The 57,671-nt window shown below is 71.5% G+C and carries 48 protein-coding genes (2 of these 48 cut by a window edge); 18 read left to right on the top strand and 30 right to left on the bottom strand.

The features are described from left to right. The 4 genes from ACFZCP_RS11830 to ybaK all read left to right on the top strand — a co-directional run. Window positions 1-511 carry the 3' portion of an oxidoreductase gene (locus ACFZCP_RS11830; RefSeq protein ID WP_391426375.1) on the top strand. It extends 1,067 nt beyond the left edge of the window, so only the last 511 of its 1,578 coding nucleotides appear in the window; its start codon lies off the left edge, out of view; its stop codon occupies window positions 509-511. A 158-nt stretch (window positions 512-669) separates the two neighbouring features. Next, window positions 670-1,722 (top strand): hypothetical protein, encoded by a 1,053-nt coding sequence (locus ACFZCP_RS11825; protein WP_391426373.1) that lies wholly within the window; start codon window positions 670-672, stop codon window positions 1,720-1,722. Window positions 1,723-1,733: 11 nt separating this feature from the next. After that, window positions 1,734-2,474 carry an LON peptidase substrate-binding domain-containing protein gene (locus ACFZCP_RS11820; RefSeq protein ID WP_391426371.1) on the top strand — a complete coding sequence of 247 codons (741 nt, stop codon included), beginning with the start codon at window positions 1,734-1,736 and terminating at the stop codon, window positions 2,472-2,474. Window positions 2,475-2,497: 23 nt separating this feature from the next. Next, complete coding sequence (gene ybaK / locus ACFZCP_RS11815; RefSeq protein WP_391426368.1) at window positions 2,498-3,052, top strand: Cys-tRNA(Pro) deacylase; 555 nt, start codon at window positions 2,498-2,500, stop codon at window positions 3,050-3,052. A 317-nt stretch (window positions 3,053-3,369) separates the two neighbouring features. Here ybaK and ACFZCP_RS11810 read toward each other — a convergent pair whose 3' ends face one another. From ACFZCP_RS11810 to ACFZCP_RS11795, 4 genes are all read right to left on the bottom strand, one after another. Next, window positions 3,370-4,008, bottom strand: coding sequence for an AAA family ATPase (locus ACFZCP_RS11810; RefSeq protein ID WP_391426367.1), 639 nt, complete (start codon window positions 4,006-4,008; stop codon window positions 3,370-3,372). 34 nt (window positions 4,009-4,042) lie between these two features. Next, window positions 4,043-4,864, bottom strand: coding sequence for an ABC transporter permease (locus tag ACFZCP_RS11805; RefSeq protein WP_391426365.1), 822 nt, complete (start codon window positions 4,862-4,864; stop codon window positions 4,043-4,045). A gap of 76 nt (window positions 4,865-4,940) precedes the next feature. Then, window positions 4,941-5,954 carry an ABC transporter ATP-binding protein gene (locus ACFZCP_RS11800; RefSeq protein WP_362679972.1) on the bottom strand — a complete coding sequence of 338 codons (1,014 nt, stop codon included), beginning with the start codon at window positions 5,952-5,954 and terminating at the stop codon, window positions 4,941-4,943. Window positions 5,955-6,130: 176 nt separating this feature from the next. Then, window positions 6,131-7,348 carry an NYN domain-containing protein gene (locus ACFZCP_RS11795; protein WP_391426363.1) on the bottom strand — a complete coding sequence of 406 codons (1,218 nt, stop codon included), beginning with the start codon at window positions 7,346-7,348 and terminating at the stop codon, window positions 6,131-6,133. Window positions 7,349-7,573: 225 nt separating this feature from the next. On the opposite strand from ACFZCP_RS11795, the gene ACFZCP_RS11790 reads away from it, so the two are divergent. Further along, entirely contained in the window at window positions 7,574-7,750 is a 177-nt protein-coding gene (locus ACFZCP_RS11790; protein ID WP_391426361.1) for a hypothetical protein, read from the top strand. A gap of 71 nt (window positions 7,751-7,821) precedes the next feature. On the opposite strand, the gene dnaE is transcribed toward ACFZCP_RS11790, so the two are convergent. Beyond that, entirely contained in the window at window positions 7,822-11,361 is a 3,540-nt protein-coding gene (gene dnaE, locus ACFZCP_RS11785) for a DNA polymerase III subunit alpha (RefSeq protein WP_391426359.1), read from the bottom strand. Between the two features lie 249 nt (window positions 11,362-11,610). Here dnaE and ACFZCP_RS11780 point away from each other — a divergent pair, with 249 nt between their 5' ends. From ACFZCP_RS11780 to ACFZCP_RS11765, 4 genes are all read left to right on the top strand, one after another. Further along, window positions 11,611-12,951 carry a DUF2252 domain-containing protein gene (locus ACFZCP_RS11780; protein ID WP_362679960.1) on the top strand — a complete coding sequence of 447 codons (1,341 nt, stop codon included), beginning with the start codon at window positions 11,611-11,613 and terminating at the stop codon, window positions 12,949-12,951. Between the two features lie 68 nt (window positions 12,952-13,019). Further along, complete coding sequence (locus tag ACFZCP_RS11775) at window positions 13,020-13,703, top strand: hypothetical protein (protein ID WP_391426357.1); 684 nt, start codon at window positions 13,020-13,022, stop codon at window positions 13,701-13,703. A 66-nt stretch (window positions 13,704-13,769) separates the two neighbouring features. Next, complete coding sequence (locus ACFZCP_RS11770; RefSeq protein ID WP_391426355.1) at window positions 13,770-14,591, top strand: thioredoxin domain-containing protein; 822 nt, start codon at window positions 13,770-13,772, stop codon at window positions 14,589-14,591. Between the two features lie 105 nt (window positions 14,592-14,696). Continuing rightward, a complete protein-coding gene (locus ACFZCP_RS11765; RefSeq protein WP_391426354.1) occupies window positions 14,697-16,367 on the top strand; it encodes an alkaline phosphatase D family protein in 1,671 nt (556 codons plus the stop codon). 35 nt (window positions 16,368-16,402) lie between these two features. Here ACFZCP_RS11765 and ACFZCP_RS11760 read toward each other — a convergent pair whose 3' ends face one another. Next, window positions 16,403-16,972, bottom strand: coding sequence for a dienelactone hydrolase family protein (locus ACFZCP_RS11760; RefSeq protein ID WP_391426352.1), 570 nt, complete (start codon window positions 16,970-16,972; stop codon window positions 16,403-16,405). 102 nt (window positions 16,973-17,074) lie between these two features. On the opposite strand from ACFZCP_RS11760, the gene ACFZCP_RS11755 reads away from it, so the two are divergent. Beyond that, window positions 17,075-18,157 (top strand): mechanosensitive ion channel domain-containing protein, encoded by a 1,083-nt coding sequence (locus ACFZCP_RS11755; protein ID WP_391426350.1) that lies wholly within the window; start codon window positions 17,075-17,077, stop codon window positions 18,155-18,157. 94 nt (window positions 18,158-18,251) lie between these two features. On the opposite strand, the gene ACFZCP_RS11750 is transcribed toward ACFZCP_RS11755, so the two are convergent. The 5 genes from ACFZCP_RS11750 to ACFZCP_RS11730 form a co-directional block, all read right to left on the bottom strand. Beyond that, a complete protein-coding gene (locus ACFZCP_RS11750) occupies window positions 18,252-19,838 on the bottom strand; it encodes a Na+/H+ antiporter (protein WP_362679941.1) in 1,587 nt (528 codons plus the stop codon). An 85-nt stretch (window positions 19,839-19,923) separates the two neighbouring features. Further along, a complete protein-coding gene (locus tag ACFZCP_RS11745; protein WP_362679938.1) occupies window positions 19,924-20,391 on the bottom strand; it encodes a GNAT family N-acetyltransferase in 468 nt (155 codons plus the stop codon). Then, on the bottom strand, window positions 20,388-21,332 hold the full coding sequence (locus ACFZCP_RS11740; RefSeq protein WP_391426349.1) for an RluA family pseudouridine synthase: 945 nt from the start codon (window positions 21,330-21,332) through the stop codon (window positions 20,388-20,390). Before ACFZCP_RS11740 ends, ACFZCP_RS11745 begins: the two co-directional genes overlap by 4 nt. 242 nt (window positions 21,333-21,574) lie before the next feature. Then, window positions 21,575-22,210 (bottom strand): signal peptidase II, encoded by a 636-nt coding sequence (lspA, locus tag ACFZCP_RS11735; RefSeq protein WP_391426347.1) that lies wholly within the window; start codon window positions 22,208-22,210, stop codon window positions 21,575-21,577. Window positions 22,211-22,277: 67 nt separating this feature from the next. Then, the gene (locus ACFZCP_RS11730) at window positions 22,278-23,438 is read right to left on the bottom strand and encodes a TraR/DksA C4-type zinc finger protein (RefSeq protein ID WP_391426345.1); all 1,161 of its coding nucleotides are present in this window, start codon (window positions 23,436-23,438) and stop codon (window positions 22,278-22,280) included. A 606-nt stretch (window positions 23,439-24,044) separates the two neighbouring features. Here ACFZCP_RS11730 and ileS point away from each other — a divergent pair. Continuing rightward, complete coding sequence (gene ileS / locus ACFZCP_RS11725; protein ID WP_391426343.1) at window positions 24,045-27,188, top strand: isoleucine--tRNA ligase; 3,144 nt, start codon at window positions 24,045-24,047, stop codon at window positions 27,186-27,188. Between the two features lie 551 nt (window positions 27,189-27,739). Here the strand turns inward: ileS and ACFZCP_RS11720 are convergent. The 16 genes from ACFZCP_RS11720 to rsmH form a co-directional block, all read right to left on the bottom strand. Further along, a complete protein-coding gene (locus ACFZCP_RS11720) occupies window positions 27,740-28,903 on the bottom strand; it encodes a DivIVA domain-containing protein (RefSeq protein WP_391426342.1) in 1,164 nt (387 codons plus the stop codon). 55 nt (window positions 28,904-28,958) lie between these two features. Then, window positions 28,959-29,246: a YggT family protein gene (locus tag ACFZCP_RS11715; protein ID WP_066992668.1), complete on the bottom strand. Its 288-nt coding sequence runs from the start codon at window positions 29,244-29,246 to the stop codon at window positions 28,959-28,961. Between the two features lie 51 nt (window positions 29,247-29,297). After that, window positions 29,298-29,939: a cell division protein SepF gene (locus ACFZCP_RS11710; protein WP_362679920.1), complete on the bottom strand. Its 642-nt coding sequence runs from the start codon at window positions 29,937-29,939 to the stop codon at window positions 29,298-29,300. Between the two features lie 128 nt (window positions 29,940-30,067). After that, on the bottom strand, window positions 30,068-30,787 hold the full coding sequence (locus tag ACFZCP_RS11705; RefSeq protein WP_391426340.1) for a YggS family pyridoxal phosphate-dependent enzyme: 720 nt from the start codon (window positions 30,785-30,787) through the stop codon (window positions 30,068-30,070). 6 nt (window positions 30,788-30,793) lie between these two features. After that, entirely contained in the window at window positions 30,794-31,558 is a 765-nt protein-coding gene (pgeF, locus tag ACFZCP_RS11700; protein WP_391426338.1) for a peptidoglycan editing factor PgeF, read from the bottom strand. Beyond that, on the bottom strand, window positions 31,555-32,766 hold the full coding sequence (gene ftsZ / locus ACFZCP_RS11695) for a cell division protein FtsZ (protein WP_391426337.1): 1,212 nt from the start codon (window positions 32,764-32,766) through the stop codon (window positions 31,555-31,557). The genes pgeF and ftsZ overlap by 4 nt, the downstream gene beginning before the upstream one ends. Window positions 32,767-33,044: 278 nt before the next feature. Continuing rightward, window positions 33,045-33,839, bottom strand: a complete 795-nt coding sequence (locus ACFZCP_RS11690; RefSeq protein WP_391426335.1) for an FtsQ-type POTRA domain-containing protein — start codon at window positions 33,837-33,839, stop codon at window positions 33,045-33,047. 26 nt (window positions 33,840-33,865) lie between these two features. Further along, complete coding sequence (gene murG, locus ACFZCP_RS11685; RefSeq protein WP_391426333.1) at window positions 33,866-34,954, bottom strand: undecaprenyldiphospho-muramoylpentapeptide beta-N-acetylglucosaminyltransferase; 1,089 nt, start codon at window positions 34,952-34,954, stop codon at window positions 33,866-33,868. Between the two features lie 6 nt (window positions 34,955-34,960). Further along, complete coding sequence (ftsW, locus tag ACFZCP_RS11680; RefSeq protein ID WP_362679900.1) at window positions 34,961-36,322, bottom strand: putative lipid II flippase FtsW; 1,362 nt, start codon at window positions 36,320-36,322, stop codon at window positions 34,961-34,963. Between the two features lie 68 nt (window positions 36,323-36,390). Then, entirely contained in the window at window positions 36,391-37,818 is a 1,428-nt protein-coding gene (gene murD / locus ACFZCP_RS11675) for a UDP-N-acetylmuramoyl-L-alanine--D-glutamate ligase (RefSeq protein ID WP_391426331.1), read from the bottom strand. Beyond that, complete coding sequence (gene mraY / locus ACFZCP_RS11670) at window positions 37,815-38,888, bottom strand: phospho-N-acetylmuramoyl-pentapeptide-transferase (protein ID WP_116151630.1); 1,074 nt, start codon at window positions 38,886-38,888, stop codon at window positions 37,815-37,817. The genes murD and mraY overlap by 4 nt, the downstream gene beginning before the upstream one ends. Then, entirely contained in the window at window positions 38,885-40,291 is a 1,407-nt protein-coding gene (murF, locus tag ACFZCP_RS11665) for a UDP-N-acetylmuramoyl-tripeptide--D-alanyl-D-alanine ligase (RefSeq protein ID WP_391426328.1), read from the bottom strand. Before murF ends, mraY begins: the two co-directional genes overlap by 4 nt. Window positions 40,292-40,295: 4 nt before the next feature. Further along, entirely contained in the window at window positions 40,296-41,816 is a 1,521-nt protein-coding gene (locus ACFZCP_RS11660; RefSeq protein ID WP_391426326.1) for a UDP-N-acetylmuramoyl-L-alanyl-D-glutamate--2,6-diaminopimelate ligase, read from the bottom strand. 233 nt (window positions 41,817-42,049) lie between these two features. Continuing rightward, window positions 42,050-44,014, bottom strand: a complete 1,965-nt coding sequence (locus ACFZCP_RS11655; protein WP_391426324.1) for a penicillin-binding transpeptidase domain-containing protein — start codon at window positions 44,012-44,014, stop codon at window positions 42,050-42,052. Between the two features lie 5 nt (window positions 44,015-44,019). Beyond that, window positions 44,020-44,586 carry a septum formation initiator family protein gene (locus ACFZCP_RS11650; protein ID WP_391426323.1) on the bottom strand — a complete coding sequence of 189 codons (567 nt, stop codon included), beginning with the start codon at window positions 44,584-44,586 and terminating at the stop codon, window positions 44,020-44,022. A gap of 178 nt (window positions 44,587-44,764) precedes the next feature. Further along, window positions 44,765-45,721, bottom strand: coding sequence for a 16S rRNA (cytosine(1402)-N(4))-methyltransferase RsmH (gene rsmH / locus ACFZCP_RS11645; protein ID WP_391426321.1), 957 nt, complete (start codon window positions 45,719-45,721; stop codon window positions 44,765-44,767). 355 nt (window positions 45,722-46,076) lie between these two features. Here rsmH and ACFZCP_RS11640 point away from each other — a divergent pair, with 355 nt between their 5' ends. The 4 genes from ACFZCP_RS11640 to ACFZCP_RS11625 all read left to right on the top strand — a co-directional run bounded on the left by ACFZCP_RS11640 (window position 46,077) and on the right by ACFZCP_RS11625 (window position 51,748). Further along, window positions 46,077-46,688 (top strand): carbonic anhydrase, encoded by a 612-nt coding sequence (locus ACFZCP_RS11640; protein WP_391426320.1) that lies wholly within the window; start codon window positions 46,077-46,079, stop codon window positions 46,686-46,688. Window positions 46,689-46,962: 274 nt separating this feature from the next. Then, window positions 46,963-48,003, top strand: coding sequence for an AAA family ATPase (locus ACFZCP_RS11635; RefSeq protein WP_391426317.1), 1,041 nt, complete (start codon window positions 46,963-46,965; stop codon window positions 48,001-48,003). Further along, window positions 48,003-49,361 carry a DUF58 domain-containing protein gene (locus tag ACFZCP_RS11630; RefSeq protein WP_391426315.1) on the top strand — a complete coding sequence of 453 codons (1,359 nt, stop codon included), beginning with the start codon at window positions 48,003-48,005 and terminating at the stop codon, window positions 49,359-49,361. The genes ACFZCP_RS11635 and ACFZCP_RS11630 overlap by 1 nt, the downstream gene beginning before the upstream one ends. Continuing rightward, window positions 49,361-51,748 carry a transglutaminaseTgpA domain-containing protein gene (locus ACFZCP_RS11625; RefSeq protein ID WP_391426314.1) on the top strand — a complete coding sequence of 796 codons (2,388 nt, stop codon included), beginning with the start codon at window positions 49,361-49,363 and terminating at the stop codon, window positions 51,746-51,748. Before ACFZCP_RS11630 ends, ACFZCP_RS11625 begins: the two co-directional genes overlap by 1 nt. 134 nt (window positions 51,749-51,882) lie before the next feature. Here ACFZCP_RS11625 and ACFZCP_RS11620 read toward each other — a convergent pair whose 3' ends face one another. The 3 genes from ACFZCP_RS11620 to ACFZCP_RS11610 all read right to left on the bottom strand — a co-directional run bounded on the left by ACFZCP_RS11620 (window position 51,883) and on the right by ACFZCP_RS11610 (window position 54,206). Continuing rightward, window positions 51,883-52,269, bottom strand: a complete 387-nt coding sequence (locus ACFZCP_RS11620) for a DUF3040 domain-containing protein (RefSeq protein WP_362679863.1) — start codon at window positions 52,267-52,269, stop codon at window positions 51,883-51,885. Window positions 52,270-52,546: 277 nt separating this feature from the next. Continuing rightward, a complete protein-coding gene (locus tag ACFZCP_RS11615; protein WP_362679860.1) occupies window positions 52,547-53,317 on the bottom strand; it encodes a methyltransferase in 771 nt (256 codons plus the stop codon). 325 nt (window positions 53,318-53,642) lie between these two features. After that, window positions 53,643-54,206 (bottom strand): SAV_6107 family HEPN domain-containing protein, encoded by a 564-nt coding sequence (locus ACFZCP_RS11610; protein WP_391426311.1) that lies wholly within the window; start codon window positions 54,204-54,206, stop codon window positions 53,643-53,645. A gap of 173 nt (window positions 54,207-54,379) precedes the next feature. Between ACFZCP_RS11610 and ACFZCP_RS11605 the strand changes: the two genes are divergently transcribed. The 3 genes in view from ACFZCP_RS11605 to ACFZCP_RS11595 are tightly spaced (at most 47 nt apart) and all read left to right on the top strand, a layout consistent with a single transcriptional unit that may run on beyond the window. Then, window positions 54,380-55,237, top strand: a complete 858-nt coding sequence (locus ACFZCP_RS11605) for an ATP-binding cassette domain-containing protein (protein WP_391426309.1) — start codon at window positions 54,380-54,382, stop codon at window positions 55,235-55,237. Further along, on the top strand, window positions 55,209-57,293 hold the full coding sequence (locus tag ACFZCP_RS11600) for a YhgE/Pip family protein (RefSeq protein ID WP_391426307.1): 2,085 nt from the start codon (window positions 55,209-55,211) through the stop codon (window positions 57,291-57,293). Before ACFZCP_RS11605 ends, ACFZCP_RS11600 begins: the two co-directional genes overlap by 29 nt. A gap of 47 nt (window positions 57,294-57,340) precedes the next feature. After that, a protein-coding gene (locus ACFZCP_RS11595) for a TetR/AcrR family transcriptional regulator (RefSeq protein ID WP_362679848.1) crosses the window boundary here: on the top strand, window positions 57,341-57,671 show its 5' portion. The gene runs 299 nt beyond the window's last position; the window shows 331 of its 630 coding nt (coding positions 1-331); it begins with the start codon at window positions 57,341-57,343; its stop codon lies off the right edge, out of view.

Genomic DNA, 57,671 nt, shown 5'->3' with positions numbered 1-57,671 from the left:
CCCGCGGGGCCCCTTCCCGCTGAGCCGGCGGCTGGGCTGGGTGGCCGCGGCCACCGCCGAGTACAACCCGGAGCCGTACGAGCGGCTGGCAGCCGTGCTGCGCGCGGCCGGCGAGGACGAGGACGCGCGCGAGGTGCTCCTCGCCAAGCAGCGCCGGCGCCGCGAGACACTGCCGCTGGCCGCCAAGTTCTGGGGCTACGTCCAGGACCTGACGGTCGCCTACGGCTACCGGCCGGGCCGGGCCGCGGTGTGGATGGCCGTGTTATGGGCGGCGGGCACGCTCGCGTTCTCGCACGCCGCACACCCTGCGGTGAACCCCGGCGGGCATCCGTCCTTCAGCCCCGCCCTGTTCACGCTGGACCTTCTGCTGCCGGTGATCGACCTGGGCCAGGCGAGCCAGTGGCAGCTGCGCGGCGGCTGGCAGTGGCTGTCGGCGGCGATGGTCATACTGGGCTGGATCCTGGCGACGACGGTGGCGGCGGGGGCGAGCCGGCTGCTGCGGCGGGGCTGACGGGGCTGACGGGGCTGACGGGGCTGACGGGGCACGGTTCGCAGACAGGTGGCCCACCAGGGACGAACAGTTACCTTTGCCGGTCCTTGACCATCGGCCGTGCAACCTTCCATGACTTGCCCGGACCCTCTGGCGCACCCACGACCTGCGGTCTTTCAATGGTCGACACCATGGCTCTGCTGCCGGCGTTCCTCCGCCCCACACGGATGACACGACGTGCCTCGCGCCCCGCCGCCGCACCGCCGGCCGGCGACGAGGCCGTCCTCGACGCGCCCGACGAACGACTCTCCCCCGCGCTGGTCGCAGCCGGCCGGGGCGAGTACGACGCCGCCGCCGCACTGCTCGCCGCCACCCGCACCGCGGCCGAGTGGGAGATCCGCGACCGCTGCACCAAACGGCTCGCCGCCTTCGCCCGCTCGCGCCCCGAATGGTTCGAGGAATGGCACGCGGACGCCCCCGACGATCCCGACGTGCGGCTCGTCGCGGCCCAGCTCGCGGTGGACCGCGTCTGGCCCTCGCCGGCCCGCGCCGAGCTGCTGCGCGAGGTGAGCCCGCTGATCACGGCAGCCGCCCGGGCCGACGACCGGGACCCGGTGCCGTGGCGGATCGCGCTCGACCACGCCCGCGGGTCGCGGGCCGGCCACCGGTACTTCGAGGAGCTGTGGGAAGCGGCGGTCCGGCGCGCCCCGCACCACTACGGCTGCCATGTCGCCGCCCTGCGCTACCTGGGCACCTTCTGGCACGGCTCGCACCACGAGTGCTTCGACTTCGCCGACCTGGCCGCGCAGGACGCCCCGGCCGACTCGCTCGTCCAGGCGCTGCCGGCCCGCGCCGCCCTCGGCTATCTGACCGACGGCTGCGGGCCCCGGGTGCCGTGGGAACGGCTGCACGCGGCGGCCGACCGGGCCCTCGCGCTCTCCGGCCGGTTCCCGGCGGCCGACCCCTGGCCCGCCGAGATCCGCAACAAACTGGTCTACGTCCTGCTGCGGCTGGAACGCTGGGACGATGCCCGCGCCCAGCTGCGGCTGATCGGCCCGTACGCCACCTCCTTCCCCTGGGACCGGGTCTCGGAGGACCCCCTGAGCCTCTTCCTGGGGCTGCGCGAGGGCCTCCTGAAGGGGACCGGCCGCCCCGATCCGGACGTCCTGCCACCCGCCCCGCCGCGACCGCGGAGCGAGCACCGCGGACACGCCCGCGCCGGTGACCATTAGGCTGGGGCGCCGTGACCACCGTCCGCCTTCCCCTCTTCCCGCTGAACTCGGTTCTGTTCCCGGGACTCGTGCTCCCGCTGAACGTGTTCGAGGAGCGATATCGCGCCATGATGCGCGAGCTGCTGAAGACCCCCGAGGACGACCCGCGCCGGTTCGCCGTCGTGGCGATCCGTGACGGCTCCGAGGTGGCGCCCAGCGCTCCGGGCATGCCGGACCCGACCACCCAGCCCGAACGCGGCCCCGCGGCGGGGTTCGGGCCTGATCCCCTCCAGGCCTTCCAGCAGGTGGGCTGCATCGCGGACGCGGCCACCGTCCGGGAGCGTGCCGACGGCACGTTCGAGGTGCTGGCGACCGGCACGACCCGAGTACGGCTGCTGTCCGTGGACGCGTCGGGCCCGTTCCTGACGGCGGAGCTGGAGGAGCTGCCGGAGGAGCCCGGCGACGAGGCCGGCGCGCTCGCGGAGGGTGTGCTGCGCGCGTTCCGCCAGTACCAGAAGCGGCTGGCGGGCGCCCGCGAGCGCTCCCTCTCCACGGGCGCGGACCTCCCGGACGATCCCGGGGTGGTCTCCTACCTGGTGGCGGCGGCCATGGTCCTGGACACCCCGACGAAGCAGCGGCTGCTGCAGGCGGCGGACATCGCCTCCCGGCTGCGGGACGAGCTGAAACTGCTTCGCGCGGAGACGGCGATCATCCGTAGCCTGCCGTCGTTGCCCGCGTTCGAGCTGACGCGGACGCCGACCAGTCTGAACTGAGGGAACCGAGGCCGACACCCGAGATGGCGAAGAAGTCCAAGAAGCAGCAGCACGAGTCCCAGGCGCGCGAAGCGCAGCCGAAGGGGGCCGGTGGCGGGCGACGGGTGGGCGGCACGCCCGCGACGGTGGCCCTGACGGCGGCGGGCACGGACTACACGGTCCACGCCTACGACCATGACCCCTCCCACCCCTCCTACGGCGAGGAGGCGGCCGAGGCGATGGGCGTCTCCCCCGAGCGGGTCTTCAAGACCCTGGTGGCCGACGTGGACGGCGCCCTGACGGTGGCGGTGGTCCCGGTGTCCGGCACGCTGGACCTCAAGGCCCTGGCGGCGGCGGTGGGCGGCAAGCGGGCCGCCATGGCCGATCCCGCCCTCGCCGAACGCACCACGGGCTACGTCCGCGGCGGCATCTCTCCGCTGGGCCAGCGCAAGAAGCTGCCGACGGTCCTGGACGACTCGGCCGCCGCCCACTCCACGATCTGCGTGTCGGCCGGCCGCAGGGGCCTGGAGGTCGAGCTGTCCCCGAACGACCTGGCCCAGCTGACGCACGCGGTACTGGCACCGATCGGCCGCGACTGACAACACCCCGCCCCTGCCGACCGGGACAGCCGCGCCGGCCACAAAATCCTGCCCCACCATCCGACCGACCGAGCGGGGTCGGCGGACGGGCGGGCAGGAAACCTGCCGCATGATCCAGCCGACCGAGACGGGCGGCGGGCAGGAAACCTGTCCGGCCATCCAGCCGACCGAGACGGGTTGGCGGGCGGGAAACGGGGTCCAGGGGCGGAGGCCCTGGAGGGGGCCGGGGCATCCAGCCGACCGAGACGGATGGGCGGGTGGGCGAGAAGCGGGGGTCCAGGGGCGGAGCCCCTGGCGTGGGCCGGGGCGGAGCCCCGTTACGGCACCTCGGGATACGGCATCTCGGGATCACGGGGTCCGAACAGCGCGGTGAGCCCAAGATGCACCACCGACGCAGCAAGCGGCCAGGCCAGCAACGCCCCCTTCGCCCCCAGCTTCAACGGCGCCGAGAAGACGACCCCCTTCCCCACCGCCTTCGCGTGAGCGATCACATCGGACTGGGGCCCCAGCCACATCCCCACCCGCCACGCCAGCACCGACCCGAGCAGCCCGCCCAGGCCGAGTGCAACGACCAGCGGCACACCGCCACGCCGCCGCAGCACGAACACCACCACCGCACTGACCAGCCCGAAGCCCAGCGCCAGCAGGGTGAACGTACCGTCCGCCCCGATCGCCTGCTCCCCCTCGGTGTCCTTGAGGTAGACGACCCAGCTCCGGTCGACCTCGTCCCCCACCAGCGGCACATGCGGCGCCAGCCAACACCACAGCAGCCCGAGCAGCACTCCGCCCAGCGCCATCGCCACCGTGATCACGGCGGCCTCCCGCACTTCGGTCTTCATCCCAGGGCCGTCCTGTTCGTACCAGCCCGCGACCGGTTCCCCGGCAGGCGGAGCCTGCCAGACCTGGTCCGGGGTGTCGTCGTGCGGCGGCGGAGGCGGCGTCAGCGGTGCGGTCACCCTGACATCGTGCCAGGCCGCGCTGTGTGCCGCGTCACCGGACGGCCGCCCTGCGGTAGGCCCAGGTCGCCACGGCGAGCGAGACGACGCCGACCGCCGCGCACACCCCCAGGTCAGCGACGACGGCGGCCCAGTCGGGGTGCGGCCCGAACGTCCTCGCGTAGGCCTCCACGCCATAGGTCGACGGGAGCAGATCCCGGGCCAGCCGCACGATCTCCGGCATCCGGTCGGCCGGCAGCACGCCCAGCAGCAGCGCCGCCGACATGCCGAGCTGCCCGAGCAGCGTGGCGAGCTCGGGCCGCGGGGCGAGCAGCCCGCAGGCCGCCCCCAGCCCGGAGAGCGCGGCCCCGGCGAGCGGGATCACGGCGAGCAGGATCCACAGGTTGGACAGCGGCAGCCCGAACAGCACGCACCCGAAGGCGGCGGTCACCAGCGTTCCGGGCACGGTGAAGGAGGCGTAGGCCCCCGCCGCGCCCAGCACGACCGCCGCGGGCGGCACCGGCAGCGTGGCGTAGTGGTCGAGCCCGCCGCTGGCCCGCAGCTGCCCGAAGTACTGCGACAGCAGGTTCAGCGCGACGTACGCGACGACCAGGACGGACGCCCCGGCCACCACGGACTGCGCCTCACCGCCGTTGTCGACGACGCCGCGCATCATCACGGTGATGCCGACGGACTGGAAGGTCGCCACGAACAGCAGCGGGATGCGGGCCACCCGGGCCCGGGACAGCTGCGCGCGGTAGACGGCCACCAGCGACGGCCACAGCCGTGCGGGCGGCCCGAGTTCGGCCGCGCCCCGGGCCGCCTGCGGCACGGCCCGGGCATCGCCCGGCAGCACCTCGGCGGGTACGACACTCACGACGACCTGCTCCTCTTCCCTACGGCAGCCGGGCCACCGTCCCACAGGGACCATACGGATACGACGAGCCGTGCGCTCACGCCTTCACCAGCCCCTGCCGTGCACCGCCGCCGAGCGCCAGGTAGACGTCCTCCAGGCTGGGCGTGGCGAGGGTGAAGTCGTCGAGGGCGGCGAAGGCGGTCCCGCCGGTCACCGTGGCGACGGCGGCCCGGGCCTCCTCGGGCGCGAGCCGGAGCGTCCAGCGCCGCCCGGACTCCACGGCCCGCTCGCGCAGCACGGCGACCTCGGGCACGTCCAGCGGCGCGGACTCCCGCCACACCAGCTCGACCCGCACCTCGCCGGAGACCTGTTCCTTGAGACCGGCCGGGGTGTCGCAGGCGATGACCCGGCCCTGGTCGAGGACGGCCACCCGGTCCAGGACGGTCTCCGCCTCGATGACGTTGTGGGTGACCAGCAGCACGGTCGCACCGTGCTCGGCCCGCCGCCGGTCCACGGCCGCCCACACCGCGCGCCGGGCCACCGGGTCCATGCCGGTGGTCGGCTCGTCCAGCACGAGCAGCGAACGCGCCCCGACGAGGGCGGCGGCGAAGCAGGCGAGCCGCCGCTGGCCCCCGGACAGCTTCTTCAGCGGCCGCCCGGCGATCGGCGTCAGGGCGAGTTCTTCGAGCACGGCGTCCCGCTCGGCCCGCGCCTGCCGTGCGTCCAGGCCGCGCAGGCGTCCGGTGGTCTCGGCGGCGAGCGCCACGGTCAGCTCGTCCAGGGCGGAGGACTCCTGGCCGAGGTAGGCGAGGATCCGCGCGGCGCGCTCGGGGTGGCGCACGATGTCGTGGCCGAGGATCTCGACGCTGCCGGCGTCGGGGCGCAGCAGCCCGGTGAGCTGCCGTACGAGGGTGGACTTGCCGGCGCCGTTCGGTCCGAGCAGCCCGAAGATCTCCCCGCGCCGCACGTCCAGACTCACGCCGTCGGTGGCCCGCACCTCGGGGGTGCCGGGGGCCCCGCGCCGTCCCCTGACGGGCGGGTAGGTCTTGCTGAGCCCGCGCACGCGTACGACCTCGTCATGCCGAAGTGCCTGTCCCGCGCGCGTACTCACAAGGGACGAGACTACGGGGTCCGAGCCCTTTACTCGCCTTTGGGGCCGCCCTTCCGGGGTGGAACCGTCCGCGATCCCGACATCGCCGCACAAAGACATCAGCCGCCGTGGTGCCCGGCCACGACGGTGCGATCGGGCCGCGCCGGACTCACCGCACCCGGCCGGCCCTCACCCGCTCATTCTGCGGGGGCGTGTTCCGCGGCAGCCGGCACGTCGAACTCGCGCCAGAAGCCCGCCCGGATGGCGTAACGATCGTGGTCGTCGATCTGGTCGTCCTTGTGCGCCAGCAGGCCGAAGCGGGCGGCGTACCGCAGCAGCTCGCCGTCGATGCGGTGCGGGATGCGCGGATACATGGTGGACAGCCGGTGCAGGTGGCCCTGGTCGCCGAGCCGGGCCATCCACCGCCGGGCGAAGACCTGTCCCACCTCGTACGGGTCCCCGCCGACCGTGGTGATGTCCTCCTCCCGGTCGGCCCATCGCTGCTCGGCGGTGGTCAGCTGGGCCAGCGTCGGCATGGAGGCGACCTCGGGCGGCTCGGAGACCCCGCCGGGACGGTCCACCCAGCCCTTGTCGGACGACCACCTCAGGGTCGCGGTCGTCGGGTGCTGCACGGCCTGCGCGCCGGGTGCGCGCAGTGCGGCGAGGTCCTTGGGGGTGGGGACGCCCTTGGGGGCGGCCACCCGTTCCTGGGCGCCGTTCTCCGACGCGGCGGCGGCCTGCGGGTGGGCACCCTCCTCGGCGGGCCGCTCGGCGGCCGCGGCGAGCGCGGACTCGGGCAGTGGTGCGGAGAGGATCGCCGCGATCTCGGGGCGGGGGGCGGGGGGCGGGGCGCAGACGCCCGTCAGTTCCTTGGCGCGGACCGCCTGGGTGATCCAGGCCCGGTCGAGCACGCGCCGCTCGTCGGCCTCGGCGACCAGGTCCTCGGACTGGTTGTAGTCCCCGTCCGCGGCCTGCACGGCCCACAGGTGGACGGCGACGCCGTGCTCCTTGGCGGCCATCATGCCGGGCAGCAGATCGCCGTCGCCGGTGACCAGGACGACATCGGAGCAGGCGCGGTTGCGGGCCAGCTCGGTCAGCTCGGCGTGCATGGCGGCGTCGACGCCCTTCTGAGCCCAGCGCCCGTCACTGCGCGTGAGGGCTCCGAGTCGGACGGTGACCCGGGGCATCACGCGCAGCCGTCGGTGCTCGGGCTGGGGCACGCGGTCGGGGGCGCCGTCGAACCAGTAGATGCGCAGCAGGGGGCGTTCCGTCTCCGACTCGGCGCGTTCGCGCAGGGCCTGGATCAGGGCGGCGTGGTCGACGGCGATCCGGGATCGTGAGGGCTCACCGGCGAGGAGGCTGGCGGCGGCACCCAGCAGATACCCGGCGTCCACCAGGACGATGCAGCGGTCCACGCGACTCACCCTCTTCCCGGGAGGCTTTAGCTTCGGACTTCCTTCGAGTCTGCCCGACCGCGCAGGGGTTAACGGCCCGAACTCGATCTTCGGCGTGGCGTTTGCGCCTTTCTCTTGGCCACCCGCCCTGTCACGCACGGTAATTATCCGACATGCGGCTGATGTCAGCTTATGTGAATCTGGTCCGGGCCCTGGCCCCTAGTTCCCCACAGGAGGCAGATCACCATGGCCAAGAACAAGAACCGCAAGCAGGGTGGCTCGCAGACCCGCGCGCCGCAGGCCGAGCAGGCCCGGGAGCACGCGCAGCGGTCGTCGACGGAGGCGCACGAGTCCTCGATGCACGTCCCGGGCAGCCCCTCGGATGTTGCTCGTAAGCAGCAGAAGCGCTTCGGCCACAACTAAAGGGCACTTGAAGCCCAGGCACGCGGAAGGGGCGCACCCTCACAGGGTGCGCCCCTTCCCGCGTCATCGGCTCAGCCCGCCAGGCAGGACGGGCCGAGCAGCACCTTCAGGTCGCCGAAGAGGGCCGGGTCGGGCTTGACCCGGTGTCGGTCCAGGCGCAGCACGGTGGTCTTGCGCGGGCCCTGGAGCCTGATCCGGACCTCGCTGTCGCCCTTGTGATGGCTGAGGATCTCGCCGAGGCGGCTGACCATGGGCGGGGTGACCCTGGTGGCCGGGATGGTGAGGATCACCGGCGCGTTGGTGCCCGCGTTGGACAGGTCCGGGACCATCAGCTCCATCGCCACCAGCCGCGGCACGTCCTCGCGCTTGTCGAGGCGCCCCTTGACGAACACCACGGCGTCCTCGACCAGTTGGGTGGAGATCAGCTGGTAGGTGGCCGGGAAGAACATGCACTCGATGGAGCCGGCGAGGTCCTCGACGGTGGCGATGGCCCAGGCGTTGCCCTGCTTGGTCATCTTGCGCTGCAGGCCCGAGATGATGCCGCCGATGGTGACGACCGCGCCGTCGGCGTGCTCGCCGCCGGTGAGCTGGGCGATGCCCGCGTCGGCCTTGTCGGACAGGACGTGCTCCAGGCCGAAGAGCGGGTGGTCGGAGACGTACAGACCGAGCATCTCCCGCTCCTGGGCGAGCAGATAGGTCTTGTCCCACTCGTCCTCGGTGAACTGCACGTCGAGTCCGAAGCCGGGCTCGTTGGTGTCCTCCTCGCCCATGCCGCCGAAGAGGTCGAACTGCCCCTCGGCCTCCTTGCGCTTGACCGCGACCACGTTGTCGATCATCGGCTCGTACTGGGCCGTGAGCCCCTTGCGGGTGTGGCCCATGGTGTCGAAGGCGCCGGCCTTGATCAGCGATTCCGTGGTGCGCTTGTTGCACGCGACCGCCTCGACCTTGTCGAGGTAGTCGGGGAAGGAGGCGTACTTGCCCTTCGCCTTGCGGCTCCTGATGATCGACTCCACCACGTTGGTGCCGACGTTGCGCACGGCTTCGAGGCCGAAGAGGATCACGTCGTCGCCCTGGGCGGCGAAGTTGTGCACCGACTCGTTGACGTTCGGCGGGAGCACCTTGATGCCCATGCGGCGGCACTCGTTGAGGTAGATCGCCGACTTGTCCTTGTCGTCCTTGACGGAGGTCAGGAGCGCGGCCATGTACTCGGCGGGGTAGTTCGCCTTCAGATAGGCGGTCCAGTAGGAGACCAGGCCGTACGCGGCCGAGTGGGCCTTGTTGAAGGCGTAGCCGGCGAAGGGGACCAGCACGTCCCACAGGGCCTGGATCGCCTCGTCGCTGTACCCCTTCTTCCGCGCGCCGTCCTGGAAGAGGACGAAGTTCTTCGCCAGTTCCTCGGGCTTCTTCTTGCCCATCACGCGGCGGAGGATGTCGGCCTCGCCGAGCGAGTAGCCCGCGATGATCTGGGCGGCCTTCTGCACCTGCTCCTGGTAGACGATCAGGCCGTAGGTGACGGCCAGGACCTCTTCGAGGGGCTCCTCCAGCTCCTTGTGGATCGGGGTGATCTCCTGGAGCTTGTTCTTGCGCAGCGCGTAGTTGGTGTGCGAGTCCATGCCCATCGGGCCCGGCCGGTAGAGCGCCGACACGGCGGAGATGTCCTCGAAGTTGTCGGGCTTCATCAGACGCAGCAGCGAGCGCATGGGGCCGCCGTCGAACTGGAAGACGCCGAGGGTGTCGCCGCGCTGGAGCAGTTCGAAGGTCGTCGGATCGTCGAGCGGGAGGCTCAGCAGATCGATGTCGACGTCCTTGTTGGACTTCACCATCTTGACGGCGTCGTCCATGATCGTGAGGTTGCGCAGGCCCAGGAAGTCCATCTTCAGCAGGCCGAGCGACTCACAGCTCGGGTAGTCCCACTGCGTGATGGTCACGCCGTCGGTGTGCCGCACCCACACGGGGACGTGCTCGGTGATGGTCTCGCTGGACATGATCACGCCGGCCGCGTGCACACCCATCTGCCGGACCAGGCCCTCGACGCCCTTGGCGGTGTCGATGACCTTCTTCACGTCCGGCTCGTTCTCGTACATCCCGCGGATCTCGCCCGCCTCGCTGTAGCGGGGGTGCGAGGGGTCGGTGATGCCGTTCAGGTCGATGCCCTTGCCGAGGACGTCGGCGGGCATCGCCTTGGTGAGCCGGTCGCCCATGGCGTACGGGTAGCCCAGCACGCGCGCGGAGTCCTTGATCGCGTTCTTGGCCTTGATCTTGCCGTACGTGCCGATCATGGCGACCTTGTCGGCGCCGTACTTCTCCGTCACGTACCTGATGACCTCGACGCGCCGGCGCTCGTCGAAGTCGATGTCGACGTCGGGCATGGAGACGCGCTCGGGGTTGAGGAAGCGCTCGAAGATCAGGCCGTGCGGGATCGGGTCGAGGTCGGTGATGCCCATGGCGTAGGCGACGATCGAGCCGGCCGCGGAGCCTCGGCCGGGGCCGACCGCGATGCCGTTGTTCTTGGCCCACATGATGAAGTCGGCGACGACGAGGAAGTAGCCGGGGAACCCCATCTGGATGATGACGTCCATCTCGTACTCGGCCTGCTTCTGGCGGTCCTCGGGGACGCCGCCCGGGAAGCGGCGCTCCATCCCGCGGCGGACCTCCTCCTTGAACCAGGTCACCTCGGTGTACCCGTCGGGGATGTCGAACCGCGGCATGAGGTTCTTGGCCTCGAACATGCCGGTGGTGTCGACCATCTCGGCGACGAGGAGCGTGTTGGCGCAGCCCTCCTGCCAGGCGTCCGAGGAGTCGATGGCGTACATCTCGTCGGTGGACTTCAGGTAGTAGCCGGTGCCGTCGAACTTGAAGCGGTCCGGGTCGGAGAGGTTCTTGCCGGTCTGGATGCACAGCAGGGCGTCGTGGGCACCGGCCTCGTGGGCGTACGTGTAGTGCGAGTCGTTGGTGACCAGGGGCGGGATGCCGAGCTTCTTGCCGATCTCCAGGAGGCCGTCGCGGACCCGGTGCTCGATCTCGATCCCATGGTCCATCAGCTCCATGAAGTAGCGGTCCTTGCCGAAGATGTCCTGGTAGTCGGCGGCGGCCTTGAGGGCCTCGTCGAACTGACCCAGGCGCAGCCTGGTCTGGACCTCTCCGGAGGGGCAGCCGGTGGAGGCGACGATCCCCTCGGACCATTGGGAGATCGTCTCCTTGTCCATCCGGGGCCACTTCTGCAGCCAGCCCTCGGCGTAGGCGTCGGAGGAGAGCCGGAAGAGGTTGTGCAGGCCCGTCTTGTCGGTGGCCCACATCGTCTTGTGGGTGTAACCACCGGAACCGGAGACGTCGTCCCGCTTCTGGTGCGGCTGGCCCCACTGGATCTTGCGCTTGTTGCGCCGGGACTCGGGAGCGACATACGCCTCGATCCCGATGATCGGGGTGATTCCGGCCTTCTTCGCGGAGTGGAAGAAGTCGTACGCCCCGTGGAGGTTTCCGTGGTCGGACATGGCGATGTGCGTCATGCCCATCTCATTGCAGGCGTTGAACATGTCCTTGAGCCGCGCGGCACCGTCCAGCAGCGAGTACTGGGTGTGGACGTGCAGGTGCGTGAACGGCGGCTTCGACACGGTTTCGGGCCTCCAAAGGAAACGGGCGTCTACGGTCTTCCGGCCGGATGCGGACCGACTGCGGACGGTCTGGGGGACAACGTCGAATCCTATGCCCCGCCACTGACACCCACGGGCGATCTGCACGTACCTTCGTGCGGGAACCGGGCACTCCCGCGTGGCGTCGCCCGTTGGAGACGGCGAAAGCCCTGCCGCACCTCTTCCCGCCCGTACATGCACCACCCGTCCTGCACCAGGAGGCACCCCGCGATGTCGGTCCCCCAGCTCAACGACGAGCAGCGCGGCGAGGAGATCCTCGCCGTCTTCGACACCGCCTTCGGCCGGCTCCTGGCCGCCGACCCGGCCGCGTTCCGGGTGAAGTTCCGGAAGATGGCGGCCTCGGCCTTCGCGTTCTACCGGGGCACGGCGGGCCTCTTCTACCACGACCTCACCGCGAACACCCAGTTCGGTTCGAAGCGCGGCGGTCCGTACCTGGACGAACGCACCTCGCGCGTGTGGATCCACGGCGACCTGCACGCGGAGAACTTCGGCACCTACATGGACTCCAACGGCCGCCTGGTCTTCAACGTCAACGACTTCGACGAGGCCTACGTCGGGCCCTTCACCTGGGACCTGAAGCGGTTCGCCGCCTCCGTCGCGCTCATCGGGTACGCCAAGGCGCTCGGCGACGAGCAGATCACCGAGCTGGTGACGGTCTACGCGGCCGCCTACCGCGAGCGCATCCACGCCCTGGCCACGGGCGCCAAGAGCGACGAGGTGCCGCCGTTCACGCTGGACACCGCGCAGGGTCCCCTCCTGGACGCGCTGCGCGACGCCCGCTCGCTGACCCGCTTCGAGCTGCTCGACTCCATGACCGAGATCCGTGAGTTCGAGCGCCGCTTCGCACCGGGCGGCGGCTCCATCGAGCTGGACGCGGCCACCCGCTACAAGGTGCTGGCCGCCTTCGACGGCTATCTGGAGACCCTTCCGGACTCCTCCCTGGCCCGCCCGGACTCGTACCGGGTGAAGGACGTCGTGGGCCGCCGCGGCATCGGCATCGGCTCGGCCGGCCTGCCGTCGTACAACATCCTCCTGGAGGGCCACAGCGACGCCCTGGAGAACGACGTCGTGATCTACATCAAGCAGGCCCAGACCCCGGCCGTCTCCCGGCACATCACGGACCCGGCGATCGCGGAGTACTTCCAGCACGAGGGGCACCGCACGGTGATCTCCCAGCGCGCCCTGCAGGCCCACGCCGACCCGTGGCTGGGCTGGACCGAGCTGGACGGCGCGGGCCAGCTGGTCGCCGAGGTCTCCCCGTACGCCGTCGACCTGGACTGGAGCGACATCGACGACCCGGAGGAGATCGCGGCCGTCGTCGCGGACCTCGGCCGCGCCACGGCCACGATGCACGCGGCGGCGGACGACACCTCCGGCGAGTCCCTGGTGCCGTTCTCCACCGAGCGGGCCATCGACGCCGCGCTCGCGGCCGACGAGGAGGGCTTCGCGCCCCTGCTCGTGGACTTCGCGCACCGCTACGGCGCACGCGCGCGCACCGACCACCAGATCTTCGTCGACCTGTTCCGCAACGGCCGGATTCCGGGGCTGTAACCTTCGCGCACCCACAGGCACCCTTTAGAGGTCCCTTACTCACCTACGTGTCAGACTCTTCTCTCGCTATGGACATATCCGGGACCCAGCTCAGAGCCGTGCGCGCGGCGCTGTTCACGGCCGTCGTCGTGACGCTCAGCACCGCGTCGCACGTGCTGCTGTCCCGGGCCCCGCTGCCGGTGGTGACCGTGGCCACGGTCACCACCGGTGTCTTCGCCGGTGCCTACGCGCTGGCGGGCCGCGAGCGCGGCTTCGGGCGGATCGCGGCCCTGCTGATCCCGCTGGAGCTGGCCGCGGACACGGTGTTCACCACGGGCCAGCACGCCTGTTACGGCATGGCGGGCGGCCCGGTCGCGGGTCCCCTGCGCGCGTTCGGGTTCGACGTGCTGTGCCGGGGCGGTGCCGTGGGCGCTCCGCTGGCCCAGGTGACCGGCGCCCACGACAGCTCCTACGCACGGTTCGCAGACGCCGGCCCGGCCGCGGCCTGGCTGCTGCTCGCCGCGCACGTCGCGGTGGGCCTGCTGGCCGCCGCCTGGCTGCGCCGGGGCGAGCGGGCCCTGACCCAGCTGCTGCGCGCGGTCGCCGCCACCGGCTTCCGGCCGCTGCTACTGGCGGTGGCCGCCGGCACCGTAGGGCCGGCACAGGCGCCCCGGCTGCCGCGTCCGGCCCCTCGGCCGGCCGCCGCCCGCGATCTGCTCCTCGTGCACTCCCTGGGACGGCGGGGACCGCCGTGCTCACCGGCATTCGCCTGAGCACAACCAGTCCCCCACACGTATCCCGCGTACGACGTGTGCGCGTCCCACATGGAGATCACCAATATGAGCAAGCGAAACAGCCAGTCCTCGAAGACGGCGGCCCGGGAGCGGCTGCGCGCGGAGCGCGAGCGGCAGGCCAAGCGCGACAAGGCCAGGCGGCAGGTCATCGTGGCCGCATCCGTGGTGGCCGTGCTGGCCGCGGCGGGCGGCATCGGCTACGCCGTCGTCCAGATGAACAAGCCCAGCTACTGGGAGGGCCTGAAGGACGCCAAGGTCGTCGCCCCGGCCAACGCCACGGGCGACAAGGGGACCACCGTGGTCATCGGCAAGGACACGGCCAAGAAGACCCTCAAGGTCTACGAGGACCCGCGCTGCCCGGTCTGCTCCGAGTTCGAGCAGAGCGTGGGCGCGACCGTGAAGAAGGACATCGACGACGGCAAGTTCAAGATCCAGTTCATCGGTGCCACGTTCATCGACAACCACGACAACGGCGTGGGCTCCAAGAACGCGCTGAGCGCCCTGGGCGCCGCGCTCAACATCAGCCCCGAGGCGTTCCTGGAGTACAAGAGCGCGCTCTACTCGGCGAAGTTCCACCCCGACGAGAACACCGACTCGTTCAAGGACGACTCCTACCTCATCAAGGTCGCCGACACGGTCCCCGCGCTGAAGAACAACACCAAGTTCCAGGACGCGGTCAAGAAGGGCACCTACGACGCCTGGGCGATGGCCATGTCGAAGACCTTCGACGCCGCCGCCAAGCAGGGCGTGAGGGGCACCCCGAGCTTCGTCATGGACGGCAAGAAGCTCACCGTCGGCAGCCAGGGCAACCCGCCCATGTCGCCGGCCGACTTCACCAGGGTCGTGGACGAGGCCCTCAAGGGCTGACCCCCCGTCAGTAACTGATCACCGCGTGAAGAGCGGGCGAACTTTCGAAGTTCGCCCGCTCTTACGCATACCAATCGGTAGAACCGATCAGTAACCTGATCGGCCGTGACCAGTCGATACAGATCATTTTCGGCCTCCGAGGGCCCCAGCTCCCTCTCGCCCCGCCGCCGTACGGTCGTCAAGGCCGCGGCGGCGACTGCTGTCCTGGCCGGCCCGCTTGCCGCCGCGCTTCCCGCCCGCGCCGCCACGGACGCCCCCGCCTTCCTGCACGGTGTCGCCTCCGGCGACCCGCTGCCCGACGGTGTCCTGCTGTGGACCCGGGTGACCCCCACGGCCGAGGCCACGCCGGGTTCCGGTCTCGGCCCCGACACCCAGGTGAGCTGGGTCGTCGCCAGGGACAAGGCGCTCACCAGCATCGTCGCCAAGGGCTCCACCACCGCGACGGCCGCCTCGGACCACACCGTGAAGGCCGACATCCGCGGTCTGGAGCCGGCCACCGACTACTGGTTCCGCTTCTCGGCCGGCGGCACCGACTCCCCGGTGGCGCGCACCCGCACCGCGCCCGCGGCGGACGCTGCCGTGTCCGGCCTGCGCTTCGGCGTGGTCTCCTGCGCCAACTGGGAGGCCGGCTACTTCTCCGCCTACCGCCACCTCGCGGCCCGCACCGACCTGGACGCCTGGCTGCACCTCGGCGACTACATCTACGAGTACAAGTCCGGCGAGTACGGGACCCGGGGCAAGGTCGTCCGCCCGCACGCCCCGGCGAACGAGATCATCACCCTCGCCGACTACCGGATCCGGCACGGGAAGACCAAGACCGACCCCGACCTGCAGTCGCTGCACCTGAAGGCGCCGGTCATCGCGATCTGGGACGACCACGAGTTCGCCGACAACTCCTGGTCGGGCGGCGCCGTCAACCACACCGAGGGCGCCGAGGGCACCTGGACGGCCCGTCAGGCCGCCGCCAAGCAGGCCTACTTCGAGTGGATGCCGGTCCGCCCCGCGATAGCCGGCACCACCTACCGCCGGCTGCGCTTCGGCAAGCTCGCCGATCTGTCCCTGCTGGACCTGCGCTCGTTCCGCTCCCAGCAGGCCTCCACGGCCAGCGGTTCCGTGGACGACCCGAACCGGACGATCACCGGCCGCGCCCAGCTCGACTGGCTGAAGGCCGGGCTGAAGGCGTCCGACACCAAGTGGCGTCTGGTCGGCAACTCGGTGATGATCTCGCCGTTCGTCATCGGCTCCCTGACGGCCGACCTGTTCAAGCCGCTCGCCAAGCTGATGGGGCTGCCCCAGGACGGCATCGGCCTCAACACCGACCAGTGGGACGGCTACACCGACGACCGCCGCGAGCTGCTGGACCACCTGCGCTCCAACGCCATCGGCAACACCGTCTTCCTGACCGGTGACATCCACATGGCGTGGGCCAACGACGTCCCGGTGGACGCGGGCACCTATCCGTTGTCGGCCTCGGCGGCCGCCGAGTTCGTGGTGACGTCGGTGACCTCCGACAACCTCGACGACATCGTGAAGGTCCCCGAGGGCACCGTCTCCGCCGTCGCCTCGCCGGTCATCCGGGCGGCCAACCGGCACGTCCACTGGGTGGACACCGACCGCCACGGCTACGGCGTCCTGGACATCACCGCCGACCGCGCACAGATGGACTACTACGTCCTGTCCGACCGCACGGACCCGAACGCCGGCTCCAGCTGGGAGCGTTCGTACCGCACCCGCAGCGGCACGCAGAAGGTCGAGCGCACCTACGACCCGGTGTAGCCACCCGCTACAGGCTGTCGCGGTGCAGCCACCCGCTACAGGCCGTCGAGGAAGCCGAGCGCCACCCGCCAGGTGGCCTCGGCGGCCTCCCGGTCGTAGTCCGGCAGTCCGGGGTCGGTGTAGAGGTGGCCGGCACCCGCGTACCGGTAGACCTCGACGTCCGCGCCGGCCCGGCCCATCTGGAGGTACCAGGCCGTCAGCCAGTCGTCCGTCTCGAACGGGTCCGGCTCGGCCACGTGCAGCTGCACCGGCAGCTCGTCGGCCTGCACGTCCGGCGCGATGTCCGAGGTGCCGTGCAGGAGGAGCAGGCCGCGCGCCTTCTCGTCGCCGAGGGCCAGCGTCTGCGCGATGGAGGCGCCGAGGGAGAAGCCCGCGTACACGAGCCCCCGCTCCGAGTACGGCGCCGCCGCCAGCACGGCCCGCTTCAGCAACTCGTCCTTGCCGATCCCCTCGTTGTACGCCATGCCCTCCTCGACCGTGTCGAAGGTGCGCCCCTCGAAGAGGTCCGGCGTCCACACCTCGTGGCCCGCCGCGCGCAGCCGGTCCGCGGCCTCGCGGACCGCGGGCCGCAGCCCGTAGGTCGAGTGAAAGAGCATGATGTTCATGAGGCCATGGTGCCAGCCGGGTGCGACAACGCCGTACCGCGGGACCGGCCGGCCCGGAACCCAGAGGTTCATGACCCCCCGAGCCCGGTTAGACGCTCAGGCATGGAGAACGTATTCCGCCCGTTGAGCGTGGTCGGGGGTTCGGTGCTGCTCACCCTGGCCATCGGCTGGGCCACCGACCGCCTGCTGCACAAGGCCGACGAACGAAACCCCGAGTCGCCCCTGTGGGGCCTGCTGCGGCGCGGCCGGATCCCCTACCAGCTCGTCCTGTGCACCGCCCTGCTCAGAGGCTCCTACGCGCAGGCGAAGCTGCTGGACCGGCATCAGGCCGGGGTGGGCCGGGCCCTGACACTGGTGCTCATCGGGTCCGCCGCCTGGCTGGTGATCCGGATCGCCGGGGCGATCGTCGAGACCTCCTACAGCCGCTACGCACGCGCCCACCGGGACGCGGCCCGGGTGCGCCGGGTCCGCACACAGGTGGAGCTGATCATGCGGGTGGTCTCGGCGATCGTCATCGTGATGGCGATCGCCTCGATGCTGCTGACGTTCCCGGCGATGCGCGCGGCGGGCGCCTCGCTCCTGGCCTCCGCCGGCATCCTCGGCATCGTCGCCGGTGTCGCCGCCCAGTCGACCCTGTCGAACCTGTTCGCGGGGCTGCAGATCGCCTTCGGTGACATGGTGCGCATCGGTGACACGGTCGTCGTGGACGGGGAGTGGGGCTCCGTCGAGGAGATCACCCTGACCTTCCTGACCGTGCGGACCTGGGACGAGCGCAGGATCACCATGCCGGTGTCGTACTTCACCTCCAAGCCGTTCGAGAACTGGTCACGGGCCACCCCGCAGATGACGGGGACCGTCTACTGGCACCTCGATCACAGCGTGCCCGTCGAAGCGATGCGCGAGAAGCTGCGCGACATCCTGCGCGAGTGCCCGGCCTGGGACGGACGCGCCTACGGCCTGCAGGTCACGGACACGACCCCGAGCACCGTTCAGGTGCGGGCCCTGGTGACCGCGAAGGACGCCGACGACATCTGGACCGTGCGGGTCACGGTCCGTGAGCAGATGATCACCTGGCTGTCCGCGCACCATCCCCACGCGCTTCCCCGGGTCAACACCTCGGACGCGGCGCCGGTCCCGAACCACAGCGCGCACCCCGTCGACGGCCGGGTCCGGCACCACCGCTGACGCCCGCCACCGGACAGCGACCGCTACGCAAAGGCCGCAGGAGCCGCCTGCGGCCGACCCGGAAAGGGGCCGCGCGCGAGCGGGAAGGAGCAGCTCAGAGCAGGCTGCGCGCATCCAGATGCCTGAGCACCCGGTCCACGATCTCCGGATCGGCCCCCGGCTCACTGCGCGCCGCCAGTACCTCGTGCCGCGCCGCGCTGAGCATCTCCCCCTGGATCCGCCGCACCCTCTTCAGCCGCTTGGCCCGCTGGTGCTGCGCCTCGCGCCGCTCCTCCTCCCCCATGTCCGGGCTGATCCGGATCCCGATGTCGAAGGCCCGCCGCAGCATCTGCTCGGACAGCTCCTCCGGCAGCTCCTCCACCTGCTCGATCTCCCGCAGCCTGCGCTTGGCCGCCTTGGCAGCCCGTACGGCCAGGTCCTTCTCGAACTCCTTCTCCCGTTCGGAGTCGGCCTGCACCCCGAGCCGCTTCACCAGCCAGGGCAGGGTCAGCCCCTGCAGCACCAGGGTGGCGACGATCACCCCGAAGGCGATGAACACCAGCTCGTCCCGGTCGGGAAAGGGGGATCCGTCGTCGGTCTTCAGCGGGATCGCGAGCGCCAGCGCCACGGAGGCCACCCCGCGCATCCCGGACCACCACATCACCACGGTCTCCCGCCAGCTCACCGGGATGTCCTCGTCGTAGTCCCGCCGGGCGTGCAGCCGCTTGGTCAGCCAGGTCGCCGGCATCAGCCACAGCAGCCGGACGACCACCACGACCCCGACGACGGCCGCCGCCCAGCCGAGCAGTTCGCCCCAGCGCCCGGCCGCCGTCCGGATCGCGTTGTGCAGTTCGAGGCCGATCAGCCCGAAGGCGACGCCGGTGACGAGCGTGTCGATGATGTCCCAGAAGGCGTACCCGGCCAGCCGGGTCATCACGGCGTCGGCGTCGACGGCGTACTCGGCGATGAACAGGGCCGTGGTGAGCACGGCGAGCACCCCGGACCCGTGCAGCTCCTCGGCGAGCACGTAGGAGGCGTACGGCACCAGCAGGGTCAGCCCGATCTGCAGCGTCGCGTCGCCGAGCAGGTCCATCAGCTTGTTCGTGCCCCAGCCGAGCACCAGCCCGACCACGACCGCGACCACGGCGGACAGGACCAGGTCCAGACCGGCCTTCCAGGCCGAGAACTCCCCGCTGACGGCCGCGGCGATCGCGACGTGGTACAGCACGATGGCCGTGACGTCGTTGAAGAGCCCCTCGCCCTCCAGGATCGACACCAGGCGGCGCGGCAGTCCGAGCTGCCCGGCGACGGCGGTCGCGGCGACCGGGTCCGGCGGGGCGAGCAGCGCGCCCAGCGCCACGGCCGCCGCGACCGGCAGCCCGGGCACGATCGCGTGGGCGACGGCGGCCACGCACAGCGTCGTCACGAACACCAGGGCGACGGCCAGCAGGAAGATGGGCCGCTTGTTCGCCGCGAACTGGCGCCAGGACGTCCGCCGGACCGCGGCGTAGAGCAGCGGCGGCAGCAGCGCGGGCAGGATCAGCTCGGGCGGGATGTCCACGTTGGGCACGAAGTCGGCCACGGCCAGGACTCCGCCGAACAGTGTCATCAGTACCGGCGCCGGCAGCCCGAACCTGTCCCCCACCGGGACGCTCACCAGGGCCCCGAGCAGCAGCACGAACAGCAGGGCCAACTGATCCACGGGCGGCGCTCCGGGGGTCGACGATCACACGGCAGGCCTCCAGCCTGCCACGGCCCCCGCCGCCCGGCCGGTCGGCGCCCCTCGGCTACAGTGCGCGCCGCATCGCCCGGTGCGGTATCCCGGCGTCCGGGAACTCCGGGCCGTACGCCTCGTACCCGAGCCGTTCGTAGAAGCCCATGGCCCGGGTCTGCGCGTGCAGGTCCACCGCCGTCAGGCCACGCGCGCGTGCCGCGTCCTCGATGGCTCGCACGAGGGCCACGCCGACGCCCAGCCCGCGCGCCGGACGGGCCACGGCGAGCCGCCCCAGGGAGCCCACGGAGGCGTCCGCGCCGGTCTTGGTCGCGGCCGCCTCGCCGTGCAGCAGCCGTCCGGTGCCGAGCGGCAGACCGTCCTCGCGGACCGCCAGCACATGCACGGCGACGGCGTCGTACGCGTCGTACTCGATCTCCTGCGGGACGCCCTGCTCGACGACGAAGACCTCCTTGCGCACCGCGAAGCAGGCCTCGCGGTCGGCGGGGTCCGCGGCGGTCCGTACGGTGTACGGCACGCTCACGCGTACGTCTCCTCGCGCACCTGGTCGAGGGCCTTCTGCAGGTCCTCCGGGTAGTCGCAGGCGAACTCCACCCACTGCCCGTCCCCGGGGTGCTCGAAGCCGAGCCGAACGGCGTGCAGCCACTGCCGGGTCAGCCCCAGCCGCTTGGCGAGGGTCGGGTCGGCGCCGTAGGTCAGATCGCCGACGCAGGGGTGGCGGTGGGCGGACATGTGGACGCGGATCTGGTGAGTGCGGCCGGTCTCCAGCTTCACATCCAGCAGCGAGGCCGCACGGAACGCCTCGATGAGGTCGTAGTGGGTCACGGAGGGCTTGCCCTCGGCCGTGACCGCCCACTTGTAGTCGTGGTTCGGGTGCCGGCCGATCGGGGCGTCGATCGTGCCGCTCGTCGGGTCCGGGTGGCCCTGGACGAGGGCGTGGTAGCGCTTGTCGACCGTGCGCTCCTTGAACTGGCGCTTGAGCGACGTGTAGGCGTACTCGGACTTCGCGACCACCATCAGGCCCGAGGTGCCGACGTCGAGGCGGTGCACGATGCCCTGGCGCTCGGCGGCGCCGGAAGTGGAGATGCGGTACCCGGCCGCGGCGAGACCGCCGATGACGGTCGGCCCCGACCAGCCCGGCGAGGGGTGCGCCGCCACGCCCACCGGCTTGACGATGACGACCACGTCATCGTCGTCGTGCACGATCTCCATGCCCTCGACCGGCTCCGCGACGATCTGCACGGGCGCGGCCGCCCCCGGCATCTCGACCTCCAGCCAGGCTCCGCCGCGCACCCGCTCGGACTTGCCGACCACCGTGCCGTCGACCTGCACCTTGCCTGCCGCTGCCAGCTCGGCCGCCTTCGTACGGGAGAAGCCGAACATGCGGGAGATGGCGGCGTCGACGCGCTCGCCCTCCAGGCCGTCGGGTACGGGCAGGGTGCGGACCTCGGGAATCGTACTCACCCGTCGAGTATGCCGGACAGGTCCGACAGCCTCGTACGAGAGGCCCGTGGCCCCGGGTGCTCCTTACCACGGTCCCGGTCCGCCGTTTCACGGTCCCGGTCCGCCGTTTCACGACCCCGATCCGCCGTGCCACGGCCCCGGCCCGCCGCACCGCGGCCTCGGTCTCCCGTACGGCCGTGCTGGTCCTCGTGCCGCCGTACCGGTCCTCGTGACCGGGGTCCCGGTCCTCGTACCGCGCGGTGTCAGTCCTTGTGGACGGTGCCGTCCGGGTCCAGGCCGCGGAAGGACAGCAGCACGATCAGGATGCCGCCGCACACGATCGCGGAGTCGGCCAGGTTGAAGACCGCGAAGCCCTTGGGGGCGATGAAGTCCACGACCTCGCCCTCGAAGATCCCGGGCGCCCGGAAAATCCGGTCGGTGAGGTTGCCGAGCGCGCCGCCGAGCAGCAGGCCGAGCGCGACCGCCCAGGGAAAGCTGTAGAGCTTGCGGGCGAGGCGGATGATCACCACGATCACGGCGGCCGCGATCAGCGTGAAGATGATCGTGAAGGCCGCGCCGAAGCCGAAGGCCGCGCCCGGGTTGCGGATCGCGTGCAGCTCCAGCAGGTCCCCGACCACCTGGATCGGCTCGTGGTGCTCCAGCTTGGCGACGACGAGCATCTTGCTGATCAGGTCGAGGGCGTAGGCGAACGCGGCCACCGCGAACAGCACGGCGATCCGGCGGCCGCGCCCGGTCCGCCGCCGGGCCGACGCCTCCTGCGCGACGGTGCCGGACTCGTCGGACGCGCCGGGCCGGGCGGACGCTCCGGCCGCCGCCGTCTGCTCGCCGTTGTCGTCCGGGGTGTCCGGCGTACCGATGGTGCGCTCCGCCTCTGCCACGTGAGTCCCTCAACCTAGATGCCTGACCGAGGACGAGACTACGGCACGCCCGGGCGGACCCCCGTGCTCAGGAGCGACGTTCCTGCTTCTGCTTGCACTCCACGCACAGGGTGGCCCTCGGGAACGCCTGCATGCGGGCCTTGCCGATGGGATTGCCGCAGTTCTCGCACAGGCCGTAGGTGCCCGCGTCGAGGCGTTCCAGGGCGCGCTCGGTCTGGATCAGCATCTCGCGCGCGTTGGCCGCCAGCGCCATCTCGTGCTCGCGCGTGATGTTCTTGGTCCCGGTGTCGGCCTGGTCGTCGCCGGCGCCGTCCCCGGAGTCCCGCATGAGGCCCACCAGGGACTCCTCGGAGGAGCTGATCTCGGTCCTCAGCCGCAGCGCCTCGGCCGTCAGCTCCGCGCGGGCCTCCGCGACCTCCTTTGGGGTCCAGGGGTCCTCACCGGGGCGCACCGCCAGCTCGCCGGGCTTCACCGCGGCGATCCGCGCCTTGGGAACGGCGGTCTCCGCCGTGGCCGTGCCAGGAGTTTTCTTCGCAACCACCGTCGTGGCTCCCGTCTGCTTCGCGGCCCGCGCCGCGCCCGCCTTCTTGGCCGTGCTCTTGTCGGCCGCCCCCGTGGTGACGTCCCCGGCGGCCGTCTTCCTCGCGCCCGCTCTCCTCCCGCCCTCCGCCGCCTTCGCGGCCGTCTTCCCCGCGGCCGCCTTCCTGCCCGCCGCCTTCCTGCCCGCAGCCCTCCTGGCTGTCGCCTGCTTGCCGGCCGACTCCTCGGCCTGCGCCTTCTCGGCTGCCGCCTCCTCTGCCCCGGCCTGTGCCCTCTTGGCCTCCGCTTCCTCGGCCTCCGCCTTCCTGACCTGTGCCTTCTTGGTCTCCGCCTTCTCGGTCTCCGCCTTCTTGGTCTCCGCCTTCTTGGTCGCGGCCTTGGCCGCTGCCGCCTTCCTGGCAGGTGTCTTCGCGGGCGGCGCCTTCTCGGCCGGTGCCTGGTCCGTGACGGCCTTCCCGGCTGCGGTCTTCTTCCCGACGGCCTCCGCCCCGGCTCCCCTCCGGTGTCCGCCCTCCTCCCCCGCGACCACCTTCTTCATGGCCGTCACCTTCTTCACGGCAGCGTGCGAGTTCTTCTTGCCGCCGGCTCTCCTGGCCTCACCACCGGAGGAAGCCGTACGGGCGGAGGCGGCCGCGTCCCCGGTGCGACCGGTCGCCGGCTGCTGTACGGCGGTCTTCTTCGCCACCATGGCCGCGACCCCTTCACATATTGTGATCTTGCACGCGAATCGTGCTGGGACGATAAATCGACTTGAGTCCCGCGGCAACGGGGCACGCCGCCCGATTCGCCCGCCCCGCGCCCCCGCGCACGAGACCTGCATGCGTTGTGCCCAGCTCCCCGCCGGGTAATCCGCCGAGCCGGACGCCCGAGGATGTGAACACCTGCCCCCCCTCGCCATTCGGGTCACCCGGCCCCGTCCTCGCGGCCCGGCCGCGCACCGGAGAAATGCGGTCGGCCGGTGTCCGTGCGGAGCCGTACACTGGGCGGAGCGAAAAGCGTGGATGGGGACGAGTAGCGGCGTACGCAGCCCAGAGCGACCCGGGGACGGTGTGAGCCCGGGGGCGAGCGCGACGTGAAGATCACCCCGGAGCCGCCGGAAGAAAGCCGTGGAGCACCTCTCACGGCGAGTAGAGCCGGCTTCGCGACCCCAATGAGGGGGCTCACCGGCGCGTACGGCGCGGCGGAGGGCCAAGGAGGGTGGTACCGCGGGAGCGCGCCGCACACGGCGTAGACAGGATCGAAGGCTCTCGTCCCTCCGACGGAAGGCAGAAAGTCCGTTGGAGGATGCTCGCAGATGACAGCGCCGACGTACCGCCAGGTGCCCGCCCAGGTCGACCTGCCCGCGCTTGAGCACGCGGTGCTCGACTTCTGGCGCGACCAGAAGATCTTCGCCAAGAGCCTGGAGCAGTCCGAGGGCCGCCCGGAGTGGGTGTTCTACGAGGGCCCGCCCACCGCGAACGGCATGCCCGGCGCCCACCACATCGAGGCGCGCGTCTTCAAGGACGTCTTCCCCCGCTTCCGCACCATGCGCGGCTACCACGTGGCCCGCAAGGCCGGCTGGGACTGCCACGGTCTGCCGGTGGAGCTGGCGGTCGAGAAGGAGCTGGGCTTCTCCGGCAAGCAGGACATCGAGGCGTACGGCATCGCCGAGTTCAACGCCAAGTGCCGCGAGTCCGTGACCCGGCACACCGACGCCTTCGCCGAGCTGACGACCCGCATGGGCTACTGGGTCGACCTGGACGACGCCTACCGGACCATGGACCCCGAGTACGTGGAGTCGGTCTGGTGGTCGCTGAAGGAGATCTTCACCAAGGACCTGCTGGTCCAGGACCACCGTGTCGCCCCCTGGTGCCCGCGCTGCGGCACCGGCCTGTCCGACCACGAGCTGGCGCAGGGCTACGAGACGGTCGTGGACCCGTCCGTGTACGTCCGTTTCCCGCTCACCTCCGGTCCGCTGGCCGGCCAGGCCGCGCTCCTGGTGTGGACGACCACCCCCTGGACCCTGGTGTCCAACACGGCGGTCGCCGCGCACCCGGAGGTCACCTACGTCGTCGCCACCGACGGCGAGGAGAAGCTCGTCGTCGCCGAGCCGCTCGTCGCCAAGGCGCTGGGCGAGGGCTGGGAGACCACCGGCCAGACCTTCACCGGCGCCGAGATGGAGCGCTGGACGTATCAACGTCCGTTCGAGCTCGTGGAGTTCCCGGAGCCCGCCCACTACGTGGTGAACGCCGAGTACGTCACCACCGAGGACGGCACGGGTCTGGTCCACCAGTCCCCCGCCTTCGGTGAGGACGACCTCAGGGTCTGCCGCGCGTACGGCCTGCCCGTGGTCAACCCGGTCCGCCCCGACGGCACCTTCGAGGAGGACGTCCCGATGGTGGGCGGCGTCTTCTTCAAGAAGGCGGACGAAAAGCTCACCGAGGACCTCCAGCAGCGCGGTCTGCTCTTCAGGCACATCCCGTACGAGCACAGCTACCCGCACTGCTGGCGCTGCCACACCGCGCTGCTCTACTACGCGCAGCCCTCCTGGTACATCCGCACCACGGCGATCAAGGACCGCCTGATCCAGGAGAACGAGAAGACCAACTGGTTCCCGGACACCGTCAAGCACGGCCGCTTCGGCGACTGGCTGAACAACAACATCGACTGGGCGCTGTCCCGCAACCGCTACTGGGGCACCCCGCTGCCGATCTGGCGCTGTGAGGACGACCACCTCACCTGCGTCGGCTCCCGCGCGGAGCTGACCGAGCTAACCGGCACCGACCAGTCGGGCCTGGACCCGCACCGCCCCTACATCGACGAGGTCACCTTCGCCTGCCGTCACGACGGCTGCGGGAAGACGGCCACGCGCGTGCCGGAGGTCATCGACGCCTGGTACGACTCGGGCTCGATGCCGTTCGCGCAGTGGGGCTACCCGTACAAGAACAAGGAGCTGTTCGAGAGCCGGTACCCGGCCCAGTTCATCTCCGAGGCGATCGACCAGACCCGCGGGTGGTTCTACACCCTGATGGCGGTCGGCACCCTGGTCTTCGACAAGTCGTCGTACGAGAACGTCGTGTGCCTCGGCCACATCCTCGCCGAGGACGGCCGCAAGATGTCCAAGCACCTGGGCAACATCCTGCAGCCGATCCCGCTCATGGACCAGCACGGCGCGGACGCGGTGCGCTGGTTCATGGCGGCCGGCGGCTCCCCGTGGGCGGCCCGGCGCGTCGGCCACGGCACCATCCAGGAGGTCGTCCGCAAGACGCTCCTCACGTACTGGAACACGGTCGCCTTCCAGGCCCTGTACGCCCGCACGTCGAGCTGGGCCCCGTCCGCGGCCGACCCGGCCCCGGCCGACCGCCCGCTGCTGGACCGCTGGCTGCTGTCCGAGCTGCACGCGCTCACCGACCAGGTGACGCAGGCGCTGGAGGCCTACGACACCCAGCGCGCCGGCAAGCTGCTGTCCGCGTTCGTCGACGACCTGTCGAACTGGTACGTCCGCCGCTCGCGCCGCCGCTTCTGGCAGGGCGACAAGGCCGCGCTGCGCACGCTGCACGAGGTGCTGGAGACGGTCACGAAGCTGATGGCCCCGATCACCCCGTTCATCACGGAGCGGGTGTGGCAGGACCTGGTCGTGCCGGTGACCCCGGGCGCCCCGGACTCGGTCCACCTGGCCTCGTGGCCCGAGACGGACCTCGGTGCCATCGACCCGGAGCTGTCGAAGCAGATGGTCCTGGTCCGCCGGCTGGTGGAGCTGGGCCGCGCCACGCGCGCCGAGTCGGGCGTCAAGACGCGTCAGCCGCTGTCCCGCGCGCTGATCGCCGCCACCGGTTTCGACTCCCTCGACACCGAGCTGCACGCGCAGATCACCGAGGAGCTGAACGTCTCCTCCCTGGCGTCCCTCTCCGAGGTGGGCGGCTCACTGGTGGACACGACGGCCAAGGCCAACTTCCGCGCCCTGGGCAAGCGGTTCGGCAAGCGGGTCCAGGACGTGGCCAAGGCCGTCGCGAACGCCGACGCGGCCGCGCTGTCCCTCGCCCTGCGTGAGGGCACGGCGTCCGTGGAGGTCGACGGAGAGACGGTCGCCCTCGCCCCGGACGAGGTGATCATCACCGAGACCCCGCGCGAGGGCTGGTCGGTGGCCTCGGACTCCGGTGCCACGGTCGCCCTGGACCTGGAGATCACGGAGGAGCTGCGGCAGGCGGGCCTGGCCCGCGACGCGATCCGGCTGATCCAGGAGGCCCGCAAGAACAGCGGCCTGGACGTCGCCGACCGGATCGCACTGCGCTGGACCTCCACGGACCCGGCGGTCGTCGCCGCCCTGTCCGAGCACGCCTCACTGATCGCCGAGGAGGTCCTGGCGACCGACTTCGGCCAGGGCGAGGCCGACGGGACGTACGGCGAGCCCTTCACGGACGAGGGCCTGTCGCTGACGTTCCGGCTGCGCAAGGCCTAGCAGGAACCCGGGAAGGGCCCGGCTCCCCTCGGGGGGCCGGGCCCTTCCCCGATTCCGGGCCTTCCCTGGGCCCCGGGGCCTTCCCCGATTCCGGGCCCTCTACGGGCTCCGGGGCCTTCCCGCCCTCCGGGGCAGGACCGGCTTCCGAGGCAGGACCGGCTTCCGAGGCAGGACCGGCTTCCGAGGCAGGACCGGCTTCCGCAGGGGCCGGCTCCCAGCTGACGAAGACCCCGCCCGTGGCCGCTCCCGGATCGACCTCCACCAGGGCTCCCGCCACCTCGGCCGTGTCCGGTCCCGCTGCCCGGACGGGAAGGCCCGCCGCTGCCGGCAGCGCACGCGCCTCGGCCGCCCGGGCCTCCCCTCGCCGGATCGCCTCCGCGTCCGCCTGTCCGCCCCGGGGGACCGTCCACTCGTTCATGGCGATCACGCAACGACACTCGGTCGACACCCCCGTCAACACGCGTAAAAAGGGCGGGGCCCCGGACCGAAGTCCGGGGCCCCGCCCTGTTGAACGCTGCCGACGCCGTTGTCGTACTAGTGTCCGCGGCCCGTCAGTTGTCGTCCTCGTCGATCAGGAACCCACGCATCGGCGAGGGAGCCTGGCCCATCGGGGACGGGCCCTGCGGACGGACCGGAGCCATGGGCTGGGTCATCGCCGGGGTCATCTGCTGCTGACCGCCGTAGGACGGAGCAGACGGCGCCGGGGGGCCACCCATCGTCTGGTTGCCACCGTACGACGGGGTGCTCGCACCGGCCGGAGCCATGGACGGCGCCGGGGACGGCGGGAGCGAGGCGGTGGCCGGGGTACGCGGCGGGGCCAGAGAGTCGTCGGCCTGCGTCTCCAGCTGGCGCAGCTGCGACTCCAGGTACGACTTCAGGCGCGTGCGGTACTCGCGCTCGAAGCCGCGCAGGTCCTCGACCTTGCGCTCCAACGTGGCGCGCGCGGACTCCAGGGAGCCCATGGCGACACGGTGCTTCTCCTGCGCGTCCCGCTCCAGGGCATCGGCCTTGGCACGGGCGTCACGCTCCAGACCCTCGGCGCGGCTGCGGGCCTCGCCGACGATCTTGTTGGCCTCGGAGCGGGCCTCGGCGATCGCCTGGTCGGCGGTCTGCTGGGCCAGCGAGAGGACTCGGGCGGCACTGTCGCCGCCAGGGCCCTGACCGTGCATGCCGGGGCCGCCCATCGGACCGCCCATGGGGCCGCCCATCTGCTGCTGCATGGGCGGCTGACCGCCCATGGGGCCCTGCCCCATCGGACCCTGGCCCATCGGGCCCTGCCCCATCGGCCCCTGGCCCATCGGACCCTGGCCCATCGGGCCGGGACCCTGCTGGCCGCCCTGACCGCCGGGGCCGGCGGGCAGCTGCGGAGCACCGCTGGGCAGCTGGGGCGGGCCTCCCATGGGGCCGCCCATCTGCTGCTGCGGCGGGCCCGATATGCCGGCTGGCACCGGTGCACCGGGACCTCGCATGCCCTGCTGGGGAATGCCCTGCTGCTGGTCCTGCTCCGGAGGCTTGCGCATGTTCTGCTGGTTCTGGGCAGCAGCGCGCGTGGCCGCGGCCAGTTTGGCCCGCAGGTCCTCGTTCTCACGGAGCAGACGGGTCAGTTCGGCTTCGACCTCGTCGAGGAAGGCATCGACCTCGTCCTCGTCATAGCCTTCTCGGAGGCGGACGGTCGTGAACTGCTTGTTCCGCACGTCCTCGGGGGTCAACGGCATCTCTTCACCTCAACGTAGTCATCGGCAGTCGGCAAGACCGTATCGTCCACCCACATCACAGGAAGCTCCGCGCGACAGAGATGAGGATGTAGACGATGATCATCAGTACGAAGAAGGACAGGTCGAGCGCCACGCCCCCGAGACGCAGCGGCGGGATGAACCGCCGCAGAAGCTTCAGCGGTGGATCGGTGACAGTGTAGGTGGCCTCCAGGACGACCACCATCGCCTTGCCGGGTTGCCACGAGCGGGCGAACTGGAAGACGTAGTCCATGACCAGCCGGAAGATCAGCACGACGAGGAACACCATCAGCGCGATGTAGATCACCTGCGCGAACACGCTCATGGCCTGGGCTTCCCTCTCCCCTGTTTCCGTGCTTCCTACCGGTGGTACGTCTCAGCTCTGGTTGAAGAACCCGCCCTCTGCGATGCGGGCCTTGTCCTCCGCCGTGACATCGACGTTAGCAGGAGACAACAGAAACACCTTCTGCGTCACCCGCTCGATGCTGCCGTGAAGACCAAACACCAAACCGGCCGCAAAGTCGACAAGTCGCTTCGCGTCTGTGTCATCCATCTCAGTCAGATTCATGATCACCGGGGTGCCCTCACGGAAGTGTTCCCCGATGGTACGGGCCTCGTTATAGGTCCGCGGGTGAAGCGTGGTGATCCGGTAAGGCTCTCGTTCGGACACAACCTTGGGCATGATCACCGGCGCGTTCTTCTCCAGGGACTGGCGTTCTTGTGTGATGGATGCCACGGGCGCGATCCGCGCCGGACGTCCGGATTCCGCGGCGAGCGAAGCCGAACGGGCCACCGGTTCGCGCTGCGCGGGCGGCTGGACGATTCGCACCTCTTCGTCCCTTTGGGACTGATGTGCACCGTGAGACTGGTGTGACGACTCGTGCCGTCGGTGGTCCCGCTCGGGCTCCGGGTCCAACTCGGGCTCGAAGTCGTCGTCGGGGTCGAATCCGCGGCCGTCGTACCCATCGTCCTCCACGAGGCCGAGGTAGACCGCCATCTTGCGCATCGCGCCGGCCATGCTCTGAGTCCTCCGCTCTGTGGTGGATCGACTGACTACTGCCAAGTGCCCGCGATCCACGAGGTCGTTGTGCCCGCCTTCACGGGCACTGACCATATTTTCTGCTGTGGTCCGACTTCTTGGCGACGTTACCCGAGCCTGGGGCGGACTCCGAGTACCGCGGTACCGACGCGCACATGTGTCGCTCCGGCGGCCACGGCCTGTTCGAGGTCCGCACTCATCCCTGCCGACACCATGGTTGCAGCCGGATGAGCCCGGCGCAGGTCAGTCGACAAATCCATGAGCCGCCCGAATGCCGCCTGTTCGCGCCCCGCGTACTCCCCGGTGAGCGGGGCGACGGTCATCAGCCCGTCGAGCCGCAGCCCCGGAGCACGGGCCACGTGGTCGGCCAACTCTTCGATTCCGGCGGGCGCGACGCCACCGCGCTCACCCCGCTCCTTCTCACCGGCGTCGAGCGCGACCTGCAGGAGACAGCCCACCTCGCGCTCCGCCCGCACGGCCTCCTTCGACAGCGACGCGACGAGGCGCGCACGGTCCACGGACTGCACGACATCCGCGTAACCGACCACGGAACGCACTTTGTTGGTCTGAAGTTGACCGACAAAATGCCATTTGAGGGGAAGATCTGCACAGGCCGCGGCCTTCGGGGCGGCGTCCTGGTCACGGTTCTCGGCAACGTGGCGCACACCGAGTTCCGACAGAATCCGCACATCGCTCGCCGGGTAGGTCTTGGTGACCACGATCAGGGTCACCTCCTCCCGCGCCCGGCCGGCGGCCGCACAGGCGGCCGCGATGCGCTTCTCCACATTCGCCAGATTTGCGGCGAGTTCGGTCTTACGGTCCGTCATGCCCCATCAGTCCAGCCAGACATAGCTCGCGAGCCGCCCCGTGGTGCGGTCGCGGCGGTACGAGAAGTGGTCGCCCGACTCCAGCGTGCACACCGGCGACTGCGCCCGGTCGCACACCCCGAGCCGCTCGAGCTGCGCATGCACTCCGGCGCTCACGTCGACCGCGGGGGTGCCCCAGCTCGTCTCGGCGTGCGCCGTCGGCTCGACGGCGGCCACCTCGGCGCGCATGTCCTGCGGAACCTCGTAGCACCGGCCGCAGACCGCCGGTCCGGTGCGGGCGACGATCCGGCCCGGCTCGGCGCCGAGTTCGGTCATGGCCCTTACGGCGGCGGGGACGACCCCCTTCACCATGCCGGGCCGCCCCGCGTGGGCCGCGGCCACCACTTTGGCGACCGGGTCGGCCAGAAGGACCGGCACGCAGTCGGCGGTGAGGACGGCGAGGGCAAGTCCGCGGCGGGCGGTGACGATCGCGTCGACCTCCGGTACGGGGCTCCCCCACTCCCGGCTCTGCTCGTGCGGGGGGACCTCCGCGCCCCAGGGGGCGTCCACGACGGCCACATCGGCGCCGTGGACCTGGTTCATCCACACGACCCGGCCGGAGTCCAGCCCGAGCGACTTCGCCGCAAGGTCCCGGTTCGCCCGGACCGATCCGGGATCGTCCCCGACCGCGCCGCCGAGGTTCAGCTCCTCATACGGAGCGGCGCTCACCCCGCCCCACCGGTCGGTGAAGGCGAAGTGCGCGCCGCTCACGCTCTCGCGCTGTCCTATCACTTCAGGAAGTCCGGCACGTCCAGCTCCTCGGCCGCGCTGTCGGAGTAGGTACGCGGCGACGGCGGGATCGGCGGGGCGACCGGGACGTCGGCCGCCGGCTCGAGCTCCGGCTCCTGCTCCTCCTTCGGGGTCACGCTGCCGAGCGAGCCGAAGGACGGGCGGTTGTTGTCGGGCTGCCGCGCCGGAGCGGGCTCCTCGCGGCGGGCCGGGGCCGAAGAGGCCGACGTCGAGCCGAGGACGTTGTCCCGGCGGGCCGGCGGCTGACCGCCGTCGAAGCCGGCTGCGATCACGGTGACCCGGACCTCGTCGCCGAGGGCGTCGTCGATGACCGCGCCGAAGATGATGTTGGCCTCGGGGTGGGCGGCCTCGCTGACCAGCTGGGCGGCCTCGTTGATCTCGAACAGACCGAGGTCGGAGCCACCGGAGATGGAGAGCAGCACGCCCCGGGCGCCGTCGATGGAGGCCTCCAGCAGCGGCGAGGAGATCGCCATCTCGGCCGCGGCCACCGCGCGGTCGTCGCCGCGGGCCGAGCCGATGCCCATCAGGGCGGAACCGGCCTCGGACATGACCGACTTGACGTCGGCGAAGTCGAGGTTGATGAGACCGGGGGTGGTGATGAGGTCGGTGATGCCCTGAACGCCGGAGAGCAGGACCTGGTCGGCCGACTTGAAGGCGTCCAGGACCGAGACCTGGCGGTCCGAGATGGACAGCAGCCGGTCGTTCGGGATGACGATGAGGGTGTCGACCTCTTCGCGCAGCTCGGCGATCCCGTCCTCGGCCTGGTTCGCGCGGCGCCGTCCCTCGAAGGTGAACGGGCGCGTGACCACGCCGATGGTGAGGGCGCCGAGCGAGCGGGCGATGTTGGCCACGACGGGCGCGCCGCCCGTGCCGGTGCCGCCGCCTTCACCGGCCGTCACGAAGACCATGTCGGCCCCCTTGAGGACCTCCTCGATCTCCTCTCGGTGGTCCTCGGCGGCCTTGCGGCCGACGGCCGGGTTGGCTCCGGCTCCCAGTCCACGGGTGAGTTCACGGCCGACGTCGAGCTTGACGTCGGCGTCGCTCATCAACAGCGCCTGTGCGTCGGTGTTGATGGCAATGAACTCGACGCCCTTGAGACCGACCTCGATCATCCGGTTGATGGCATTGACACCACCGCCGCCGACACCGATGACCTTGATGACTGCGAGGTAGTTCTGCGGTGCTGCCACGTCGAAGGCCTCTCGCCTCGAATTACGTTGTCGCCGCCGGGCGGTGCCCCGCGCCGGGACGACTGATGCCGAATGGGACGGTCCGAACGCCGACCCGAACCCTAACCCTGAAGTTTAGGGTTACCAGTGTGTGTGTTCCCTGGAGTCTTCTGAACAGGACACTAAGTCGACAAGTGGCGCCCGTTCAACGAACACGCCGAACCTCCCGTTTTTCTTTTCACCCTATGTGATCAGCCGTAGCAGTGCCCAACCAGGGTGCTGGCCTGCGCTGATGTGCGTCAACTCCCCGATGACGCAGGGGCGGTGGGGACGCTGACGTCGAAGTGCCGGGCGCCGGGGGCTGCTTTCATGAGAGCTGTGAGGGCCCGTGCCTTGGCGCGGCCGCTCTCGGCACTGCCCCATGCCGCCGTGCGGCCGCCGCCCAGCACCAGCGAGATGTCGTCGTAGGACCGGACTTGGATGGTCCGGGTCTGCCCGGCGACCGCGGCCGGCAGCTCCCCGGCGACCCGAACCGCCTCGCGCACCAGTCGCTCGGTGCCGAAACGCCGGAAGGCGGCGGCGCCGGAGCCCTTCCGGGATGCGGTCATTTCCAGCAACGGAACGCCTTTCGGCGCCTGCGAAACCATGGCGAAACGGACACCGCCGTCGTCGATTTCGACGAAGTTCCCGGCTTTTCGAGCCAACAGGACCGGAGTGCGCTCGGTCACTTTCAGGCCGATTCCATGGGGCCAGGAACGGACGACGTCAACGGTGTCAATTCGGGGCAATTTCCGGCGAAGTCGGGCTTCGATGGCCTTCGTGTCCACGGAAATCAGCGGTTCTCCGAGCGGCACGGAGGCGACCTCGCGGACCTCGGCGGGGGTCAGCACGAGCGTCCCGGAGACCGCGACGTGCTGCACGCGCAGCCACTGGGAGCCGTACAACACCCACGCGGAGCCGCCCCCGAGGAGCGCGAGGGCGGCCACCAGAATGACGATCGCACGAAGGCGGCGTCTGCTCGACCTCCGCTTGGACGGCGGGCCGGACGACTCCTGCTGGCGGTCACCGCGCTCGGCGGTCGTCGGTCCGGCCACGCTCATTGCCCTTTCGTCATACGGTCCTAACGGCGTGAGGCGATGGCCTCGTACACCATGCCGACGAGCAGTTCGTCGGCGTCCCGGCGGCCGAACTCACCGGCGGCACGGGACATCTCGTACAGCCGGTGGGGGTCGGCGAGCACGGGCAGGACGTTCTGCTGCACCCACTCGGGCGTGAGTTCCGCGTCGTCGACCAGGAGTCCGCCGCCCGCCTTGACCACCGGCTGGGCGTTCAGCCGCTGTTCGCCGTTGCCGATGGGCAGCGGGACGTAGGCGGCCGGGAGCCCGACGGCGGAGAGTTCGGCGACGGTCATCGCGCCCGCGCGGCAGAGCATCATGTCGGCCGCGGCGTACGCGAGGTCCATCCGGTCCAGATAACTTACCGGGATGTACGGGGGCATTCCCGGCATCTGGTGCACCTGCGGCAGTTCGTTCTTCGGGCCGACCGCGTGCAGGATCTGGATTCCGGCCCGCTGGAGCCACGGGGCGACCTGCTGGACCACCTCGTTGAGGCGGCGGGCGCCTTGGGAGCCGCCGGAGACGAGCAGCGTGGGCAGGTTCGGGTCGAGGCCGAAACGGGCGCGCGCCTCGGGCCGGGCGGCGGCGCGGTCCAGGGTGGAGATGGAGCGGCGCAGCGGGATGCCGATGTAGCGGGCGTCACGCAGCTTGCTGTCCGGGGTGGAGACGGCGACCCGGGCCGCGTACCGCGAGCCGATCTTGTTGGCCAGGCCGGGCCGGGCGTTGGCCTCGTGGATCACGATGGGCACACCGAGGCGCTTGGCCGCCAGGTAGCCGGGCAGCGCGACATAGCCGCCGAAGCCGACCACCGCGTCGGCCTTCGTGCGCTCCAGGATCTGCTCCGCGGCCTTGATCGTGCCGCGCAGCCGGCCCGGGACGGTGATCAGCTCCGGCGTGGGCCTGCGGGGCAGCGGCACCGCGGGGATCAGCGCCAGCTCGTAGCCGCGCTCCGGTACGAGCCGGGTCTCAAGACCCCGCTCCGTGCCCAGGGCCGTGATCCCCACGGTGGGGTCCTGCCTGCGCAGGGCGTCCGCGAGGGCGAGCGCGGGCTCGATGTGGCCGGCGGTCCCCCCACCAGCGAGTACGACATGCACCGAAATTCACCGCTCTCCGGACGAGCGCGCCGCCGAGGCACGCCGTCGCATCGTGTTCCATCTCCGAGGCCCCCGCTCCGCACCGGAGCCTCCCGCCCGCTTTTTACCAAAGCGAGGTTGCCGCATCGCAAGCGCTGCCCGCGCACCGGGTTCGTCGCGTGCGAAGGCGATCAGCAGCCCGATGGCGAACATGGTCGGCAGCAGGGCGGACCCTCCGTAGGAGAACAGCGGGAGCGGGACGCCGGCGATCGGCAGCAGGCCGAGCACCGCACCGATGTTGATCACCGCCTGGGCGGTGATCCAGGTGGTCACGCCTCCCGCGGCATACCTCACGAAGGGGTCCTCCGTGCGTCCGGCCACGCGGATACCCGCATAGCCTAGAGCCGCGAACAGGGCGAGTACCGACAGCGTCCCCGCCAGGCCCAGTTCCTCACCGGTGACGGCGAAGATGAAGTCGGTGTGGGCTTCGGGTAGTTGCCCCCATTTTTCCACACTTGCGCCGAGGCCCGAGCCGAAGAGTCCGCCGGAGGCGAGGGCGTAGATGCCGTGCACGGCCTGCCAGCAGTCGGCGACCCCGGATTTGGGTTCGGTGGCGCCGATGCAGGAGAGGCGGGCCATCCGGTTGGGGCTGGTCTTGATGAGGATCACGCCGATCCCGCCGGCGATCGACAGCACCCCGGCGAACAGCCGGGTGGGCGCGCCCGCGAGCCACAGGAGGCCGAAGAGGATCGCGGTGAGGATGATCGCGGTGCCCATGTCGCCGCCGAGCATGATCAGGCCGAGCAGCAGGAAGGCGACCGGGACCAGCGGCACCAGCATGTGCTTCCACTGGGTCAGCAGCTTCTTCTCCTGCTTGCGGGCGATCAGGTCCGCGCCCCACAGCACCAGGGCGAGCTTGCCGAACTCACTGGGCTGGATCTGGAAGGAGCCCCCGAGGGAGATCCAGTTCTGGTTGCCGTTGACCGCCATCCCTATCCCCGGCACCTGCACCAGGGCCATCAGGAAGACGGCACCGGCGAGGATCGGGTAGGCGAGCGCACGGTGCAGCTTCACGGGCATGCGGGAGGCGGCGAGCAGCAGTGCGCCGCCGATGGCCGCCGCCAGGAACTGCTTGCGGAAGAAGTACGACCCGGGCAGCGAGAGCTGCAGCGCGGTGACCTGGGAGGCCGAGTAGACCATCACCAGGCCCAGCACGGTGATCAGCACGCTGCCGCCGAGGATCAGGTAGTAGGCGGTCAGCGGGCGGTCCCAGGCCTTGTGCGCGCGCAGATAGAGCCGCAGCAGGGTGCTCTCCCGCTGGGGCCGGGAGGCGGCGGGACGCCGGGACGCCCGCTGCACGGGCGGGCGGCCGGTGCGGCTACCGGGCATCAACGCCTCCACTGAACGTCGACCGTCCCACGCGTCCCTCCCAAGATCCGCCCGGCGGGCGGCCGGGGTCAGGCGTCGAGTCCGCGGACCGCGGCCGCGAACGCGTCACCGCGCTGGTTGTAGTTGGTGAACATGTCCATGGAGGCGCAGGCCGGGGCAAGGAGCACCGTGTCACCGGGCTGCGCGAGCCGCTTCGCCTCCGTCACCGCCTGGAGCATCGCCCCAGTGTCGGTCCGTTCGACGTCGACGACGGGTACTTCCGGGGCGTGTCGCGCAAGGGCGTCGCGGATCAGGGCGCGATCGGCACCGATCAGGACGGCACCGCGCAGTCGTTTCGCCGACTTGGCGACCAGCTCGTCGAAGGTCGCGCCCTTCGCCAGACCGCCCGCAATCCATACGATCGGTTCATATGACGCCAACGAGGCTTCCGCGGCATGCGTGTTGGTCGCCTTGGAGTCGTCCACGTACGCCACCCCGTCCACGTCGGCGACGTGCGCGATGCGGTGGGCGTCGGGCCTAAAGGCCCGCAGGCCGTCGCGTACGGCCGTGGCCGGCACCCCGAAGGCGCGCGCGAGGGCCGCGGCGGCAAGGGCGTTGGCGATGTTGTGCGGGGCCGGCGGGTTGACGTCGCAGACCTCGGCCAGCTCCTGCGCGTTCTTGTGCCGGTTCTCCACGAAGGCGCGGTCGACGAGGATGCCGTCCACGACACCGAGTTGGGAGGGGCCCGGGGTCCCGAGGGTGAACCCGACGGCCCGGCAGCCCTCCTCGACATCGGCCTCGCGCACCAGGTCCTCGGTGAGCTTGTCGGCCGTGTTGTAGACGCAGGCGATCCGATTGCCCTCGTAGATACGGCCCTTGTCGGCCGCGTAGGCCTCCATGGAGCCGTGCCAGTCGAGGTGGTCGGGCGCGAGGTTGAGGACGACGGCGGAGTGGGCGCGCAGCGAGGGCGCCCAGTGGAGCTGGTAGCTGGACAGCTCCACGGCGAGCACGTCGTAGCGCTCCTCGCCGAGGACCGCGTCGAGGAGCGAGACGCCGATGTTGCCTACGGCGGCCGTGTTCAGGCCCGCGGCCTTCAGGATCGACGCCAGCATCTGGACGGTGGTGGTCTTGCCGTTGGTGCCCGTCACGGCCAGCCAGGGAGCCGCGTCGGGCCCCCGCAGCCGCCAGGCCAGCTCCACGTCGCCCCAGACCGGGACGCCCGCCTCGGCCGCCGCCAGGAACAGCGGCTTGTCGGGCTTCCAGCCCGGCGTGGTGACGATCAGCTCGGTGCCCTCCGGGAGGGTCGCCCCGTCGCCGAGGCGCACGGTGATGCCGAGCGCCTCCAGTGCGGCGGCCTGCTCACGCGTGCGTGCGTCGTCGCCGTCGTTGACGACCGTGACGATCGCGCCGCGCGCGTGCAGCACCTTCGCCGCCGGGACGCCCGAGACGCCGAGCCCGGCGACGGTGACGTGCTTGCCCTGGAACTCAGAAGACCCTGACGGCACCGAGGAGGTCACTTTTCCGCTGCCCACCCTGCATAGAAGAGGCCCAGTCCGACGATGACACAGATGCCCTGAATGATCCAGAACCGGACCACCACCAGGACCTCGGACCAGCCCTTGAGTTCGAAGTGGTGCTGCAGTGGCGCCATGCGGAAGACGCGCTTTCCGGTGAGCCGGAAGGAGCCGACCTGGATGACGACCGACATGGTGATGAGGACGAACAGACCGCCCATGATGGCCACCAGCAGCTCCGTGCGGGAGAGGATGGCCAGGCCGGTGAGGACACCGCCGAGGGCGAGCGAGCCGGTGTCGCCCATGAAGATCTTCGCCGGCGAGGTGTTCCACCACAGGAAGCCCAGGCAGGCACCCATCAGCGCGGAGGCGACCACGGCGAGATCGAGCGGGTCGCGCACCTCGTAGCAGGCGGCGGGGTTGGTCAGCGTCTGCGCGTTGGCGCAGGACTCCTGGAACTGCCAGACGCCGATGAACGTGTAGGCACCGAAGACGAGCACGGAGGCGCCGGTGGCGAGACCGTCCAGACCGTCGGTGAGGTTCACGCCGTTCGACATCGCGAGGATCATGAACAGCGCCCAGATCACGAACAGCACCGGGCCGATCGACCAGCCGAAGTCCGTGATGAACGACAGCTTGGTGGAGGCGGGGGTGTTGCCGCGCGCGTCGGAGAACATCAGCGACAGGACCGCGAAGCTGATGCCGACGATCAGCTGGCCGGCCATCTTCGCCTTGGCCCGCAGGCCCAGCGAACGGCGCTTGACGATCTTGATGTAGTCGTCCAGGAAGCCGACCAGGCCCATGCCGACCATCAGGCCCAGCACCAGCAGCCCGGAGAACGTCGGCGGCTTGCCGGTGATCACCTTGCTGAGGAAGTAGGCGGCGACCGTCGCCAGGATGAAGGCGATACCGCCCATGGTCGGCGTACCGCGCTTGCTCGCGTGCTCGCGCGGGCCGTCGTCACGGATGTACTGGCCGTAGCCCTTGCGGGCGAGCAGCTTGATCAGCAGCGGGGTGCCGACCAGCGTCAGGAAGAGGCCAATGACACCCGAGAACAGGATCTGGTTCATCATCGGGCGGCAACCTCACCCTCGGCGCCGGTCCCGGTCAGCGCCTGGGCGACGCTTTCGAGCCCCACCGAACGGGACGCCTTCACGAGTACGACGTCTCCCGGGCGCAACTCGCTGCGCAACAGGTCGACCGCCGCCTGTGCGTCGGACACGTGCACCGACTCCTCACCCCACGAACCCTCGTTATATGCGCCCAGTTGCAGCCAGGAGGCCTCAGTCCCCCCGACCGCGACGAGCTTGCTGACGTTGAGCCGGACGGCGAGCCGTCCGACGGCGTCGTGCTCGGCGAGCGCCTCGTCCCCCAGCTCGGCCATCTTGCCGAGCACCGCCCACGTGCGACGCCCCTTGCCCATGGCCGCGAGCGCCTTGAGGGCGGCCCGCATGGACTCGGGGTTGGCGTTGTAGGCGTCGTTGACGATGGTCACGCCGTCCGGGCGCTCCGTGACCTCCATGCGCCAGCGGGAGAGGGAGCCCGCCTCGGAGAGCGCGAGGGCGATCTCGTCTGCGGACATGCCCAGCTCATGGGCGACGGCGGCCGCGGCGAGCGCGTTCGACACGTGGTGCTCACCGTACAGGCGCATGGTCACATCGCCAGCACCGGAGGGTGTGCGAAGTCTGAAGACGGGCTGTCCACTGTCCGTGAGTCGTACATTCTCGGCGCGTACGTCCGCTTCGGCCGACTCTCCGAAAAGGACCACCTTCGCCTTGGTACGGGAGGCCATGGCGCGGACCAGCGGGTCGTCGGCGTTGAGAACGGCGGTCCCGTCCTCCGGAAGACCCTCGACGATCTCGCCCTTGGCCTGCGCGATCTGCTCGCGGCCGCCGAACTCGCCGATGTGGGCGGTGCCGACGTTCAGGACGAGGCCGATCTTCGGCGGCGTCAGGTCGGTGAGGTAACGGATGTGGCCGACACCGCGGGCGCCCATCTCCAGCACGAGGAACCGGGTCTCCTCGGTGGCGGTCAGGGCGGTGAGCGGCAGCCCGATCTCGTTGTTGAGCGACTGGGGCGTGAACACCGTCGGCGCCTTGCGCTGGAGCACCTGCGCGATGAGGTCCTTGGTGCTGGTCTTGCCGGCGGAGCCGGTCAGGGCGACGAGGGTCGCGCCGAGCCGTCGTACGACGTGCCGGGCGAGGGCGCCGAGAGCGGTCTGCACGTCGTCGACGACGATCGCGGGCACGCCGACGGGCCGGGAGGCCAGCACGGCCACCGCGCCGGCCTCGACGACCGCCTGCGCGTAGTCGTGGCCGTCGACGCGCTCACCGGCGAACGCGGCGAAGAGGCTGCCCGGCCGGACCTCCCGGGAGTCCCGGACGACCGGTCCCGTGACCTGGACGGACGGATCCGGTATGTCGTGTGTCTGCCCGCCGACGACTGCTGCGATCTCGGCGAGGGAGAGGGCGATCACAAGTTCATCCCTGGGTCTTCTGGATAGCTTCGCGGAGCACCTGGCGGTCGTCGAAGGGACGGACCACGCCGGCGATGTCCTGGCCCTGCTCGTGACCCTTGCCCGCGACCAGCACCGTGTCGCCGGGGGCGGCACGGTCCACGGCGGCGGCGATCGCGGCGGCCCGGTCCTCGAAGAGGAGCACCTCGCCGCGCTCGTGCGCGGGCACGGTGGCCGCGCCCTGGAGCATGGTCGCGAGGATCGCGAGGGGGTCCTCGGAGCGGGGGTTGTCGGAGGTCAGTACGGCCGTGTCGGAGAGCCGGGCCACGGCGGCGCCCATCGGGGCACGCTTGGTCTGGTCGCGGTCGCCGCCGCAGCCGAGGACGACGTGCAGCCGGCCCTTGGTGACCTTGCGCAGCGCCTTGAGCACCGACTCGACGGCGTCGGTCTTGTGCGCGTAGTCGACGACGGCGAGGTAGGGCTGCCCGGCGTCCACGCGCTCCAGGCGGCCGGGGACGCCCGGTACGGCGGCGATGCCGTCGGCGGCGGTCTGCGGGTCGAGACCGGCAGCGGCGAGGGCGACGACGGCGGCGAGGGTGTTCGCCACGTTGAAGGGGCCCGGCAGCGGCGACTTGGCGTGGATGCGCTCGCCCCGGGGGCCGACGGCGGTGAACGTCGAGTCCATGGGGCCGACCTGGACGTCCTCGGCGCGCCAGTCGGCATCGGGGTGGCCCTCGGCGGAGAAGGTGACCACCGGGACGGTGGCCTCCCCGGCGAGCCGGCGGCCGTACTCGTCGTCGGCGTTGACCACACCGAGTCGGCTGCGCTGCGGCGTGAACAGCTGCGCCTTGGCCCGGTAGTAGTCCTCCATGTCGGAGTGGAACTCCATGTGTTCCGGGCTGAGGTTGGTGAACACGGCGATGTCGAAGACGCAGCCGTCGACCCGGCCGAGGACCAGGGCGTGGCTGGAGACCTCCATGGCGACCGCCTCGACACCGCGTTCGCGCATGACGGCGAACAGTGCCTGCAGGTCGGTGGCTTCGGGGGTGGTGCGCTCGGACTTGATGCGCTCCTCGCCGATGCGCATCTCGACGGTGCCGATGAGTCCGGTGGCGCGGGTGGTCCTGAGGCCGCCCTCGACCAGGTAGGCGGTGGTGGTCTTGCCGGAGGTGCCGGTGATGCCGATCTGGAGCAGGCCGCTGCCGGGGCGGCCGTAGATCGTGGCCGCCAGTTCGCCCATCCGCGCGCGCGGGTCGTCCACGACCAGGACCGGCAGTCCGGTCGCGGCGGCGCGTTCGGCGCCCGTCGGGTCGGTCAGCACGGCGGCCGCGCCGAGGCCCGCGGCCTGGGTGACGAAGTCGGCGCCGTGCAGGCGGGCACCGGGGAGGGCTGCGTACAGGTCGCCGGGGCGGACGGCGCGCGAGTCGTGGGTGATCCCCGTGATCTCGGCGGCGAGGGCCGGAGCGGCTGCACCCAGCTGATCGGCCAGTTCCGCGAGGGGTGTGGCGGAGACCTCGACCGGTCGCGGCGGTCCCGGATATGTCACGGAAGCGCCCTTCTGGGTGGTTGGGGACTGATCAGCGTGTGGCACGGCGGTGAGCGTACCGGGCTCACCCGCTCGGGAGCTAAATAGGGGCCCGCGCGCAGCGCGGTCCGGCAGGGGCGATGGCGGGAGACGGGCGGGCGAGGGGCTCGGGCCGCCCTGGTTCCCGGGGTCCGGGGTGATCGTTGTCACGAGTTGGTTCCTGGTGCTCTTCTCGCGGTGCGGGGCGGGTCCGGTCAGGGCTTGTAGGTGACGGGCAGGTTCGCGGACTTCGCCCCGGTCGGGGGGACCTGGAGGGTCTTCAGGGCAAACTCCATCACCTGCTTGTAGATGGGTCCACAGATCTGGCCGCCGTAGTAGCTGCCGGAGGTGGCGTTCTGGATGGCGCAGTAGACCGTGATGCGCGGATTGTCCGCGGGTGCGAATCCGGCGAACGACGAGGTGTAGCCGCGGTATCTGCCGGTGGCCGGATCCACGCGGTTGGCCGTGCCGGTCTTGCCCGCGACCCGGTACCCGGGGATACGGGCCTTGATGCCGGTGCCCTGCTCGTCGTCCACGACCGACTCCAGCATCTGGGCGAGCGTCCTGGCGGTCTTCTCGCTGACCACGCGGCTCTTCTTCGGCTGCGGAGCGGGGGTGAAGCGTCGGTCGGCGCCCTCGGTGCCGCGCACCAGGGTCGGCTCGATGCGGACTCCGCCGTTGGCGATCGTGGAGTACACGGAGGCGGCCTGCATGGCACTGACGGAGAAACCCTGGCCGAAAGGAATCGTGTACTGCTGCGACGTCGACCACTTGCCGGCGGGCGCGAGGATGCCCCTGGTCTCGCCGGGGAAGCCGAGCCCGGTGGGACTGCCGATGCCGAACTTGTTCAGGTACGTGTAGAGGACCTTGTTGGCCTGCTGCTGGGTCCTGCCGAGCTGGCCGGTGGCGAGGATGGTGCCGATGTTGCTGGACTTGGCGAGCACGCCGTTGAGCGTGAGATACCAGGTGTCGTGGTCGACGTCGTCCTGGAAGAGCCGGTCGCCGCGGTGCAGCCGGTTCGGTACGACGACGTGGGTGAGCGGGGTGGCCGCGTTCTCCTCCAGCACGGCCGCCATCGACATCACCTTGGCGGTGGAGCCGGGCTCGTAGGCGTCCTGGACGGCCGCGTTGCCCATGGCCGTCCCGTCGGCCTTGGCCAGGTCGTTCGGGTCGAAGCCGGGCGAGTTGGCCATGGCCAGGATCTCGCCGGTGCGGGTGTCCTGGACGATGACGTAGCCGCGGTCCGCCCGCGACTTCCTCACCTGCTCGCTGATGGCGTTCTGGGCCGCCCACTGGATGTCGCGGTCGATGGTGAGTTCCACGCCGGTGCCGGGCACGGCGGGGGTCTGGGTCGACCCCACGGTGGGCACCTCACGGCCGCCGGACTGGGCGTAGCGGATCTTGCCGTCCTTGCCGGACAGCTCCTTGTCCAGCTCCTGCTCGATGCCGCCGCCGCCCCGGCCGTCGGCGTTGACCCAGCCCAGTATCCCGGCGGCGAGGTCGCCGTTGGGGTACACGCGCTGGCTGCTGGGGTCGGCGAAGACACCGGCGAGCACATTGGCCGTGTTCTTGTCGGTCCCGGCCTTCTTGGCGAGCGCGGCCTTCAGGTCCTTGATCTGCTTCCAGACCTGCGGGGTCTGGCGGGTGGCGAGCCGGGTGTAGCGCGACAGCTTGTTCTCGGGCCTGAGCTTCTTGACGATCGTGGCCTGGTCCTGGTTGAGGATCGGCGCGAGCAGCGCGGCGGCCTGCTCGGGACCGTCGTCGATCTTCAGCTGCTTGACCGTGAACATCGTCGGGTCGGCGGTGATGTCGTACGCGTTCTCGCTGATCGCGAGGGCCACGCCGTTGCGGTCGGTGATCCCGCCCCGGTCGGCGGCGATGGTGTGCACGACGTACCGGTTCTGTTCGGCCTTGGCCGCGTACGCGCTGGCGTCGACGGCCTGGACCTGGAGCAGCCGTACGACGAAGGCGAGCATCACCAGGGTGAGCGCGAGGCCGACCAGGCGCAGCCGGGGCCGGGGGCGGCCGAGCCGGAGGGGCGGCGGCGGCATGGGCCGGGCTCCGCTCGGCCGGCGGACCGGACGGGCGCCGGGCCCGGGCTGCCGCCGGTCGGCACCCCGCGGCCGGGGAGGCTTCGCGGGGCCGGGCACACGGCGGCGCGGCGGTTCCCTGTCGGACACTTCCGTCACCTGCCGGGAGTCGGGATGGAGGCGGGCTGGAGGGTGGAGAGCGGTGCCACCGTGTCTGCCGGGGTGGTCACCGGGGCCGGGGCCGAGGGCGTGGGCGTGGCGACGGGCCCGGTCGGCGTGGCCGAGGCGGTCACGGAAGGACGGGGGGCCGGGCCGATCATCTCGGGGGCGAGGGGCGCGGTGAGGGCGGCGGACTGCGGGCCCGCGACACCCGGTACGCCCTTGACGCGGCCGTCGGGGCCGAGGAAGGCCGGGTCGCCGCCGGGGACCATGCCCAGTTCGCGGGCACGGCGCTGGAGGGCGTCGGGAGACGAGTAGGCGTCGATGTCCCGCTGGAGGGCCTGTTCCTCGTCGGTGAGGTTCTTCGTCTGTTTCTGCAGGGCGTCGAGCTTGAAGGAGCCTTCGCTGAGGGCGGAGTTCAGTACCAGCAGCCCGATGAGGCCGCCGCCGAGCAGCAGGACGACGAGGAGGACGAAGGGGGCGCGGGCGGCGCGGGCGCGGCCGACCGGGAAGAGCCGGGCGAGCCGGGCTGCCCTCCCTTTCAGTACGGGTTTCCTGCTCACTGGCCCTCCGCCGGGACAGGCGGGCCGCCGGCCCGGACGACCGGCCGGGACGACCCCGCCCAGCCCGCCGACCCCGTCGAGCCCGTCGGTTCCGTCGATCCCGCCGGCTTCGTCGATCCCGTCGGTTCCGTGCCGCCGGCCCGGCAGCGGGTCCGCAAGCCCCACCGACCCGATTCGCTCACTCGGCGTCCTCCCTGATGCGCTCGGCGCCGCGCAGCCGCGCCGGGGCGGCCCGGCGGTTCTCGGCGACCTCTTCCTCGGTGGGAAGTTCGGCACCGCGCGTGAGCAGCTTGAGCCGCGGCTGGTAGCGCTCGGGCACGACCGGCAGGCCGGGCGGGGCGGTGGACGTGGCGCCGGCCGCGAACACCTGCTTGACCAGCCGGTCCTCCAGCGAGTGGTACGACAGCACGGCGACGCGGCCACCGACGGCGAGCACCTTCACGGCGGCCGGGATCGCCCGTTCCAGGACCGACAGCTCGCCGTTGACCTCGATGCGCAGTGCCTGGAAGGTGCGCTTGGCCGGGTTGCCGCCGGTGCGCTTGGCGGCCTGCGGCAGCGCGTCCCTGATCAGCTCGACGAGCCGCGCGCTGGTGCTGAACGGCTCCTTCTCGCGCTCGCGGACGATGGCGGAGACGATCCGCTTGGCCTGCTTCTCCTCGCCGTACGCGCGCAGGATGCGCACCAGCTCGCCCGCCGGATAGGTGTTGAGGACCTCGGCCGCGCTCATGCCGGTCGTCTGGTCCATGCGCATGTCCAGGGGGGCGTCCTGCGCGTAGGCGAAGCCGCGGTCGGCCTCGTCGAGCTGCATGGAGGAGACGCCGAGGTCGAACAGGACGCCCTGCACGCGCGGGAGGCCGAGCCTGTGCAGCACCTCGGGCAGTTCGTCGTAGACGGCGTGCACGAGGGTGGCGCGCTCGCCGAAGGGGGCGAGCCGCTCACCGGACAGCCGCAGCGCCTCCTTGTCCCGGTCGAGGCCGATCAGCCGCGCCTCGGGGAAGCGGGTCAGCAGTGCCTCGCTGTGGCCGCCGAGGCCGAGGGTGCAGTCGACGACCACCGCTCCCGGCCGCTCCAGGGCGGGTGCCAGCAGATCCAGGCACCGCTGGAGCATCACCGGGACGTGTCGACTCTGGCTCAAGGGGGCCTCTCAGGTCCGGCGGGCCGTACGCACCGCCGGGTCCCCGCCCGCTCTGTGAAGGGGAGGCCTGCCGGCGCCGGAAGCGTCAGCCGACCGGGAGCGGGAGGAGGCCGAGCCGTACGTACGCGCCGCGCACGTGGGGAGACGGTCCGGGCGGGTGCCGGGATCTCCAGGGGTTTCACCAGCAGGGAGAGCCGCGCCTCCCGCTTCGCGTCACTTTAGTCCACCGTGTCGCGCGGTCAATCAACCGGCCTGCGCGTCGCGTACCGCATCCCGGCGGGGGCCGCAAATGGAGCGGATTCACCCGCGCGGCCCCCGTTTGCCCTCCCTGTGGGTTAGCTCACAACAAGCCGCGATGACGTTCTTTGTCCCCTCTCACAGCAGGCCGGGACCGGAGGTGACCAGTAACGTCATGGCTATGACGACTTCCGCAGCAGTTCCCACTGGATCCGAAGACGCCATAACCAGCAGCGGCACCGTGACGGACCGCCTGGTGGAGGCCAACGAGCAGTACGCCACCGCCTTCACCGATCCCGGCATGGACGCCCGTCCCGTCCTGCACGTGGCCGTCGTGGCCTGCATGGACGCCCGTCTCGACCTGCACAAGGCCCTCGGCCTGCAGCTCGGCGACTGCCACACCATCCGCAACGCGGGCGGGGTGGTCACCGACGACGTCATCCGGTCCCTCACCATCAGCCAGCGCAAGCTCGGCACCCGCAGCGTCGTCCTGATCCACCACACCGGCTGCGGCCTGGAGGCCCTCACCGAGGACTTCCGCACCGAACTGGAGATGGAGGTCGGCCAGCGCCCCGCGTGGGCGGTGGAGTCCTTCCGGGACGTCGACCAGGACGTGCGCCAGTCCATGCAGCGCGTGCGTACCTCGCCGTTCCTGCTGCACACGGACGATGTGCGCGGCTTCGTCTTCGACGTGCGCACGGGCCTGCTGCGCGAGGTCGACCCGGCCTGAGCCCGGCCCGACCGGGCGCACCGGCCTGCCCCGAACACCCCCGCCGTCCGCACGCAGTCGGCCGCCCGGCATCGAAAATGGTGGTCGAAATGGCCGTAAGACCGACATCGTGCGGACAGTTGTCCACAGTCGAGTGACACGAATCGGTAACGGCAGCAAGAATGCGGGTGTGGCGTCGCGCGGAACCTTTTCCGCGCGGTGTCCGTGTTTCGGGGTGGGCCGGATTCGCATCGCAGAGCGCCGGCCCGAGTAAGAACGGGCCGAGGAGGGCCGGGTGACGACCTATGACGATCGAGCGAGCCTCACTGATCTGACCACCACTGTGGAACGGGTCCGCAGTTCGGTGGAGGGTGTGATCGAGGGCAAGCCCGAGGTCGTACGGCTTTCGCTGACCGTACTGCTCGCCGAGGGACACCTGTTGATCGAGGACGTCCCCGGGGTGGGCAAGACGATGCTCGCCAAGGCGCTGGCGCGGTCCATCGACTGCTCGGTGCGGCGGATCCAGTTCACGCCCGACCTGCTGCCCTCGGACATCACCGGGGTGTCCATCTGGGACCAGCAGCGGCGGGACTTCGAGTTCAAGCCGGGCGCCATCTTCGCGCAGATCGTGATCGGCGACGAGATCAACCGTGCCTCGCCCAAGACCCAGTCCGCGCTGCTGGAGTCCATGGAGGAGCGGCAGGTCACCACCGACGGGCAGACCTACGAACTGCCCAGCCCCTTCATGGTGGTGGCCACGCAGAACCCGGTCGAGATGGAGGGCACCTACCCGCTGCCCGAGGCCCAGCGCGACCGTTTCATGGCCCGGGTCTCCGTCGGCTACCCGAGCGTCGAGGCCGAGCTGCAGATGCTGGACGTGCACGGCGGCCCCTCCCCGCTGGAGGACCTCCAGCCGGTGGCGCACGCGCACGAGATCGTGAAGCTGATCGAGGCGGTGCGCGGCGTGCACGTCTCGGAGGCGGTGCGGCGGTACACGGTCGAGCTGGTCTCGGCCACCCGCACCCACCCCGACCTCAGACTCGGCGCCTCCCCCCGCGCGACGCTGCACCTGCTGCGCGCGGCCAAGGCGGCCGCCGCCCTGGCCGGCCGGGAGTACGCCCTGCCGGACGACGTGCAGGCCCTGGCCGTCGCCGTCCTCGCCCACCGGCTGCTGCCCACCGCCCAGGCCCAGCTCAACCGTCGTACGGCCGAACAGGTGGTGCAGGAGATCCTCCACCACACCCCGGTGCCCTCGGCGCCCCAGCAGCAGAGCGGCTTCGGCGGACTGGGCCGGCCCATTCCGGCCTATCCCCAGCAGCCCCCGCGGAGTCTGTGATGAGCGCCGGGGGGACGGGCCGGGCGGAGGCCGACCGCGGGGAGCCGGGCGGTGTCCGTACGGCCCTGGCGGGCCTGACCACCCGCGGGCGCTCCTTCCTGGCCGCCGGCATCGCGGCCGCGATCTGCGCGTACGTGCTGGGCCAGAGCGGTCTGCTGCGGGTCGGCCTGCTGCTCGCGGTGCTGCCCCTGCTCTGCGCGACCGTGCTGTACCGCACGCGCTACCGGGTGTCGGGCAGCCGCCGGCTCTCCCCCGCGCGGGTGCCCGCCGGCAGCGAGGCCCGGGTGCACCTGCGGATGGACAACGTCTCCCGGCTGCCCACGGGACTGCTGATGCTCCAGGACCGGGTGCCCTACGTCCTCGGGCCGCGGCCCCGCTTCGTGCTGGACCGGGTGGAGCCGGGCGGCCGCCGCGAGGTGTCCTACCGGGTCCGTTCGGACCTGCGGGGCCGCTATCCGCTGGGCCCGCTGCAGCTTCGCCTGACCGACCCGTTCGGGATGTGCGAACTGACCCGGTCCTTCTCGACGTTCGACACGCTGACGGTCGTCCCGCGCGTGGACCCGCTGGCCCCGGTCCGCTTCGGCGGCGAGGCCAAGGGCTACGGCGACGGGCAGCAGCGGTCACTGGCCCTGGCGGGCGAGGACGACGTGATCCCGCGCGGATACCGCTACGGCGACGATCTGCGCCGGGTCCACTGGCGCTCCACGGCGCGCTACGGCGAGCTGATGGTGCGCCGCGAGGAGCAGCCGCGGCGCTCGCGCTGCACGGTCCTGCTGGACACCCGGGGCCTCGCCTACGAGGGCGCGGGCCCCGACTCGGCCTTCGAGTGGGCCGTCTCCGGGACCGCGTCGGTCCTGGTGCACATGCTCGAACGGGGCTTCTCGGTGCGCCTGCTGACGGACAGCGGCAGCTCGGTGCCGGGCGAGGGCGCCGACGGGTTCGCGGGCGCCGGGCAGGGGGCGGCGGACGCGGCCGGGCTGATGATGGACACCCTCGCGGTGATCGACCACTCCGACGGCACCGGCCTGTCCCGGGCCTACGACGTGCTGCGCGGCGGGAACGAGGGGCTGCTGGTCGCCTTCCTGGGCGATCTCGACGAGGAGCAGGCCTCGATGGTGGCCAGGATGAGCCGGCGCAGCGGCGGCGCGGTCGCGTTCGTCCTGGACCCGGACACCTGGGTGCGCGAGTCGACCGACGGGCCGCGCCCGGGCGGCCGGCACGAGGAGCGGCTGCGCATGCTGCGCGAGGCGGGCTGGACGGCGCTGAGCGTGCCGCGCGGCGCCGCGCTGAACGATCTGTGGCGGCAGGCGGACCGGGAGCGCTCGGGCCTGGCCGCCGTGAGCGGGGAGGCGCTGTGATGAGCGGGCGGGCACGACTGGCGCTGTGCGCCGCGGCGGCCACGCTGGCGGCGGCGTGCGCGCTGCTGCCCCTGGTCGACCGGCCCACATGGCTGCTGCAGACGATGCTGCTGGTGGCCGTGCAGACCGGGGTGGGCGCGGCGGCCCGCCGGGTGCCGCTGGCGCGGCCGCTGACGGTGGCGGCGCAGGCCCTGGTCACGCTGATGCTGCTGACCCTGGTCTTCGCCGGCAAGCAGGCGATCGCCGGGCTGGTGCCCGGCCCGGACGCCTTCCGGCACCTCGCCGACCTGCTCCAGCAGGGCTCGGACGACGTCGGCCAGTACGCGATACCGGCACCGCTCACCGACGGCATCAAGCTGATGCTGATCGGCGGAGTCCTGGTGATCGGCCTGCTGGTGGACACCCTCGCGGTGACGTTCCGCAGCGCGGCCCCGGCCGGTCTGCCGCTGCTCGCGCTGTACTCGGTGGCCGCCGGGCTGGCCCACGGCGGCGCCGACTGGCTGTGGTTCCTGGTCGCGGCGGCCGGCTATCTGATGCTGCTCCTCGCCGAGGGCCGCGACCGGCTCGCGCAGTGGGGCCGCGTCTTCGGCGGGGCGCCCCGTACCCCGGGCGACGCGGAGGGCGGTGCGACGGCCCCGGTGCGCACCGGACGCCGGCTCGGCGCGGTCGCCCTCGGCGTCGCTCTCGTGGTGCCGCTCGCCCTGCCCGCGATGCAGGGCGGCCTGCTGGATGCCGCGGGGACGGGCGTCGGCCCGGGCAACGGGGACGGCGGCACCATCTCCGCGGTCAACCCGCTGGTGTCGCTGCGCGACAGCCTGAACGTGGACAACGACCGCCAGGTGCTGACCGTGAGGACCAGTTCCGGCGACCTGTCGGACATGTACCTGCGGATCGTGTCCCTGGACGACTTCGACGGCACGACCTGGAAGCCGTCCCAGCGGCACATCGTCGGCGTCCCGGACGCCTTCCCGACGCCCGCCGGCCTGAGCCCCCGGGTCAAGCGGGCCACCGTGAGGTCGACGATCACGGCGGCCGACTGGTACGCACAGGACTGGCTGCCGATGCCGTACCCGCCGACCGGGGTGCGGATCAGCGGCAAGTGGCGCTACGAGCCGGTCGGCATGACGCTCGTCGGCGACCACGGCCAGAGCACCCGCGGCCAGACCTACCGGGTGACCAGCCTGGACGTGCAGCCGACCGCCCAGCAGCTGTCCGACGCGCCGCAGCCGCCCGCGGCCCTGAAGCGCGAGTACACCAAGGTGCCGTCGCAGCTGCCGAAGGTGGTGGCCCGGACCGCCCGGGAGATCACCGCGGGAGCGGCCGGCCACTACGACGAGGCGGTCAAGCTCCAGGACTACTTCGCCGTCAGCGGCGGGTTCCAGTACGACACCCAGGTGGAGGTCGGCCGCGGCCCGGACGCCATCGCGAACTTCCTGAAGAAGAAGCAGGGTTTCTGCGTCCACTTCTCCTTCGCGATGGCCGCGATGGCCCGCACGCTCGGCATCCCGGCCCGGGTGGCGGTGGGCTTCGCGCCCGGCACCCCGCAGGCGGACGGCACGGTCGCGGTGACCCTGAAGGACGCGCACGCCTGGCCCGAGCTGTACTTCGAGGGCATCGGCTGGACCCGCTTCGAGCCGACCCCGACCCGGGGCACCGCGCCGTCGTACACCCAGTCGGACACGCCCGGCAGTTCGCTGCCGGACGAGGCGCTGCCGTCCCACGGCTCGTCCTCGGCTCCCTCGGCGGCCCCCTCGCCGAGCGACAGCTGCACGGCCCAGCTGCACAAGCTCGGCTCCTGCGACAGCCCGGCCGCGGCGGTGGCCGTGGACAACAGCGGTGGCAGCAGCGGGCACTGGCTGCGGTACGCGCTGATCGGGCTCGGCACGCTGGCCCTGCTGGCCGTTCCGCTGTTGCCGCTGCTGTGGCGGGAACGGTTGCGCGGCGTACGGCTGGGCGCACACGCCCGGACCGAGGAGGGCGCGGTGGCCCACACGCTGGCGGCCTGGCAGGAACTGACCGACAGCGCCTGGGACGTCGGCATCCTGCCGGACGAGTCGCTGACCCCGCGCAAGGCGGCCGCCCGGATCGTCCGGCTGGGCCACCTCGATGCGACGGCCGCCACCTCGGTGCACCGGGTGGCGGACGCGGTGGAGCAGGTGCTGTTCGCGCCCCGGCCGCGCCCGGTGGCGGGTCTGGCCGAGGACGTACGCCGGGTGATCGCCGCACTGCACGACACGGTCAGCGGGCGGACACGGCTGCGGGCCCGGTTCGCGCCCCGTTCGGCCGCGCGGGTGCTGTGGGCGGTCTCGGCCCGGTGGGCTGCGCTCACGAGCCGTGCGGCGGCGGCCCGCCCGACGCTGCGCAAGCCCTCGGGACAGCAGGGCTGAGGCGGACAGCAGGGCTGAGGCGCCGAGGCAGAGAGCAGGGGCTGAGGCGCTGCGGCGGACAGCAGGCTGAGGCAGGGTACGCGTGAGGGGTGACCACCCATGGGTGGTCACCCCTCACTGACGTCTGCTGTTGGCTAGTGCCCCTGCTGCTCGTCCCGGCGGCGCTGCCAGCGCTGCTCGATCCGGTCCATCACGGAGCGCTTCTGCCGGGCCTGGCGGGGAGGAGCGCCCGCCGGCTGTTCCCCCGGCTTGGGGCCCTTTCGCCAGCCCGTCACGGCGAGCACGGCGCAGCCCAGCATGACGAGGAACCCCACCACGCTGATCCAGATCTGCTGCGCGACCATTCCGGCCATGAGGAGCGCGATACCCACGAGGAAGCCCGCGACCGCCTGGTAGACCCGCCGCCGGGTGTACGTCCGCAGCCCACTTCCCTCAAGCGCCGACGCGAACTTGGGATCTTCGGCGTACAGCGCTCGCTCCATCTGCTCGAGCATGCGCTGCTCGTGCTCCGAGAGCGGCACGGAGTCCTCCTCATCGTGCAGTCGCGGGGGCGACCCGGGGGGGTCCCTTCAGGATAGGCAGGGAATCGACCCCGTGAAACCCGCCCCTCTACGCCAATTGGCCAACCGTAATCCGCCATGACCGACCGACTCGCTGAGGCTTCCATTCCCCGGCGGCCGACCCGTCATGCCGGACGGTATACCTCGATCATACGGCGCAAACCGCTCGATCGGGCGTCCTGTGGCGTACTCCATCTGCCGCCGAGCGCCTGATCAGCGGCGGGTGCCGCGCAGGCACTCAGGCCTCCGCGGCCCCCGGCGTCTCACCGAGCACATGGAGCTGGGTGGCCACGGAGTGGAACGCGGGCAACTCGGCTGCCGCGGCCTCCAGCTTGAGCAGGGCGTCCAGGGCGCCGGGCTCCGTGTCCACCAGGACGCCGGGCACGAGGTCGGCGAAGACCCGTACGCCGTGCACGCCGCCGACCCTCAGGCCCGCTCCCTCGACGAGCGCGGTGAGCTGCTCGGCGGTGAAGCGGCGTGGCATGGGGTCCCCGGCGCCCCAGCGGCCCTCGGGGTCCTCCAGGGCCTGCTTGGCCTCGGTGAAGTGACCGGCCAGGGCCCGGGCGAGGACGGCGCCGCCGAGACCCGCGGCGAGCAGGCTGAGGACACCCTCGGAGCGCAGCGCGGCGACCGCGTTGCGGACACCCTCGGCGGGGTCGTCGACGTACTCCAGGACGCCGTGGCACAGCACCGCGTCGTAGCCGCCGCGCTCGACGACGTCGAACAGGCCGTGGGCGTCGCCCTGGACGCCCTTGACCCGGTCGGCGACGCCGGCCTCGGCGGCGCGGCGCTCCAGCGCGAACAGCGCGTTGGGGCTGGGGTCGACGACGGTGACGCGGTGGCCGAGGCGGGCGACGGGCACGGCGAAGTTGCCGCTGCCGCCTCCGGTGTCGAGCACGTCCAGCGACTCGCGCCCCGTGGCCTTGACCCGGCGGTCGAGGGCGTCCTGGAGGACCTCCCAGACCACGGCGGTACGGAGAGAGGCGCGGGGGCGCATCGGGTCCGGCACGGCAGTTGACTCCTCGGCACGGCACCGCCTGTTGCCCGGCGGCGCGAACGGGGTACCTCCCCGGCCCGGGTGCGGGAGGGAGGAAGGCTTCGGCGGCCTCCACCCTATTGCCTCCGGTGCCGTACCCGGCCACCTGCTGTCCATTGCCGCGGATGCCGTTCGCGGACGCCGCATGCCTACCGCGTCCGGGGCCGGTCACGGCACCGGAGGCCCGCCGCCTCCCGTGCCGTGTCCGGGCGCCCGCGGCCCACCGTCTGCGGTGCCGCACCGGGGCACCGCAGACGGGCCGCGGCCCCGTCCGTCACGCACGGCGGGCCGTCCGGGGTCAGCCCGCGTCCGGCAGTCCGCCGCGGGTGCCCGGGGCGTCCGGCTCGCCGGTGTCCCGGCGGGGCTGGGGCAGGACGGGCTGGAGCACCAGCATCCGCTCGACGATCCGGAGGAACATCGCCACGTCGCGTATCAGGTCGTCGGCGTCGCGCTGTCCGGCCGCGCCCTGGATACCGGCCTCGGCACGGGCCCGGCGGGCGGCACCGGAGGCGAAGAGGGCGCTCCACTCGGTCAGTTCGGGGACGATCTCGGGGAGCACCTCCCAGGCGCTGCGGATGCGGGCCCGGCGGCGCGGGGAGGTCTCGGGACGCCCCCGGGCGGCGAGGACGGCGGCGGCGGTGCGCAGGGCGGCGAGATGTGCCGTCGCGTAGCGCTCGTTGGGTGTTTCCAGGACGGCGGCCTCTTCGAGGCCGGCCCGGGCCTGGGCGAGCAGGTCGAGGGCGGCGGGCGGGGCCGTGGCCCGGCGGAGCACGGGGTGCACATCGCTCGCCGGGCCGGTCAGTGAGGGGGCAGGGCCGGTGGCGCGGCGCCGGTGGGCGGCGGCTGCGGAGGAGCTGGCCATGACGAACCTCCTGTCGTCTGGGTGACGGCACGTATGCCGTATGTGCCCATCGTGCGGTATGGCACTGACAATCCGTTCTGAACTGGGCCTTTGCTTCGCTCGTAGGTTCGGGGGTACTTTTGTACTGACCAGTCAGTTCAAAGAATGGCAACCACAATCAGGCAGGGGGGCTTGTGGACGGCGTGCACGTCAGGGCCGAGGGCCTCGGGCTCAAGGGGCCGCGGGGGTGGGCCTTCGGCGACATCACCCTCGACGCGGAGCCCGGCTCGCTGATCGCGATCGAGGGACCCTCCGGCTCCGGCCGTACGAGTCTGCTGCTCGCGCTCACGGGGCGGATGAAGCCCACCGCGGGAGCGGCCACCGTGGGCGGCTTCGCGCTGCCCCGGCACATGGCGGCCGTGCGCCGCATCTCCGCCGTGGCCAACGTGGCCGGTGTCACCGACCTGGAGCCGGCCCTGACCGTCGGGGAGCACCTGCGCGAACGGGCCCTGCTGCAGGACCGGTTCGGAGGCTCCCTGCGCGACCTGCTGCGGCCCCGCGCGCAGCGCGCGCAGGAGGCACGGCTGCGCGTCGGGGCGGCCCTTGCCGGCGCCGGGCTCGACCCGGAGGCGCTCCCCAAGGACTCCCGGACGGCCGTGCGCGATCTGGACCGGCTGGAGGAACTGCGCCTGTCCGTCGCGCTGGGCCTCCTCGGCGGGCCCGGGCTGCTCGGGATCGACGACGTCGACCTGAAGCCCTCGGACACCGAGCGCGCCGAGGTCTGGGACCTGCTGCGGTCCCTCACGCGCGCGGGGACGACGGTCGTGGCCGTGTGCCGCACGGCGCCCGAGGACTGCGTCCGCGTCCGCACCCGCCGGAACGACGACGAGAACCGCCGGAAGAACGACCGGAACCACGACAACGACGACCGGAAGAACAACCGGGACCGCCAGAAGGACGACCAGAAGGACGACCGGAAGGACGACGAGAAGAGCGACCGGAAGAACAAGGAGGAGGAGGCCGATGCGCTCGCCCAGGCTGGCCGTTCTTGAGCTGAGGCGTTTCGGGCGGGGCAGGCTGCCGCGCGCCGCCCTGGTCGCGCTGCTCGTCCTTCCCCTGCTGTACGGCGGCCTGTACCTGTGGTCGTTCTGGAACCCTTACGGCCGCCTGGACCGGATTCCGGTGGCCCTGGTGAACGACGACAGGGGCGCCGCCGCGGGCGGGAAGAGGATCACGGCGGGCGACGACATCGTCGACCGGCTGCGCGACAGCCGCACCTTCGAATGGCACGAGGTCAGCGACGCCGAGGCCCGCCGGGGTGTCGAGGACGGCACGTACTACCTGTCGCTGACCATGCCCTCCGACTTCAGCGAGCGGATCGCCTCCAGCTCCGGCGGCTCCCCGCAGACCGGCGCGCTCAGGGTGCGCACGAACGACGCGAACAACTACATCGTCGGCCAGATCTCCCGCACGGTCTTCAGCGAGGTCCGCTCGGCCGCGTCCACCAAGGCGTCCCGGACCTTCCTGGACAAGATCTTCATCTCGTTCTCCGGCATCCACGACAAGACCATGACGGCCGCCGAGGGCGCCGACAGGCTCAAGGGCGGCATCGGCAAGGCCGAGAAGGGCTCCAAGGACCTCGCGGACGGTCTGCAGGACGCCAAGAGCGGCAGCGGCGAACTGGCCAAGGGCCTGAAGAAGCTCAACAGGGGCGCGGGCGACCTGCAGGACGGCTCGCAGCGGGTCGCGGACGGCACCCGGACCCTCGCCGACAACGTCAACGGCGTCTACGGCAAGGCCGGCCCGTTCCTGAAGGACAACGAGAAGACCATCGGGGAAACCGCCCGGCTGGTCGCCGACTCGGCCAAGGCGGTCCGTCACAACCTCGACGTCCTGGTCAGGCTCGCGCCGGGCGCGGCCAGGACCGCCCACGCCTCCTCCGCCGTCCTGGACGAGGTCTACCGGACCCGCTGCGAGAGCGCGGCCATCCCGGACCCCTTCTGCCCGGACCTGAAGAAGGCCAGGCAGGCGGCCGCCGACGTGACCACCGTCGCCGACGACCTCAACACCCTGATCGCCGACCAGGACGGCGACCTGAAGACGATGCGGGACAACCTCGGCACGCTCCAGAAGCAGGCCCAGGCGCTTTCCGACCGCGCGCCGCACCTCTACGAGGACGTGAACGACGCCGTCAAGAAGATCAACAAGCTGAACGACGGCGCGGCCGAGGTCGCCGCGGGCGCCAAGAAGCTGCACTCCGGTCTCGGCACCGCCCGGACCGGCTCGGCGGCGCTGGACAAGGGCATCGGCACGGCCGCGTCGGGCGCCGAGACCCTCAACGGCGGCATGTACAAGCTGGTCGGCGGCTCCGGCAAGCTCGCCGGGGGTCTGCACGACGGGGCGAAGAAGATCCCGGACTACGACAAGCAGGACCGTGAGCGGCACACCGGTGTGATGGCCGACCCGGTCGAGCTCGCCTCCCACGATCTGCACAAGGCGCCCAACTACGGCACCGGGTTCGCCCCGTACTTCATCCCGCTGTCCCTGTGGGTGGGCGCGATGGTGGCGTACATGCTGATCCCGCCGCTCAACCGGCGTGCTCTCGCGGCCGGTTCGCCGGCCCGGCGGATCGCGCTGGCCGGCTGGCTGCCGGTGGCCGCGCTGGGCGTGCTGCAGACGGCCGCGCTGATGTCCGTGCTGCACTGGGCGGTCGGCCTGCAGATGGTGCGGGCGGCGGGCACGGTCGGCTTCCTGTTCCTCGTGGCGGCGTGCTTCGCGTCGATCGTGCAGTGGCTGAACGCCCGCTTCGGAGCGGCCGGCCGGATCCTGGTCCTGGCGCTGCTGATGCTCCAGCTGACCTCGGCGGGCGGCACGTACCCCGTGCAGACCAGCCCGGGCTTCTTCAACGCCATCCACCCGTTCCTGCCGATGAGCTACATCGTGGCGGCCCTGCGCAGGCTGATCACGGGCGGCGGGCTCGGCCCGGTGTGGCAGGCGTGCGGTGTGCTGGCCGCGTTCACCGTCGGCGCCCTCGCGCTCACCGCGCTCGCGGCCCGGCGCCGCCAGGTGTGGACGCTGGACCGGCTGCACCCCGAGCTGACCCTGTGATCCCCAAGAAGGCCCTGCACGCGCGCGTACCTGTGAGAATCAGGGCCATGGAAAGCAGCAGCGCCACGTCCGGCGGCAGCACGCGCCGCGAGGCAACCCGGCAGAAGCTCTACGAAGCGGCCGTCACGCTCATCGCCGAGCAGGGCTTCTCGGCCACCACGGTGGACGAGATCGCCGAACGGGCCGGGGTCGCGAAGGGCACGGTCTACTACAACTTCGCGAGCAAGTCGGTCCTCTTCGAGGAACTGCTGCGGCACGGCGTGGGCCTCCTCACCGCATCCCTGCGGGAGGCGGCCGAGCAGACCGAGGCCGAGGGCGGCAGCAAGGTGGACGCCCTGGACGCGATGGTCCGCGCGGGCCTGGTCTTCATCGACCGCT

Origin of the sequence: Streptomyces sp. NPDC007971, assembly GCF_042958635.1 — a bacterium.
Classification (GTDB): Bacteria; Actinomycetota; Actinomycetes; order Streptomycetales; family Streptomycetaceae; genus Streptomyces.
The sequence above is the reverse complement of the archived record's forward strand: the minus strand, read 5'-3'. Positions and strand labels throughout refer to the sequence as shown.

Coding starts and splice junctions, on each gene's coding strand:
- ACFZCP_RS11710 (WP_362679920.1), bottom strand. CDS start 29,939: ATGGCCGGCGCGATGCGCAAGATGGCGGTCTACCTCGGCCTCGTGGAG.
- ybaK (WP_391426368.1), top strand. CDS start 2,498: ATGGCGAAGAAGTCCAAGAAGCAGCAGCACGAGTCCCAGGCGCGCGAA.
- mraY (WP_116151630.1), bottom strand. CDS start 38,888: ATGATGAACCAGATCCTGTTCTCGGGTGTCATTGGCCTCTTCCTGACG.
- ACFZCP_RS11775 (WP_391426357.1), top strand. CDS start 13,020: ATGGACATATCCGGGACCCAGCTCAGAGCCGTGCGCGCGGCGCTGTTC.
- ACFZCP_RS11715 (WP_066992668.1), bottom strand. CDS start 29,246: ATGAGCGTGTTCGCGCAGGTGATCTACATCGCGCTGATGGTGTTCCTC.
- ACFZCP_RS11610 (WP_391426311.1), bottom strand. CDS start 54,206: ATGGCCAGCTCCTCCGCAGCCGCCGCCCACCGGCGCCGCGCCACCGGC.
- ACFZCP_RS11720 (WP_391426342.1), bottom strand. CDS start 28,903: ATGCCGTTGACCCCCGAGGACGTGCGGAACAAGCAGTTCACGACCGTC.
- ACFZCP_RS11625 (WP_391426314.1), top strand. CDS start 49,361: ATGAGCGGGCGGGCACGACTGGCGCTGTGCGCCGCGGCGGCCACGCTG.
- ACFZCP_RS11780 (WP_362679960.1), top strand. CDS start 11,611: ATGTCGGTCCCCCAGCTCAACGACGAGCAGCGCGGCGAGGAGATCCTC.
- ACFZCP_RS11790 (WP_391426361.1), top strand. CDS start 7,574: ATGGCCAAGAACAAGAACCGCAAGCAGGGTGGCTCGCAGACCCGCGCG.
- ACFZCP_RS11770 (WP_391426355.1), top strand. CDS start 13,770: ATGAGCAAGCGAAACAGCCAGTCCTCGAAGACGGCGGCCCGGGAGCGG.
- ACFZCP_RS11825 (WP_391426373.1), top strand. CDS start 670: ATGGTCGACACCATGGCTCTGCTGCCGGCGTTCCTCCGCCCCACACGG.
- ACFZCP_RS11760 (WP_391426352.1), bottom strand. CDS start 16,972: ATGAACATCATGCTCTTTCACTCGACCTACGGGCTGCGGCCCGCGGTC.
- ACFZCP_RS11755 (WP_391426350.1), top strand. CDS start 17,075: ATGGAGAACGTATTCCGCCCGTTGAGCGTGGTCGGGGGTTCGGTGCTG.
- ACFZCP_RS11630 (WP_391426315.1), top strand. CDS start 48,003: ATGAGCGCCGGGGGGACGGGCCGGGCGGAGGCCGACCGCGGGGAGCCG.
- ftsW (WP_362679900.1), bottom strand. CDS start 36,322: ATGCCCGGTAGCCGCACCGGCCGCCCGCCCGTGCAGCGGGCGTCCCGG.
- ACFZCP_RS11640 (WP_391426320.1), top strand. CDS start 46,077: ATGACGTTCTTTGTCCCCTCTCACAGCAGGCCGGGACCGGAGGTGACC.
- ACFZCP_RS11705 (WP_391426340.1), bottom strand. CDS start 30,787: ATGACGGACCGTAAGACCGAACTCGCCGCAAATCTGGCGAATGTGGAG.
- ACFZCP_RS11600 (WP_391426307.1), top strand. CDS start 55,209: ATGCGCTCGCCCAGGCTGGCCGTTCTTGAGCTGAGGCGTTTCGGGCGG.
- ACFZCP_RS11730 (WP_391426345.1), bottom strand. CDS start 23,438: ATGGTGGCGAAGAAGACCGCCGTACAGCAGCCGGCGACCGGTCGCACC.
- ileS (WP_391426343.1), top strand. CDS start 24,045: ATGACAGCGCCGACGTACCGCCAGGTGCCCGCCCAGGTCGACCTGCCC.